Source organism: Isoptericola sp. Y541 (assembly GCF_059445465.1).
In genome coordinates this window covers 1-55,215 of record NZ_JCAIUJ010000005.1, presented here as the reverse complement: position 1 = coordinate 55,215, position 55,215 = coordinate 1, and the positions used below count along the sequence as shown (strand labels likewise).

Annotated in this window: 50 protein-coding genes, 1 pseudogene and 1 other annotated feature (1 of these 52 only partly in view); of the genes and pseudogenes, 16 read left to right on the top strand and 35 right to left on the bottom strand. The window is 73.1% G+C overall.

Going from position 1 to position 55,215, the window contains the following annotated elements:
• Both hrpA and AC1C2V_RS12190 read left to right on the top strand, forming a co-directional pair.
• On the top strand, positions 1-4,386 hold the 3' portion of the coding sequence (hrpA, locus tag AC1C2V_RS12195; RefSeq protein ID WP_495389886.1) for an ATP-dependent RNA helicase HrpA. Its footprint begins 261 nt before the window's first position; 4,386 of the gene's 4,647 nt are visible here — the last part of the coding sequence; the start codon falls outside the window, past its left edge; the stop codon is at positions 4,384-4,386.
• Positions 4,387-4,623: 237 nt separating this feature from the next.
• Positions 4,624-4,827, top strand: coding sequence for a hypothetical protein (locus AC1C2V_RS12190; protein ID WP_495389885.1), 204 nt, complete (start codon positions 4,624-4,626; stop codon positions 4,825-4,827).
• A gap of 195 nt (positions 4,828-5,022) precedes the next feature.
• On the opposite strand, the gene AC1C2V_RS12185 is transcribed toward AC1C2V_RS12190, so the two are convergent.
• From AC1C2V_RS12185 to AC1C2V_RS12165, 5 genes are all read right to left on the bottom strand, one after another.
• Positions 5,023-5,739 (bottom strand): NADPH-dependent F420 reductase, encoded by a 717-nt coding sequence (locus AC1C2V_RS12185; RefSeq protein WP_495389884.1) that lies wholly within the window; start codon positions 5,737-5,739, stop codon positions 5,023-5,025.
• A 33-nt stretch (positions 5,740-5,772) separates the two neighbouring features.
• Complete coding sequence (locus tag AC1C2V_RS12180) at positions 5,773-5,991, bottom strand: hypothetical protein (RefSeq protein WP_495389883.1); 219 nt, start codon at positions 5,989-5,991, stop codon at positions 5,773-5,775.
• A gap of 66 nt (positions 5,992-6,057) precedes the next feature.
• A complete protein-coding gene (locus AC1C2V_RS12175) occupies positions 6,058-6,420 on the bottom strand; it encodes a type II toxin-antitoxin system death-on-curing family toxin (protein ID WP_495389882.1) in 363 nt (120 codons plus the stop codon).
• Positions 6,417-6,617 carry a hypothetical protein gene (locus AC1C2V_RS12170; RefSeq protein ID WP_495389881.1) on the bottom strand — a complete coding sequence of 67 codons (201 nt, stop codon included), beginning with the start codon at positions 6,615-6,617 and terminating at the stop codon, positions 6,417-6,419. Before AC1C2V_RS12170 ends, AC1C2V_RS12175 begins: the two co-directional genes overlap by 4 nt.
• 8 nt (positions 6,618-6,625) lie before the next feature.
• The gene (locus AC1C2V_RS12165; RefSeq protein WP_495389880.1) at positions 6,626-7,054 is read right to left on the bottom strand and encodes a cupin domain-containing protein; all 429 of its coding nucleotides are present in this window, start codon (positions 7,052-7,054) and stop codon (positions 6,626-6,628) included.
• Here AC1C2V_RS12165 and AC1C2V_RS12160 point away from each other — a divergent pair.
• Positions 7,041-7,424, top strand: a complete 384-nt coding sequence (locus tag AC1C2V_RS12160) for a MarR family winged helix-turn-helix transcriptional regulator (RefSeq protein WP_495389879.1) — start codon at positions 7,041-7,043, stop codon at positions 7,422-7,424. The two genes, AC1C2V_RS12165 and AC1C2V_RS12160, sit on opposite strands and share 14 nt — an antisense overlap.
• A gap of 19 nt (positions 7,425-7,443) precedes the next feature.
• Here AC1C2V_RS12160 and AC1C2V_RS12155 read toward each other — a convergent pair whose 3' ends face one another.
• Genes AC1C2V_RS12155 through AC1C2V_RS12145 form a run of 3 tightly spaced genes read right to left on the bottom strand, consistent with a single transcriptional unit; the run spans position 7,444 to position 10,539 of the window.
• Positions 7,444-8,340, bottom strand: coding sequence for an endo alpha-1,4 polygalactosaminidase (locus AC1C2V_RS12155; RefSeq protein ID WP_495389878.1), 897 nt, complete (start codon positions 8,338-8,340; stop codon positions 7,444-7,446).
• 34 nt (positions 8,341-8,374) lie between these two features.
• On the bottom strand, positions 8,375-9,226 hold the full coding sequence (locus tag AC1C2V_RS12150; protein ID WP_495389877.1) for a class II fructose-bisphosphate aldolase: 852 nt from the start codon (positions 9,224-9,226) through the stop codon (positions 8,375-8,377).
• Positions 9,223-10,539: an alpha-glucosidase/alpha-galactosidase gene (locus AC1C2V_RS12145; RefSeq protein ID WP_495389876.1), complete on the bottom strand. Its 1,317-nt coding sequence runs from the start codon at positions 10,537-10,539 to the stop codon at positions 9,223-9,225. Before AC1C2V_RS12145 ends, AC1C2V_RS12150 begins: the two co-directional genes overlap by 4 nt.
• A gap of 97 nt (positions 10,540-10,636) precedes the next feature.
• Here AC1C2V_RS12145 and AC1C2V_RS12140 point away from each other — a divergent pair, with 97 nt between their 5' ends.
• Complete coding sequence (locus AC1C2V_RS12140) at positions 10,637-11,443, top strand: DeoR/GlpR family DNA-binding transcription regulator (protein WP_495389875.1); 807 nt, start codon at positions 10,637-10,639, stop codon at positions 11,441-11,443.
• On the opposite strand, the gene AC1C2V_RS12135 is transcribed toward AC1C2V_RS12140, so the two are convergent.
• The 6 genes from AC1C2V_RS12135 to AC1C2V_RS12110 are packed head-to-tail and all read right to left on the bottom strand — an operon-like array spanning position 11,425 to position 17,452.
• A complete protein-coding gene (locus AC1C2V_RS12135; protein ID WP_495389874.1) occupies positions 11,425-12,387 on the bottom strand; it encodes a 1-phosphofructokinase family hexose kinase in 963 nt (320 codons plus the stop codon). The two genes, AC1C2V_RS12140 and AC1C2V_RS12135, sit on opposite strands and share 19 nt — an antisense overlap.
• Entirely contained in the window at positions 12,384-13,358 is a 975-nt protein-coding gene (locus tag AC1C2V_RS12130) for a carbohydrate kinase family protein (protein WP_495389873.1), read from the bottom strand. The genes AC1C2V_RS12135 and AC1C2V_RS12130 overlap by 4 nt, the downstream gene beginning before the upstream one ends.
• Positions 13,355-14,245 carry a carbohydrate ABC transporter permease gene (locus AC1C2V_RS12125; protein ID WP_495389872.1) on the bottom strand — a complete coding sequence of 297 codons (891 nt, stop codon included), beginning with the start codon at positions 14,243-14,245 and terminating at the stop codon, positions 13,355-13,357. Before AC1C2V_RS12125 ends, AC1C2V_RS12130 begins: the two co-directional genes overlap by 4 nt.
• On the bottom strand, positions 14,245-15,189 hold the full coding sequence (locus tag AC1C2V_RS12120; RefSeq protein WP_495389871.1) for a carbohydrate ABC transporter permease: 945 nt from the start codon (positions 15,187-15,189) through the stop codon (positions 14,245-14,247). Before AC1C2V_RS12120 ends, AC1C2V_RS12125 begins: the two co-directional genes overlap by 1 nt.
• Positions 15,186-16,517 (bottom strand): ABC transporter substrate-binding protein, encoded by a 1,332-nt coding sequence (locus AC1C2V_RS12115; RefSeq protein WP_495389870.1) that lies wholly within the window; start codon positions 16,515-16,517, stop codon positions 15,186-15,188. The genes AC1C2V_RS12120 and AC1C2V_RS12115 overlap by 4 nt, the downstream gene beginning before the upstream one ends.
• A gap of 47 nt (positions 16,518-16,564) precedes the next feature.
• On the bottom strand, positions 16,565-17,452 hold the full coding sequence (locus AC1C2V_RS12110) for an SIS domain-containing protein (RefSeq protein WP_495389869.1): 888 nt from the start codon (positions 17,450-17,452) through the stop codon (positions 16,565-16,567).
• Between the two features lie 241 nt (positions 17,453-17,693).
• On the opposite strand from AC1C2V_RS12110, the gene AC1C2V_RS12105 reads away from it, so the two are divergent.
• A complete protein-coding gene (locus AC1C2V_RS12105) occupies positions 17,694-18,794 on the top strand; it encodes an amidohydrolase family protein (protein ID WP_495389868.1) in 1,101 nt (366 codons plus the stop codon).
• A 3-nt stretch (positions 18,795-18,797) separates the two neighbouring features.
• Here the strand turns inward: AC1C2V_RS12105 and AC1C2V_RS12100 are convergent, their stop codons facing one another.
• From AC1C2V_RS12100 to AC1C2V_RS12085, 4 genes are read right to left on the bottom strand one after another with little or no spacing between them, the layout of a single operon-like run.
• Positions 18,798-20,108: a hypothetical protein gene (locus tag AC1C2V_RS12100; RefSeq protein ID WP_495389867.1), complete on the bottom strand. Its 1,311-nt coding sequence runs from the start codon at positions 20,106-20,108 to the stop codon at positions 18,798-18,800.
• Positions 20,105-20,821, bottom strand: a complete 717-nt coding sequence (locus tag AC1C2V_RS12095; RefSeq protein WP_495389866.1) for a hypothetical protein — start codon at positions 20,819-20,821, stop codon at positions 20,105-20,107. The genes AC1C2V_RS12100 and AC1C2V_RS12095 overlap by 4 nt, the downstream gene beginning before the upstream one ends.
• Before the next feature lie 2 nt (positions 20,822-20,823).
• Complete coding sequence (locus AC1C2V_RS12090) at positions 20,824-22,116, bottom strand: putative T7SS-secreted protein (protein ID WP_495389865.1); 1,293 nt, start codon at positions 22,114-22,116, stop codon at positions 20,824-20,826.
• Positions 22,116-22,406, bottom strand: a complete 291-nt coding sequence (locus AC1C2V_RS12085) for a hypothetical protein (RefSeq protein ID WP_495389864.1) — start codon at positions 22,404-22,406, stop codon at positions 22,116-22,118. The genes AC1C2V_RS12090 and AC1C2V_RS12085 overlap by 1 nt, the downstream gene beginning before the upstream one ends.
• Positions 22,407-22,565: 159 nt before the next feature.
• Between AC1C2V_RS12085 and AC1C2V_RS12080 the strand changes: the two genes are divergently transcribed.
• The 4 genes from AC1C2V_RS12080 (at position 22,566) to AC1C2V_RS12065 (ending at position 26,263) form a co-directional block, all read left to right on the top strand.
• Positions 22,566-23,492, top strand: a complete 927-nt coding sequence (locus AC1C2V_RS12080) for an aminoglycoside phosphotransferase family protein (RefSeq protein ID WP_495389863.1) — start codon at positions 22,566-22,568, stop codon at positions 23,490-23,492.
• Between the two features lie 128 nt (positions 23,493-23,620).
• Positions 23,621-23,869, top strand: a complete 249-nt coding sequence (locus AC1C2V_RS12075; protein ID WP_495389862.1) for a PspC domain-containing protein — start codon at positions 23,621-23,623, stop codon at positions 23,867-23,869.
• Positions 23,870-23,935: 66 nt separating this feature from the next.
• Positions 23,936-24,460: an O-acetyl-ADP-ribose deacetylase gene (locus AC1C2V_RS12070; RefSeq protein ID WP_495389861.1), complete on the top strand. Its 525-nt coding sequence runs from the start codon at positions 23,936-23,938 to the stop codon at positions 24,458-24,460.
• A 90-nt stretch (positions 24,461-24,550) separates the two neighbouring features.
• The gene (locus tag AC1C2V_RS12065) at positions 24,551-26,263 is read left to right on the top strand and encodes a DUF222 domain-containing protein (RefSeq protein WP_495389860.1); all 1,713 of its coding nucleotides are present in this window, start codon (positions 24,551-24,553) and stop codon (positions 26,261-26,263) included.
• Here the strand turns inward: AC1C2V_RS12065 and AC1C2V_RS12060 are convergent.
• The gene (locus AC1C2V_RS12060) at positions 26,209-27,117 is read right to left on the bottom strand and encodes an alcohol dehydrogenase catalytic domain-containing protein (protein ID WP_495389859.1); all 909 of its coding nucleotides are present in this window, start codon (positions 27,115-27,117) and stop codon (positions 26,209-26,211) included. The two genes, AC1C2V_RS12065 and AC1C2V_RS12060, sit on opposite strands and share 55 nt — an antisense overlap.
• Positions 27,118-27,225: 108 nt before the next feature.
• Between AC1C2V_RS12060 and AC1C2V_RS12055 the strand changes: the two genes are divergently transcribed.
• Positions 27,226-27,624, top strand: coding sequence for a winged helix-turn-helix transcriptional regulator (locus AC1C2V_RS12055; RefSeq protein WP_495389858.1), 399 nt, complete (start codon positions 27,226-27,228; stop codon positions 27,622-27,624).
• Between the two features lie 9 nt (positions 27,625-27,633).
• On the opposite strand, the gene AC1C2V_RS12050 is transcribed toward AC1C2V_RS12055, so the two are convergent.
• The 3 genes from AC1C2V_RS12050 to AC1C2V_RS12040 all read right to left on the bottom strand — a co-directional run bounded on the left by AC1C2V_RS12050 (position 27,634) and on the right by AC1C2V_RS12040 (position 30,299).
• Positions 27,634-28,254, bottom strand: coding sequence for a TIGR03086 family metal-binding protein (locus tag AC1C2V_RS12050; protein WP_495389857.1), 621 nt, complete (start codon positions 28,252-28,254; stop codon positions 27,634-27,636).
• A 57-nt stretch (positions 28,255-28,311) separates the two neighbouring features.
• A complete protein-coding gene (locus AC1C2V_RS12045) occupies positions 28,312-28,734 on the bottom strand; it encodes a MarR family winged helix-turn-helix transcriptional regulator (protein WP_495389856.1) in 423 nt (140 codons plus the stop codon).
• 68 nt (positions 28,735-28,802) lie between these two features.
• Positions 28,803-30,299, bottom strand: coding sequence for an APC family permease (locus AC1C2V_RS12040; RefSeq protein WP_495389855.1), 1,497 nt, complete (start codon positions 30,297-30,299; stop codon positions 28,803-28,805).
• A 199-nt stretch (positions 30,300-30,498) separates the two neighbouring features.
• Between AC1C2V_RS12040 and AC1C2V_RS12035 the strand changes: the two genes are divergently transcribed.
• A complete protein-coding gene (locus tag AC1C2V_RS12035) occupies positions 30,499-31,704 on the top strand; it encodes a beta-ketoacyl-[acyl-carrier-protein] synthase family protein (protein ID WP_495389854.1) in 1,206 nt (401 codons plus the stop codon).
• Positions 31,705-31,736: 32 nt separating this feature from the next.
• On the opposite strand, the gene AC1C2V_RS12030 is transcribed toward AC1C2V_RS12035, so the two are convergent.
• The 7 genes from AC1C2V_RS12030 to AC1C2V_RS12000 form a co-directional block, all read right to left on the bottom strand.
• A complete protein-coding gene (locus tag AC1C2V_RS12030; RefSeq protein WP_495389853.1) occupies positions 31,737-33,560 on the bottom strand; it encodes a tannase/feruloyl esterase family alpha/beta hydrolase in 1,824 nt (607 codons plus the stop codon).
• 53 nt (positions 33,561-33,613) lie between these two features.
• Positions 33,614-34,642 carry an amidohydrolase family protein gene (locus tag AC1C2V_RS12025; RefSeq protein ID WP_495389852.1) on the bottom strand — a complete coding sequence of 343 codons (1,029 nt, stop codon included), beginning with the start codon at positions 34,640-34,642 and terminating at the stop codon, positions 33,614-33,616.
• Positions 34,639-35,649, bottom strand: coding sequence for a VOC family protein (locus AC1C2V_RS12020; protein ID WP_495389851.1), 1,011 nt, complete (start codon positions 35,647-35,649; stop codon positions 34,639-34,641). Before AC1C2V_RS12020 ends, AC1C2V_RS12025 begins: the two co-directional genes overlap by 4 nt.
• 114 nt (positions 35,650-35,763) lie before the next feature.
• The gene (locus tag AC1C2V_RS12015; RefSeq protein ID WP_495389850.1) at positions 35,764-36,867 is read right to left on the bottom strand and encodes a PrpF domain-containing protein; all 1,104 of its coding nucleotides are present in this window, start codon (positions 36,865-36,867) and stop codon (positions 35,764-35,766) included.
• On the bottom strand, positions 36,864-37,604 hold the full coding sequence (locus tag AC1C2V_RS12010) for a 4-carboxy-4-hydroxy-2-oxoadipate aldolase/oxaloacetate decarboxylase (protein WP_495389849.1): 741 nt from the start codon (positions 37,602-37,604) through the stop codon (positions 36,864-36,866). The genes AC1C2V_RS12015 and AC1C2V_RS12010 overlap by 4 nt, the downstream gene beginning before the upstream one ends.
• Before the next feature lie 70 nt (positions 37,605-37,674).
• Positions 37,675-38,691 (bottom strand): ABC transporter substrate-binding protein, encoded by a 1,017-nt coding sequence (locus AC1C2V_RS12005; RefSeq protein WP_495389848.1) that lies wholly within the window; start codon positions 38,689-38,691, stop codon positions 37,675-37,677.
• A 180-nt stretch (positions 38,692-38,871) separates the two neighbouring features.
• Entirely contained in the window at positions 38,872-39,498 is a 627-nt protein-coding gene (locus AC1C2V_RS12000; protein WP_495389847.1) for a GntR family transcriptional regulator, read from the bottom strand.
• Positions 39,499-39,674: 176 nt separating this feature from the next.
• Here AC1C2V_RS12000 and AC1C2V_RS11995 point away from each other — a divergent pair, with 176 nt between their 5' ends.
• Complete coding sequence (locus AC1C2V_RS11995) at positions 39,675-40,211, top strand: excalibur calcium-binding domain-containing protein (RefSeq protein WP_495389846.1); 537 nt, start codon at positions 39,675-39,677, stop codon at positions 40,209-40,211.
• Between the two features lie 83 nt (positions 40,212-40,294).
• On the opposite strand, the gene AC1C2V_RS11990 is transcribed toward AC1C2V_RS11995, so the two are convergent.
• From AC1C2V_RS11990 to AC1C2V_RS11975, 4 genes are all read right to left on the bottom strand, one after another.
• On the bottom strand, positions 40,295-43,219 hold the full coding sequence (locus AC1C2V_RS11990) for an acid phosphatase (protein WP_495389845.1): 2,925 nt from the start codon (positions 43,217-43,219) through the stop codon (positions 40,295-40,297).
• 22 nt (positions 43,220-43,241) lie between these two features.
• Entirely contained in the window at positions 43,242-46,250 is a 3,009-nt protein-coding gene (locus AC1C2V_RS11985) for a GH92 family glycosyl hydrolase (protein ID WP_495389844.1), read from the bottom strand.
• A 77-nt stretch (positions 46,251-46,327) separates the two neighbouring features.
• Complete coding sequence (locus AC1C2V_RS11980; RefSeq protein WP_495389843.1) at positions 46,328-49,627, bottom strand: GH92 family glycosyl hydrolase; 3,300 nt, start codon at positions 49,625-49,627, stop codon at positions 46,328-46,330.
• Between the two features lie 144 nt (positions 49,628-49,771).
• Positions 49,772-50,875 (bottom strand): LacI family DNA-binding transcriptional regulator, encoded by a 1,104-nt coding sequence (locus AC1C2V_RS11975; protein WP_495389842.1) that lies wholly within the window; start codon positions 50,873-50,875, stop codon positions 49,772-49,774.
• A 99-nt stretch (positions 50,876-50,974) separates the two neighbouring features.
• On the opposite strand from AC1C2V_RS11975, the gene AC1C2V_RS11970 reads away from it, so the two are divergent.
• The 3 genes from AC1C2V_RS11970 to AC1C2V_RS11960 all read left to right on the top strand — a co-directional run bounded on the left by AC1C2V_RS11970 (position 50,975) and on the right by AC1C2V_RS11960 (position 53,441).
• Entirely contained in the window at positions 50,975-51,544 is a 570-nt protein-coding gene (locus tag AC1C2V_RS11970; RefSeq protein WP_495389841.1) for a DNA-3-methyladenine glycosylase I, read from the top strand.
• 255 nt (positions 51,545-51,799) lie between these two features.
• Positions 51,800-52,513 carry a class I SAM-dependent methyltransferase gene (locus tag AC1C2V_RS11965; protein ID WP_495389840.1) on the top strand — a complete coding sequence of 238 codons (714 nt, stop codon included), beginning with the start codon at positions 51,800-51,802 and terminating at the stop codon, positions 52,511-52,513.
• A gap of 202 nt (positions 52,514-52,715) precedes the next feature.
• A complete protein-coding gene (locus AC1C2V_RS11960) occupies positions 52,716-53,441 on the top strand; it encodes a ZIP family metal transporter (RefSeq protein ID WP_495389839.1) in 726 nt (241 codons plus the stop codon).
• A 51-nt stretch (positions 53,442-53,492) separates the two neighbouring features.
• Here AC1C2V_RS11960 and AC1C2V_RS11955 read toward each other — a convergent pair whose 3' ends face one another.
• Positions 53,493-54,074 (bottom strand): tyrosine-protein phosphatase, encoded by a 582-nt coding sequence (locus tag AC1C2V_RS11955; RefSeq protein ID WP_495389838.1) that lies wholly within the window; start codon positions 54,072-54,074, stop codon positions 53,493-53,495.
• Positions 54,075-54,126: 52 nt separating this feature from the next.
• Positions 54,127-54,240: a sequence feature (AL1L pseudoknot), on the bottom strand.
• A 45-nt stretch (positions 54,241-54,285) separates the two neighbouring features.
• Positions 54,286-54,501 (bottom strand): annotated as a pseudogene (locus AC1C2V_RS11950) (SDR family oxidoreductase); the annotation flags it as partial.
• 47 nt (positions 54,502-54,548) lie between these two features.
• On the opposite strand from AC1C2V_RS11950, the gene AC1C2V_RS11945 reads away from it, so the two are divergent.
• Positions 54,549-54,941: a DUF1801 domain-containing protein gene (locus tag AC1C2V_RS11945; RefSeq protein ID WP_495389837.1), complete on the top strand. Its 393-nt coding sequence runs from the start codon at positions 54,549-54,551 to the stop codon at positions 54,939-54,941.
• The last annotated feature ends 274 nt before the right edge of the window (positions 54,942-55,215 follow it).

Sequence of the window (55,215 nt, the reverse complement as noted above, 5' to 3'; positions counted from 1 at the left end):
GAGGACATCGCCGCCGCGATCCGCGACCACCAGGTCGTCATCCTCGCGGGCGAGACCGGCTCGGGCAAGACGACGCAGCTGCCGAAGATCCTGCTGGAGCTCGGCCGCGGCCGGAAGGGCCAGATCGGGCACACGCAGCCCCGCCGGATCGCGGCGCGCAGCGTCGCCGAGCGCGTCGCGGAGGAGCTCGGCACCGAGCTGGGCGGCATCGTCGGCTACCAGGTGCGCTTCACGGACACGTCGTCCGAGGAGACGCTGGTCAAGGTCATGACCGACGGCATCCTGCTGGCCCAGATCCAGCGGGACCCGGAACTGCTCGCCTACGACACGATCATCATCGACGAGGCGCACGAGCGGTCGCTCAACATCGACTTCCTGCTCGGCTACCTGTCCCGCCTGCTGCCGCGCCGGCCGGACCTCAAGGTCATCATCACCTCCGCGACCATCGACTCCGAGCGGTTCGCGGCGCACTTCTCGCCTGCGTCCTTGGAGCGTTGGGCCGGGGCAGAGCGGACGGTGGAGGCCGAGCGCAGCGAGGCATCCGCCGGGAGCGGAGCGCAGGACCAGAGCGACCGCGAGTTGGCGCCCGTCGTCGAGGTCACCGGGCGCACCTATCCGGTCGAGATCCGCTGGCGCCCGCTGGTTGAGCCTGTCGAAACCCAGGGAGCGAAGAGGAAGGTCTCGACAGGCTCGACCGGCGGCGGGGAGAAGGACCTCGTCACCGGCATCGTCGAGGCCTGCGACGAGCTGATGCGCGAGGGCCCAGGCGACATCCTCGTGTTCCTGTCGGGCGAGCGGGAGATCCACGACGCCGCCGACGCGCTCGAGGGACACCTCAAGGAGCGGGTCCGCGACCCGAAGCACCCGCAGCACGTGGAGATCCTGCCGTTGTACTCGCGGCTGTCCGCGGCCGAGCAGCACCGCGTATTCCAGTCCCACCCGGGCCGGCGGATCGTGCTCTCGACCAACGTCGCCGAGACGTCGCTGACCGTGCCGGGCATCCATTACGTCGTCGACCCGGGCACCGCCCGCATCTCGCGCTACTCCAAGGCGACCAAGGTGCAGCGGCTCCCGATCGAGCCGATCAGCCAGGCGAGCGCCAACCAGCGCTCCGGGCGCTCGGGCCGCGTCGCGGACGGCGTCGCGATCCGCCTCTACTCGCAGGAGGACTTCGAGAGCCGCCCCGAGTTCACCGAGCCCGAGATCCTGCGCACGTCGCTCGCGTCCGTGCTGCTGCAGATGATCTCCGTCGGCGTCGTGAAGACCCCCGACGACGTCGCGCGCTTCCCGTTCGTCGAGCCCCCGGACACACGCGCCGTGCGCGACGGCGTCCAGCTCCTCACCGAGCTCGGCGCCCTCGAGACGCGCGACGGCGCCACCCGCCTCACCGACGTCGGTCGCACCCTCGCGCAGCTCCCGATGGACCCGCGCCTGGCGCGCATGATCGTCGAGGGCGCCAAGCGCGGCGTCGCGCGCGAGGTCGCGATCATCGCCGCCGTCCTGTCCATCCAGGACCCGCGCGAGCGCCCCACCGAGACCCGCGCCCAGGCCGACCAGCTGCACGCCCGGTTCACCGACCCCCGCTCCGACTTCCTCACGTACCTCAACCTGTGGGAGTACGTGCGCGAGCAGCAGCACGAGATGGGCTCGTCCGCGTTCCGACGGATGTGCAAGGCGGAGTACCTCAACTTCCTGCGCATCCGTGAGTGGCAGGACGTCGTGTCCCAGCTGCGCGAGATGAGCAAGCCGCTCGGCATCGACATGTCGTTCAAGCCCCGGGTGTCCTCGTCGGTCGAGCTTGTCGAGACCAGTGGTGGTTCGCCGGTTGAGCCTGTCGAAACCAGCGACACCGACCTCAAGCACGACTGGGACGGCGACACCATCCACCAGTCGCTGCTGGCCGGGCTGCTCAGCCAGATCGGCATGCAGGAGGCCGGCGAGATCAAGGCGTCGTCGGTGGCACACCTGCGCGGCGAGGCCCGCGCCCGCGCGCTGCGGCAGGCGGCGAAGCGCGCGCGCAACGAGTACCTGGGCGCCCGCGGCGCGCGGTTCGCCATCTTCCCCGGCTCGCCGCTGAGCAAGAAGCCGCCGGAGTGGATCATGGCCGGAGAGCTCGTCGAGACCTCCCGGCTGTGGGCGCGCGACGTCGCGCGCATCCAGCCCGAGTGGGCCGAGGAGCTCGCGGGTCCGCTCGCCAAGCACACCTACTCCGACCCGCACTGGTCCACCAAGCAGGGCGCGGCCATGGCCACCGAGAAGGTGCTGCTGTACGGGGTGCCGATCGTCGCCGACCGCCCCGTGCTCTTCGCCAAGATCGACGCCGAGGCCGCGCGCGAGATGTTCGTGCGGCACGCGCTCGTCGAGGGGCAGTGGACCACCCACCACCGATTCTTCGCCGAGAACCGGCGCCTCCTCGCCGAGGCGGAGGAGCTCGAGGCGCGCTCGCGTCGGCGTGGCCTCGTCGCCTCCGAGGACGACCTGTTCGCGTTCTACGACGAGCGCGTGCCCGCGTCCGTCGTCAGCGCCGCCCACTTCGACGGCTGGTGGAAGCAGGCGCAGCGCGAGACGCCCGATCTGCTCACGTTCACGCTCGACCAGCTCGTCGACGCCGACTCCGTGGACACCGACGCGTTCCCCGAGACGTGGACCCAGGGCGAGGTCACCCTGCCGCTGACCTATCAGTTCTCCCCCGGCAGCGCCGCCGACGGCGTCACCGTGCACATCCCGCTGTCGATCCTCAACCGCGTCGCCCCCGAGGGCTTCGACTGGATGGTGCCCGGCCTGCTCGACGAGCTGTGCGTCGCGACCATCCGCTCCCTGCCCAAGGCCGTGCGCGTGCAGCTCGTGCCCGCGCCCGACGTCGGGCACGCCGTCGCCGACTGGCTGCGCGCGAACACGCCGTCGTGGGACGACATGACCCGCGCCGGCGACATGGCCTCGCCGTTCCACGTGGAGTTCACGCGCGCCGTGCGCGCCCTGCGCGACGTCGACATCCCCGACGACGTGTGGGACGCCGAACGCACCGAGCGCCTGCCCGCCCACCTGCGCATGACCTTCCGCGTCGAGGACAACTCGTCGGTCGAGCCTGTCGAGACCACGAAGCGCACGAGCAAGGACCGCAAGCGCAAGCAGCCCGCCGCACCGATCGCCGTCGACGAGTCCAAGGACCTGCTCGCGCTGCAGAGGCGGCTCGCGTCGCGGTCCGAGGCGGCTGTCCGGGCTGCTGTGAAGGGCGCCGTCGGCCTGGCCCTCGAGGAGGCCCGTCGCGTGTCGTTGGTTGAGCCTGTCGAAACCACATCGTCGGTCGAACCCGCTTCGTCGGTCGCCCTTCGACAGGCTCAGGACCCGCGTGTCGAGACCCGGGGTTCGGCAGGCTCAACCGGCGGGATGGCCGTGGTGGCGGAGCGGTCCGGGCTGACGACCTGGCCCTCGGGTCTGGCGGACGGCGCCCTGCCCGACTCGGTGTCGACAGACCTCGGGGGCGGCGTCGTCGTGCGCGGCTACCCGGCCCTGGTCGAGGAGGAGGACGCGAAGCGGAAGCCGAGCGTGGCGCTGCGCGTGCTGGCCGACGTCGCCGGTCGGGACGCCCGGCACGCGCGCGGGGTACGGCGGCTGCTGCTGTCCGAAGCGGCGCTGCAGACGGGGCGCATCACGTCGCGGTGGACGTCGTCGCAGTCGCTGACGCTCGCCGCCGCGCCGTACCGGAATACCGAGGCCCTGGTGGCCGACCTGCAGCTCGCGGCCGTGATCGCGCTGACCAGCCCGGACGGCGAGAAGGCGCCGGGCACTCCGGCCGGGGTTTCGACCCTTCGACAGGCTCAGGACGGCGCTGGCTCAACCATCGATGCCGCGAGGATCCGGGACGCCGAGGCGTACGCGGCGGCCGTCGCGTTCGTGCGGCGGCACCTGGAGGACGAGGTGCACCGGATCGTCGGGCACGTCGTCGCCGCGCTGACCGCGTGGCGCACAGTCGAGGGCGAGGTCCGCTCGTCGTCGTCGCTCGCGCTGCTCAACACGCTGCAGGACATCCGCGACCACGTGGCCGGGCTGATCCACGACGGCTTCATCTCCCAGACGCCGCCGCGGCGCGTGCCGCACCTGGTGCGCTACCTGCGCGCCGCGTCCTACCGCCTGGACAAGGCGCAGACCAACCCCGCGCGCGACGCCGAGCTGGCCTGGCGCGTCCACGACGTCGTCGAGGCCTACGACAAGGCCCGCGCTGCCTACGCCGCCGGGCCCGCCGACCCTGCCCGCGCCGCCGAGCTCGCCGACGTGCGCTGGCTGATCGAGGAGTTGCGCGTCTCGCTGTTCGCCCAGCAGCTCGGCACCGACGGCGCCGTCAGCGAGAAGCGCATCCGCAAGATCCTCAGCCCCAGCGGCTGGTGATCATTCCTGGTGAAGGCTCGCCGTCACCAGGGTGACCAGCACACTCCTCTTCCTTTTCGGATCTGGGAGGTTGAGAACCCCGCCGCAGCGATGGTGGCGGCCGGTGCGCCCAGCGCAATGGCGCAGGACGACGACGCCGCCAGTGGCAAGTGTGTCCAGATCGCGGTCGCCCATGGCATCGGGCCGCTCGACGGCAACTGGCCGACAGATTGAGTGGAAGACCTTAAAGTGCCTGTCATGACCCTCGACCGCCGCGCATGGATGCGCGTCCTCCTGTCCGTCGTCATCGGTCTAGCGGTCGGCTCGTTCATCGGCCACTACATCTACGACTCGATCGTCTCGTGGGTGCCCCTGGCCTTTGGCGTCGCGTGGGCAGGGTTCGAAGTACAGCGCATCCGGCAGGCTCAGGCTCGAGCGGGTAGGCCCCCGCAGAACACGTGACCCAGTGAGAACGAGGGCCCGCTGACCGCAGATGCGGTCAGCGGGCCTTTCGCTTGCCACGGTCGCGTACCCACTCAGGCGGCCCGAGTCGCGAGCGGGCTTGGCGGATGATTTATGGCCCTACTCACGAGGGTGACCAGCGCCCTGCTCTTCAGCCCGCGTTCCAGTCCGGAGACATCGGGAGTTGGTCAGCGGTCAGAACTGCCGGTCCGCGACGTTGACGCGGGTGGCCGCCATGAGATGGCGCGACAGGCGCGAGGGGGAAACGGGGCCTGCTGGAGCCTGCATCAACTGTTCCAGCGGTGTACTCGGGTCGGCCAGGTAGATCTGGGTGTATGCCTCCGACTCCGGCTCGAACCGCCACGCGTCGGCCAGCGCGCCGGCGTCCACGGTCAGGAAACCCAGCTGGTCGATCAATTCTGCAGCTTCGGTCTTCGACGTGTCGTCGTCGCCTGCGATCGGCAGGGCAGTGCGGTCGTCGGCGGTGGCCGGGCGAGCCAGCTGCGGGATGTGTGGGGCGACGATGTTGCTGAACGCCTTGACCAGGCGCGCTCCGGCGAAGTGCTCCTGGACGAGCTCGCCACAGGTAACTTCGCCGTTGTCCAGGCGTGCAACACGCCCATCGCGGTAGGGGTAGTAGTTCGTCGTGTCCAGGACAACCTTGCCATCGAACAGGTGCGGGTCCAGTGCCTCGATCGCCGTCAGCGGGACCGCGAGCACGACGTGGTCACCGGCGGCAGCGGCTTGGTCCACGGTCCCGGCAGATGCGAGGGGGCCGAGCTCGTCGATCAGGCCGGCTAGGGTCTGCGGCCCGCGCGAGTTGGCGACCACGACGGGGATCCCCGCCTTGACGGCCAGCCGTGCTACGGCAGACCCGATGCTTCCACTACCGACGATTCCCAGCGTGCTCATGCACCCGACCGTACAACGTGCCTGAAGGCCGGCTCAGCGACGAAGCCGCCGCGAGATCAGGGCCGCGGCCACGAGGCCTAGAACGACGCTCGCCACCCAGACGACGTCGTACAACCAGGCCTGCATGACCGGGGCAAGGACGCTGATCAGAGCGCCGAGCACGAACGTGAGGCCGACGGTTGTCACGCCGAAGACCACCACCGACGTCACGATCGTGACGGTCTGCGCGTCCCGCTCGCCCTGGCTCTTCATTCGGGCATTGTGGTCCGGCCCCGGGTGCAGCGCACCTCCCACGCCGTTCGGGTCACGCAGGCCGACTCAGTGCGTGTGGTCCGCGAGCCAGGTCGCGATGTCTTCGAGGGGCAGATGCTCCGAGGCGATGGTCAGGATGAGCTCCACCATCTCGTCCTGACCCGCCTCAAGCTGATGGCCGTTCATGGCGAAGAAGACGTCGGTGAGGACCAGCGAGAGGCGCTTGTTGCCGTCGACGAGCGGATGCAGCCTGTTCGCGGAGTCGAGCAGGGCAGCCGCCTTGAGGTGCAGGCCCGGGTACAGCTCGGTGCCGTACATGACGGCCCGCGGGCGTTGCACGACGGAGTCGAGCAGGCCGATGTCGCGCACCACCCAGGCCCCGTGCTCGACGACGACGAGGGCGTCGCGGAGCGTGGGGTAGCGAGTCACGCGAGCTTCTCGAGCGCCGGCGCCCAGCGCTCGAATGCCGACGACACGTACTGCTCGATGCGGGGGTCGGAGGCCTCGTCCAGCAGCCGCTCGAGCGCCTCGGCCTGCGTGACGTGCTGTTCCTCGGCCAGGGCGCGGAGCCGGTCGCGCAGCGCGACGGGCACCTTGATCGTGGTCATCTCGGAGCCGGCAGTCATACCGGTGATCATACTTCCGCCGCGGGCCCATCACCCGACTTCCGGCGGACGAGCGGGCCGAGAACGCGGATCGCGGCGCGGGTGACCGGCGACGCGGGGCGCATGACGTCGCGGTACACGTGCAGCACGCCGGCGAGGCCGACCAGGCCGGCGCGCCCCTCCCGGTGCAGCCGGTCCATGGCGGTGAAGAACGCCTCGACGCGGCCGGCCGGGGTGCTGAGCCAGCGCACGACGGTGGGCTCGGCGCCCGGGTTCCACATGTGGTGCACGGTGCCGCGCGGGACCACGAACTCCTCGCCCCCGACGAAGTCCTGCTCCCGGTCGGCGAACCCGACCCGGAGGGCGCCCGACAGCACGGCGAAGGACTCGTCGTGGTGGGGGTGCACGTGCTTCGGGGGCCGCTCGCCCCGGGGCGCGGAGCTGGTGAACGGCCACACGGACCGGCTCGCCGCCGACTACGGCGTGAACCGCGGCGACGGCGACGTCATGTTCGCCCTCCGCCGCGCGGGGGAACCGTTCCGCCTCTCCCCCACCAGCCTCGCCCGCGCGCTGCTCATGACCACTGGCACGATGACCGGGCGCCTGGACCGGCTGGAGAAGCGCGGCCTCATCGTCCGCGTGCCGAGCTCCCACGACCGGCGCAGCCTCGACGTCGAGCTCACCCCCGAGGGGAAGCGCCTGGCGGACGAGGCGGTCACGAAGCACACCGCCGGTCAGCAGGAGACGGTGTCAGCGCTCACGCGCAAGGACCGCGCCGACCTCGACCGGGTGACCCGAAAGCTGATCGCCCACCTCGCCGACGGCTGATGCCGCGGCGCACGGAACGTCAGCAGGCGTCGTAGACGTACCCGTCCTCGCCGGCGGCGACGAGCTCCTCGTCGCGCAGGACGGTGAGCGGCGCGCGGTCGTCGAGGGCGCACACGTCGTCGAAGGTCAGGCCCGCCTCCTCGAGGGCCTCGGGGTACTCGATCTGCAGCACGTGGTCGCCGTAGACGTCCGTGTACGCGGCGCACTCGGACCACACGCCGCACTCCTCGGTGACGGCGAAGTCGAAGCCGAGCTCGTCCTTGGCGACCTGCGTGATCTCGGCGGCGTTCTTCTGCGCGATCGCGAGCCCAGCCCCGTGGGCGAGGTCGACGTACGCGCGGGCGAGCTCGTGCGCCCCGTCCTCGTCGATCGCGTCGAACCGGGTCCACGTGTCGAGGTTGTCGATCTCCACGGCGTCGAAGCCGGCGTCCGCGCAGCCGGTCACGACCGGCCCGAGCACCTCGAGGATCCCGGCGCGCTGCTCCTCGGTCGACGGGTCGAGCACGTACTCGTCCGGCCACTCCGGGTCGATGACGAGCTCGCCGTCGGCGTCGTGCAGCAGCAGGTCCTCGTGCTCACCCGTCCACAGGCCGGCGTCGTCCGGCTGCGTCTGGAACCCGTTGACGTAGCAGACGTTGTACGCGCCGGGCAGCGGGTCGGCGGTCGCGTCGCGCACGACGACGTCGATCGGCACCGGTTCGCCCGACCCGGCGTCGTCGCCGGTGCCGACCTCGTCGTACGCGCCGCCGAGCTGGTAGTCGAAGACGCCGCTCGTGGGCGGCAGCGCCACGGAAGCCTGGGACGCCTGCTGCGCCGTCGTCGCGGGATCGGACCCGCTCGTGCCGGGGGCGCCCCCGCAGGCCGCCGCCGACAGGGCCAGCCCGAGCGTGATGGCCAGGGTCGTCGCGTGCTTCATGCCGTCGTTCCCTCCGTCGGGTGCCCCGCGGGCGCTATCCGTGCAGGACCTGGGTGCAGAGCCGGTCGACGGCGTCGCGCACCGCGCCCCGCGCCGGGTCGAGGTACCTGCGCGGGTCGGTGACCGTGTCGTTCGCGTCGAGGAACTGCCGCACCTGCGCCGTGTACCCGACGTTGAGCGCCGTCCCGACGTTGATCTTACGGATGCCCGCGGCGACGGCGCCCCGGAGCGTCGGCACCGGCACCCCCGAGGATCCGTGCAGCACCAGGGGCACCGGGACCCCCGCCGCGAGCCGCTCGACCAGGTCGAGGTCGAGCTCCGCCGTCGCCGTCGTCATGGCGTGCGAGCTGCCCACGGCGACCGCGAGGCCGTCGACGCCGGTGCGCGCGACGAACGACGCAGCCTCGTCGGGGTCGGTCCGCACGCCGGGCGCGTGCGCGCCGTCCTTGCCGCCGATCGCCCCGAGCTCCGCCTCCACCCACAGCGACGTGCGGTGGGCGGCCGCGGCAAGCTCGGCCGTCGTCGCCACGTTCGCCTCGTAGTCCAGGTGCGCGGCGTCGACCATGACCGACGAGATGCCGAGCTGCCAGGCGCTCGCGACGACGGAGCGGGCGAGCTCCACGTCCTGCACGTGGTCGAGGTGCACGGAGACGGGCACACCCGCCGACGCCGCGATCTCCCGGCAGGCCGCGACCAGTGGCGCCGTCCGCCCGCCGTGGAAGCGCACCGCGTTCTCGCTCACCTGCAGGATGCCGGGCAGGCCCGCGGCCTCGAGGCCCAGGGCGATGCCCTCCGCGTGCTCGAGCGTGATGACGTTGAAGGCCAGCACGGCGCCGCCGGCCCGTGCGGCGTCGGCGACGAGGGACCCGGTGGCCGCGAGGGTCACAGCGCGCCCGCCGGGACGTGGGCGCGCAGGGCCTCGGGCAGCAGGTCGCCGTGCGCGTCGACGAGCTCGTCGCACACGGCCCAGATCTGCTCGGGTGTCAGGGTCGACGACGCGTTGGGGTCCACGAGCGCGGCCTGCCGCACGAGCAAGGGGTCGCCGGTGCGGGCGGCCTCGACCGTCAGCCGGCCCACCGACACGTACGGCTGGTTGACCGCCGCGCACTGCACCGGCAGCTGCCCCATCGGCACCGGCACCAGGCCGTTCCCGTCCACGACGGCGGGCACCTCGACGACGGCGTCCTGCGGCAGGTTGTCGATCAGGCCGCGGTTGGGCACGTTGACGTGCACCTCGCGGCGGGTGCCGGTGACGAGCGAGTGGATGATCTGCGGCGCGTACTCGCTCGCGCCCTCCTCCAGCTCGAGGTCCCCGCCCGCGGCGAGGGTCTTCTTGGCCCGGTCCAGCTCGGCGAGGTTCTCGCGGCTGATGCCGACGTACTCGAGCGGCTCCAGCCGGTAGCGCTCGATCTGCGCGTCGGAGCGCAGGAACCACGACAGGTACTCGGACGAGTGCTCGCTGGTCTCCGTCGGGTAGTACCCGAGGCGGCGGAAGATCTCGACCCGCACGCGGCGCTCGAGCTCGGGCTCGGACCGGATGCGGTCGCGCAGCACCGGGTAGAGGTCCTGGCCCTGGTGCTCCCACTCGAGCAGCCACGCCTGGTGGTTGACGCCGGCCGCGCGGTACCGCGTCTCCTCGACGGGCACGCCGACCAGCTCGGCCAGGTCGTGCGCGGTCCAGTAGACGCTGTGGCACAACCCGGCGACCTTGAGCTCCGGCGCGACGACGGACAGCCACCACACGTTCATCGCCATCGGGTTGGTGTAGTTGAGCAGCCACGCGTCCGGGCACAGCTCGAGCATGTCCGCGGCGAGCCCCGTGAGCACGGGGAACGTGCGCAGCGCGCGGAAGATGCCGCCCACGCCGGTGGTGTCGCCGATCGTCTGGCGCAGGCCGTGGCGCGCGGGGATCTCGAGGTCGGCGAGGGTCGCGTCGACGCCGCCCACCTGGATCATGTCGATCACGAAGTCGGCGCCGTCCAGCGCCTCGCGGCGGTCGGCGGCCGTGACGACGGTGGCCCGGGCGCCGAGCTGCCGGTCGACCTGGCGGGCGGTCGCCTCGGCCACCTCCAGGCGCTCGGGGTCGATGTCGTGCAGCACGAGCCGGGCGTCCACGAGCTCGGGGTACCGCAGGATGTCCGCGACGAGCTGGCGGGTGAAGACGACGCTCCCGGCGCCGATGAACACGATGCTGACCATGGCGTCGATCATCGGTGGCTTCGCGCGAGCTGTGCAAGAATGCGATCAGAATTCGGGATAAACGATCACTTTGCATGAGCGGTTTGAAGGGAACGGCATGCCGACCACCGCCGAGACGGCGCCGCGCGCGATCTCCCACAAGCGCACCGAGCGCATGATGCAGACGCTGACCTACGTCAACGAGCGCGGCACGGCCCGCCTCACCGACCTCGTCCGGGAGCTCGACGTGTCGTCCGCGACGATGCGGCGCGACCTCGCCTCCATGGAGGACCAGGGCCTGCTCGTGCGGACGCACGGCGGCGTCCGTGCGCTCGACCCCACCACCGAGGTGCCCGTGCTGCTGCGCGACACCAGGTTCCGGGACGCGAAGCTGCGCATCGCCGAGCACGCGGCCGGCCTGCTGCCCCCCGGCCGCTATTCGGTGGCCATCAGCGGCGGCACCACCGCGGCCGCCGTCGCGCGGGTGCTCGCCACGCGGCCCGACCTCGCGATCGCCACCAACGCGCTCACGACCGCCATGGAGCTCGCGTCGCGCAGCAACCTGCAGGTCATCATGACCGGCGGGTTTGTCCGGTCCAGCTCGTTCGAGGCCGTCGGCGTGCTCGCTGAGAACACGTTCAACGCCATCAACGTGGGCACGGCGTTCCTCGGCACGGACGGCATCAGCGTGCGCGGCGGCGCCACGACCCACGACGAGACCGAGGCCCGCACGAACCACGCGATGGTGACCCACGCCGAGCACGTGGTGGTCGTGGCGGACGGCTCGAAGGTGGGCCGGGTGACGCTCGCGAAGGTCGCCGAGCTCGCGGAGGTCGACGTGCTGGTCACCGACTCGTCGGCGGACCCCGACGCGCTCGAGGCGATCCGCGCGGCCGGCGTGGACGTTCAGGTCGTCCCGGACTGAGAGCCGGCCGACGCTGCCTCCTCGGGCACGTCGACCACCTCGACCTCGGTGACGAGACGCTGCACCAGCTTCGGGTCGAGCACGGCCGCGCCAGGCACCTGCGCGTTCGCCGTCCCGGTCGCGGTCGCGAGCGCCATCGCGCCGGCGAGGTCCCCGCCGCGGTCGAGCGCGACGAGCAGACCGCCAAGGAACGAGTCACCGCTGCCCACCGGGAATCTCCCGGTGCGCCCGGCGAGCCGCGCGCGCAGCACGCGGCTCCCGTCGGTCGCCCATGCGCCGTCCGCGCCGTCGGTCACCACGACCAGCCCCCCGCTGAGCCCCCGCACCGCCGCGAGGAGCTCCGGCATCGGCGCCCCGGGGTCGCCGCCCGTCAGCTCGACGGCCTCGGCGCGGTTGACCTTCACCAGGTCGGGACCGGCCAGGACGGCGCTGCGCAGGGCCGGGCCGTGGCTGTCCACGGCCACCCGCACCCCGGCGTCGTGCAGCCGGCGGACGAGGTCGCGCAGCAGGTCCGGGGGCGCGGAGTCCGGCAGGCCGCCCGCGACGAACCACCAGCCGGGCCGGGCCCCGGCGAGCCCGACGGCGGTGTCGACGGCGGCGGCCACGGTGTCCGGAGCGAGCGGCACGGCCTGCTCGTAGATCTCGGTGAGCCGGCCGGAGTGCCGGGAGAGGATCGACACGCAGCTGCGGGTCGGCTCCGTGCCGGGCACCACGTACACGTCGACGCCGTCCGCCCGGGCCCCCGCGGCGACGTCGTCCCCGACGCCCGCGCCGAGCACCGCCACCGCCGCGACCCGCGCCCCGAGGGCGGCCGCCGCGCGCGCCGCGTTGAGCGCCTTGCCGCCCGGCACGCGGTGGGTGGAGCGCGGCCGCTGGATCCCGTCGAGCTCGTCGACCACGTACGTGACGTCGAGCGACGGGCTGAGCGCGAGGGCCGAGATCACCGCGCGAGCACCTCCTCGAGGTCGTGCCGGGTCGCCTGGCGGCCGGTGCCGCCGGAGCCGAGCGTCGACAGCGACCCCGCCGTCGTCGCCCAGCGCACGCGCTCGTGCTCGTCGGCGACCCCGTACGCGGCGGCCGCCAGGTAGCCCGCGTCGAAGCTGTCGCCCGCACCCGTGGTGTCGACCACGTCCACGGCGACGCCGGGCGCGCGCACGACGTCGCCGTCCGCGCCCACCGACCAGCCGCCGTCCGCCCCGTCCTTGACGACCACGCGCGGCCCGCGGCCCGCGATCCGCGTCGCCAGGGCGACGTCGTCCAGGCCAGCGGGCTCCCCGAGGGCGCCGGCGATCGCGCGCAGCTCGTTGCGGTTGGGCAGCAGCAGATCGAGGTGGGGCAGCACGGCGTCCAGCCCGGCCCACTCCTCGCGCGGGTCCCAGTTCGTGTCCAGGCTCGTCGTCCAGCCCTGGGCGCGCGCCCGGGCGAGGACGCCGGGCAGGGCCGCCGCCAGCCCGGGCTGCAGGAAGTACGACGCGGCGTGCACGAGACCCGGCGACCGCGCGTCGAGCACCTCGGTGACGCGCGCGCCCGTGAGCGTCGGGATGGTGCCCGGCACGGTGAGGATCGCCCGGTCGTGCGGGGTGGACAGGATCACGGACAGGCCGGTGGGCTCGTCGTCCGCCACCTCGACCTCGGCGACGTCGACCCCGGATCGGCGCAGCGCGTCGAGCGTGAACGCGCCGAACGTGTCCGCGCCCACCCGGGCGACGAGCGACGTCGGCACCCCCAGCCGCGCCACGCCCGACGCGGCGATGCTCGCCGAGCCACCCAGCACGAGGTCGCCGGACTCGGCGAGCTGCTCGGCCTGGCCGAACCGGGGGACGACGTCGCCGCGCAGCACGAGGTCGACGTTCGCGTCGCCCACGACCACGACGGGCCGCGGCCCGCCCTGCGCGGCTGCCGTGGTGCCCGTCATCCCTTGACCCCCGTGAACGTCATGGTGGCGATGAACTGCTTCTGCGCGAAGACGAAGAAGAGGATCAGGGGCAGCGTCGCAACCACGTTGCTCGCCATGAGCAGCGACCAGTCGGTGCGGCGGGCGCCCTGGAAGTTGGTGATGCCGAGCTGCAGCGTGAAGGAGCCCGGGTCGTTGATCGCGATGAGCGGCCAGACGAGGTCGTTCCACGAGCTGAGCAGCGTGAAGATCGCGAGGGTCGCGAGCGCCGGCCGCGCGAGCGGCAGGATGATCCGCCAGAACGTGCCGAAGCGAGAGCAGCCGTCGAGCTCGGCGGCCTCCTCGAGCTCGGCCGGCAGCGACAGGAAGAACTGCCGCATCAGGAAGATCCCGAACACCGACGCGAGCCACGGGACCATCGCTGCCGCGAGGGTGTCGATGATGCCGGCGCGGGCGAACATCACGTACGTCGGCACCATGAGTAGCTGGGTCGGGATCATGATCGTCGCGACGATCATGAGGAACCCGGCGTTGCGGCCCGGGAACTTGAGCCGCGCGAACCCGTACCCGGCCAGCGAGCACAGGGCGAGGTGGGAGACGACGGCGACCGCCGACACGAGGATCGTGTTGCCCGTCCACAGCAGGATGTCGCTGTCGCGGAAGAGCTTCGCGTACCCGTCGAAGGTCAGCGCCGACGGGAGCAGGCGAGGCGGGAACCGGTTGATCTCCGACTCCGGCGTCAGCGACGTGAGGAACATCTGCACGAAGGGCACGGCGAACACCAGCGCCACGGGCACGAGCAGCAGGTGCCACCAGCCGGCGCGGGGGCGACGGCGGCGCGCCGGGCCGGGGGTCGGCTCCGGCGGCGGGCCCTCGACGGCGGGAGCGGGAGCGGCGAGCATCGTCATCAGAGTCCACCTACCTTGCTGCGGCGCGAGTAGATCGTCACGCCGATGGTGATCGCGAGGGTGACGGCGAACAGCCCGTAGGCCACCGCCGACGCGTACCCGAACTCGAGGTCCTTGAAGGCCGAGGTCCACAGGTAGTAGACGATCGTCTCGGTGGCCCCGAGCGGCCCGCCCCGCGTGGTCGTGTACACGAGGTCGAAGAGCTGGATCGCCTGGATCGTCTGCCAGATCGCGACGAACACGGTGACGGGCGCGAGCTGCGGGAACGTCACGTGCCAGAACGACTGCCAGCGGTTGGCCCCGTCCACGCGCGCGGCCTCGGTCAGCTCGGCGGGGATGTCCTGCAGCGCGGCGAGGTAGATGACGGTGGTGAAGGCCGCCTGCCCCCACAGCGACATGATCGCGATGACCACCATCGCCTGGTGCGGATCCTCCAGCCAGCCCTGCTGCGGCAGCCCGAGCCCGCGCAGCGCGTTGTTGACGAGCCCGAACTGGGGGTTGAACAGGTACGTCGTGAGGATGCCGGTCGCGGCCGCGGAGACGACGAACGGCAGGAAGATCAGGGTGCGGTACAGCCCGACGAGGACGATCCGCCGGTTCAGCAGGACGGCGAGGCCCAGCCCCAGCAGCACCGAGGCCGGGACGAAGAGGGCCGTGTACAGCAGGGTGTGCGTCGCGGCGGCGGCGAGGTCCGCGTCCGACCCCATCGCCAGGTAGTTGTCCAGGCCGACCGACTCCGGCACCGAGAAGCCGTTCCAGTCCTGCAGCGACAGCAGGAACGCCCACACCGCGGGGAAGATCGACAGGCCGAGCACGATGAGGGTCGCCGGACCGACGAACCCCCACCCGGTGAGCCCCTCCCGTGCGCGGCGGCCCCGGCCGGGCCGCCGCGCACGGGAGGGGCTCACCGCGGGGGCCGCGGCCGGGGTCAGCGTCGCGGTCATTGGTCCGCCAGGGCTTCGGTCGCGTCGGCGGCGGCCTTCCCCAGCGCCTCGGCCGGCTCGCCCTGACCCTGCAGCACCTGCGAGATCGCGGTGCCGATCGCCTCCGACAGGTTCACGTAGCCCGCGACCGTGGGCCGCGGGATCGTGGCGTTCTTGCTGTTCTCGGCCATCACGTCGATGCCCGGCATCTCCTTCACCTGCTTCTGGAACTCCGGGGAGTCGATCTCGCTCTCTCGCAGCGGGAGGTTGCCGTACGCGACGTTCCAGCGCACGTCCTGCTCCGGGTCCGTGAGCCACTCGGTGAACTCGTACGACCAGTACTCGCGGTTGGTGTCCTGGTGGTCGAAGAGCACCCACAGGTCGGCGCCCGAGATCGTCGTGTGCTCCCCGTCCGTGCCGGGCAGCGGCACGACGCCGTAGTCGGTGCCGGCCACCTGGAGGTCGTACAGCGACCAGGGACCGGAGGTGATCATCCCGATCTGGTCGCTCGCGAAGATCTGCCCGAACTTGGTGTCCGTCTGGTCGAGGTACACCGACTCGTCCTCGATCGCCATGTCGCGCAGGAACGTCAGCGCGTCGACGCCGGCCTCGGAGTCGAAGGTGGCCTCGGAGCCCGACTCGTCGAGGATCTCTCCGCCGTTCTGCCACAGGTGCGGCCAGAACTGCCACGTCGTCTCCTCGGAGCCGGAGACGGAGTACGCGTACCCGTAGGTGCTGGTGGCCGGGTCGGTGAGCTCCTTCGCGGCCGCGCGGAAGTCGTCCCACGTCCAGTCCGCGGTGGGGTGGTCGACCCCCGCGGCGTCGAAGACGGTCTTGTTGTAGATCAGCGAGATGTTGTCGACGACGGCGGGGAAGCCGATCGTCGCGTCGCCGGTCGGCTGCGCCGTCTGCCGGGCCGCGCCGGAGAACTCCTCCCACCCGACGTCGGGCTCCGCCACCTGGTCGGTGATGTCGAGGGTGCGCTCGGAGTCGGCGAGCTCGCTCGCCCACGACCCGAACGCGTACGAGATGTCGGGGTAGGTGCCGCCCGCGAACGACGACGACAGCTTCTGCAGCAGGTCCTCCGTGGACGGCGCCCCCGACGAGACCTCGATCGTGACGTTCGGGTGGTCCTCCTCGAACTCCTCGGCCAGCCCGGTGAGGATGGTCTGGGCCTGGTCGGCCTGCCCGGTCCACCAGGTGAGGGTGACGTCGGCGTCCTTGTCGAGGGTCGTGGCCCCGGGGGCGCCCGAGGAGCAGGCGGCCAGCATGGCGGTCGCGGTCACGAGGGCGGCGGTGGCGCCGACGGCGCCCCACCTGCGGCCGGTACGAGCGTGATGACGCAGCATGATCGTCCTTGTCTCTTCTGCGAAGTCTCGTCGGTGAACGCCTCGGCTCAGCCGAGCACGACCGACCGGGTGAGGTGCCGCGGCGTGTCGGCGTCGAGGCCGCGGCTCGTGGCGAGCTCGACGGCGAGCCGCTGTGCCTGGACCAGCTGGACCAGGGGGTCGAGGGGTTCGTGGAGCACGGTCGCGCCGGTGCGCTCCACGTCGGCGACGAGCGCGTCGTCGGCGTCGCCGAAGAGGGTGACGAGGCTCGTGGGGCCGGCGACGGCGACGGGGCCGTGCCGGTAGTCGAGCGCGGGGTACGACTCCGACCACGCCTGCGCGGCCTCGCGCACCTTGAGCGCGGCCTCCTGGGCGAGGCCGTAGCCCCACGACCGGCCCAGGAAGACGAAGTGGTCGAAGCCGGCCGGGTCCACCGGCAGCGGCGCGGCGAGCGCGTCGGCCGCCTGAGCGACGACGGGGCCGAGGTCCTCGCCGAGGGCGGTGCGGGCGAGGGCGAGCACCGAGGTGGGGAACCGCGTCTGGACCACGGACTCCTCGTCCGCGAAGTCCAGCACGAGCGTCTCGTCGGCGGCCTCGGTGACGGGGGTGCCGGCCACGCCGACGACGGCCGCCTTCGTCGTGCCGGCGGGCACGGCCGCCAGCGCCTCGAGCACCTCGCTCGTGGTCCCGGAGCGGCTGATGACGACCACCCGGTCGTACACACGGGTCGGCGTCCACTCGGATGCGTAGGCCGCGTCGGTCTCCCCCTGCCCTGCGCGCTCGCGCAGCTGGGCGAGCGACTGGGCGACGAAGGCGCTGGTGCCGCAGCCGAGCACCAGGACCCGCTCGCCGGGACGGCCGAGCACGTGGCCTCCGGCGGGCGCGGCGGCGACCGCCTGGGCCCAGACCTCGGGCTGGCTGCGGATCTCACGCTCGGTGACGGTGCTGGTGCTCACGTGCGCATTCCTGTCGTCGTGCGACCGCCCGCAGCGGGTGCGGGAGGGACGGCGTCCCGGACCGGCGCCGTCGACGCCCATCGTGCTCGGCCGTTGCGCGCCAGTCAGCAAAACTGGTGAATTCGATCATTCCCACTGAGTGATTCGCGTAACGGATCGGCAACCTGCTCATGCGTGGACCATTCTCGGGGGCGTCCCGCGCACGTCGAGCACTTTCCGCACGCCTCCGAGGAGACCTCCCATGACCCACGCACCGGACCCGCTCGGGGCGGTTCCCGCCGCCCCCGTCGCCGTCCCGGACCTCCGACTCGTCGACTGGGCGCCGCGCCCGCAGGTGTCCGCGCCGGCCTCGCGGGTCACGCGCGCGGCGGTGCCCGCGATCGACGTCCACAACCACCTCGGGCGCTGGCTCACCCCCGACTGGTGCACGCCCGACGTCGCGGAGCTGCTCGCGATGATGGCCGCCGCGAACATCGAGACGGTCGTCAACCTCGACGGCCGATGGGGCGACGAGCTGGAGGCCAACCTCGACCGGTACGACCGCGCCCACCCCGGCCGCTTCCTCACCTTCTGCCAGCTGGACTGGTCCCTGCTAGGGCAGGACGGCGGGGAGCTCGAGCTCAAGGATCAGCTGCGCGACTGCGCCGCGCGGGGTGCCCGGGGCCTCAAGGTGTGGAAGAACCTCGGGCTCACGGTCGTCGGGCCCGACGGCGCGCTCGTGCTCCCGGACGACCCCCGCGTGGTGGAGGTGCTCGAGCTCGCCGGCGAGCTCGGGCTCCCGGCGCTCGTGCACGTCGCCGACCCGAAGGCCTTCTTCGAGCCCCTGGACGCGCACAACGAGCGCTTCGACGAGCTCGCGGGCGAGCCGGACTGGTCGTTCGCGGACCGCGAGCACTACCCGTCGTTCGAGCGGCTCCTCGACGCGTTCGAGCGGCTGGTCGTCGCCACGCCGGGCACCCGATACATCGGCGCGCACGTCGGCTGCGTCGCCGAGGACCTCGACCACGTCGAGCGGCTGCTGCGGGCGGCGCCGAACCTGGTGGTCGACATCGCCGGCCGGCTCGCCGAGCTGGGCCGGCAGCCCCGGCGGTTCCGCCGGCTCGTCGAGGAGTTCCCCGACCGGGTCCTGTTCGGCACCGACGCGTTCCCCGTGACGAGCGACCAGCTCGAGGTGCACTTCCGGTTCCTCGAGACGGACGACGAGAGCTTCGACTACGCGCCCGGCGAGGACGTGCCGCCGCAGGGCCGGTGGCAGATCTCCGGGGCCGACCTGCCCGCCCGCCTGCTGCCCGGCCTGTACGCGGGGAACGCCCGGCGGGTGCTCGGGCTCGACGCGCTCTGACGCTCAGAGCACCCGCAGGCCGGCCGCCCCGGCCAGGCTGCGGGCCCGGCGGACGTCCGCGCACGACAGCGGCACCTGCGACCCGTCGGCCAGCACCAGCCAGTGCCGGCGGGCCGCGAACGTGTGGGAGGCGCCGCTGATCAGCGCGGCGCCGCCGAGCGCGACCGCCGGCCCGTCGGCCGGACGCAGCTCGGGCGCCTCGCCGAGGGCGAGTACCGCCGGGCCGGCGGGGACGGCGACCGGCCCCTGTGGCGGCACGTCGTCGCGCAGCACCCGGACGGCGACGTCCGTGCCGCGGGCACGCGCCCGTCCGGCCAGCACGCGCACGACGAAGCTGCCGTAGACCACGAGGATCGGCACGACGACGATCGCGATGCCGACCGACAACCCGTCGACGCCCGTCGTCGGGCCGGACGTCAACCGCGCGAGCACGACGACCAGGCCACCGGCCGCGACGGGCAGGAAGACGAGGTTGAGCCGCCGCCACCACGGTGCCTGCACCGCCGGCTCCTGGAGCCCGTGCAGCACGCGCCACCCGGTCCACCGGGCGCGGTCGTCGTTCTCCAGGCCGACCACGGCCCAGCTGTCGGCCAGGCGCCGCCATGCCCGGACCGACGCCGCAAGCCCGGCGACCAGCACCACCACCCCGGGCGCGAGGGCGGTGGCGCCGTCGCTCAGCGGCTCCTGGTCCAGGCCGACGGCGACGAGCAGCAGCCCGACGACCGCCACGATCGGGTAGAGGATCGCTCGCAGCGCGTCGAGGAGACCGGTGGCCCCGTCCACGGGCTTGACCCCGGGGTACCCCTCGAGCCCGCGCTCGCGCGCCCGGAAGTCGTGCATCTGCTCGGGATCGACCAGCCCGGGGCCGACGCCGGAGGCCGGGCGATTCCGCGCCGGCAGCGCCAACGCCTCGGGCCGTCGCAGCGCGAGGGCCCACGCCTGCCGCAGGCGCCGCGTCCGCACCCAGTCCCGCCGGTACCGGAACCACCAGGCGAGCGTCGCCAGCAGGACGACGGCGCCCACGACGAGGGACGCGACGTCGGCCCGCTCCCCGTCGGCGCCCTGCCCCAGCAGCACCAGGACGGGCCGGGTGGCCAGGGCGGCCCCGGCCAGGCAGCCCAGGACGAGGAGGAGCCCCGCGAGCATGCGCCGCCCCCCGCCGTCGCGCCGCTGGGCGGCGCCGAGGTTTGCGGCGGCCACGTCGTACCAGTCGCCGAACGTCGCGGGCAGCGGCACCTCGCGGGGGAACGGGGGCAGCGGCGCGCGGCCGCGTCGTCGTCCCTGCGGCGGCGCCTCGGCCTCCTGCACCGTCACCCCGTCTCCTCGCCCTGCGCGTTCACGGGGACGATCTTCGCGGGCCCGGCCATCGCGGCGAGCAGCATGCCGACGGCCTGCACGTGATCCGGCTCGCTCGACCAACCCACGAGCACCAGGCCCAGGCCGCCGTCCGAAGGCGCCGTGACGACCACGGCCAGCCCGATCTCGCGCTGCCGCCCCGGCTCGACCTCCTGCGGCGCCGACGGGTCGCGCACGTCCACCGGATAGGTCACGGTCATGCCGAGGGCGGGCCCGATGCCGGTCTCGAACGACTCGGTGTACGCGGCGGACAGGTCGAAGCCCATCTTGGCCGCGACCACGCGCCGCACGACCTCGAGCAGGGACAGCGGCCCGTCGAACGCGTCGATCTGCCGCACGGAGCCCACGACGTTGACGAAGATCTCCTCGTCGATCGCCGTCGGGCCGCGGTACTCCTTGCCCTGGTAGACGAGGCCGTGCAGCAGCACGGACTGGCTGCTCCACACCTCGCGCCAGGCGCGCAGGCCCGCGAGGAGGAGGCTCGCGTCGTGGGCGGGCAGCTCGACGTCGACGGCGTCCAGCGCGCCGCGAATGACGCCGAGCGCCTCGTCCGGGGTCTGGGTCCCGGCGAGCTCGACCCAGTCCGAGGGCACGCGGACGTTGAGCTTCCACCGGGTGGGGTTGTCGACGTCGAGGGTGCCGGCGTCGAGGGTGCCGCTGTCCGTCATCATGCTCACCTGTTCTTGAGCTGGGTGCGCAGCAGCGCGCCCTCGCCGTCGGTCTTGCCCGCGGTGGCACCCCAGTCGGGCAGGATGCCGTTGTAGTCGTCGCCCTTGAGGTGCCCGAAGTCGCTGAACCAGTTGAGCGGCTCGGTGCCGAGGAAGATCCCCTGGTCGAACACGATGTCCGCCGAGCGCCACGCCAGCTCCGCGGCGGAGTCGATGCTCCCGCCCCGCGCCGCCATCGTGAAGAACCCGGGGAAGGCGCCGGTCGCCGCCCGGCCGACGCTGGACGCCGGGTTCATGAACTGGGCGAACGTCGGCGCGACGCGCCCCGCGGCCGTCGCCGAGGCGGACACCGCCTTGAACGTGGCCGTGAGGCCGCCGGCGCCGAGCGCCGTGCCGACCATCCCCACGATGACGCCGGGCGTGAAGCCGCCCGCGAACGACCCCGCCTGCCCCGCCGCGCTCAGGTACGCGGCGAGCGTGCCGACGCCGCCGGCCACGACGCTGACCAGGGCGAAGACCTGCGCGCCCGGGATCGGCAGCAGCGAGATGATGCCGGCCACGAGGCTGACGACGCCCATGATGTCGGAGATCAGGTCGAGCAGGCCCGCGTTCTCGGCCGCCCACTCGAGGATCATGTCGCCGAGGTCGCCGAACGCGTCGCCGAGGTCCTCGAAGCGGTCACCGACCCAGTCGACCGCCTGGTCGAACCACGACGGGTCGTCCGGCGCCATGGCCGCGGCGGTGTCGAAGTCCGCGAGGAGCGTCCGCGACGCCGCGCCGTACTCCTCGACCAGGGTCGTGATGCGCGACCACACGCCGTCGACGACGGCCTGGGTGTCGTCGACGGCGCCCTGCGCGGTGCCACGGGCGCGCTCGTCGTCCTGGTAGTCGTCCCACTCGTGCTGCGGTGCGTCGTCCTCGGGCCGGCGGCCGTCCGGCATGGAGTAGAGGTTCGACTCCGCCGAGCTCAGCGCGGCCTTGGCCTCGCCGAGCTCGCGGTTCAGCGTGTCCGCGCGCTCGCGGTAGCCCTCCAGGTGGTCCGCCCACGTCTCGAGCGCGGTCGCGGCCTTACGGAAGGCTTCCTCGGCCTCCACCACCTTCGGTTCGAAGCCGTCGTGCAGCATGCTGCGGAAGGCGATGGCGACCTCGCCCGCCCACTCGCCCTCGTCGACGCTGCCGAGCAGGAACTTCACGCGCTCGAGCGTCTCGTGCCCGCTGGTGAGGCCGGTGGCGAGCGTGCCCGTGACGGCGTGGTCGCCGGGCGCCGGGTCGTACCCGATGTACTCGTAGTGGACCATCACTCGCCCCCGAGCGCCGCAGCGAGGTCGGCGTCGATCTTGGCGAAGCCGTCGCGGATCTTCTGTAGCTGCTCCTTGGCGTTCCCCGTGGCCTCGCACATCTCGTCGATGCTGTGGTCCCACTTGTCCCGGAAGTGGGACACCTTCTCCACCAGCTCGGGCTCGCCGACGGCCGAAGCGTCGGCGCTCCGGATCGCGTCCAGCGGCTCGTACAGCCGGTCCTTCATCTGCCCCAGGTCGGCCTCGACCTGGGACAGGAACTCGTCGTTCATGACGATGTCGCCGGACATCAGCGGCCTCTTCCCCGGGCATCGGTGGTGGTGTGCGCAAGGCTTTCACATGCCAGGTCCAGGGACGAGGCCGGTCCATGGGGAGAACTCCCCACCCTCGTCGCAGGTGGCACCGCAATTCCCTGGCCTGGCCGCGGCGCGCTCCGTACGGTCGTGGGCATGCCCCCGCACGACGACGAGGTCCCGATCACCGCTGACGACGTCCGCCGTCTGGTGGCGTCGCAGCATCCGCAGTGGGCTTCGCGGCCGGTGCGCCCCGTGACCGAGTCCGGCACCGACCACCTGCTGTTCCGGCTCGGCGACGACCTCGTGGCCCGCATGCCCAAGGTCGCGTGGGCCGCCGCACAGGCTCGGAACGACGCGCGCTGGCTGCCGCGCCTCGCCCCGCACATGCCGCTGACGGTTCCGGCGCCGCTGGCGCTCGGCGAGCCCGACGGGGACTACCCGTTCCCCTGGTCGGTCGCGCCGTGGCTCCCTGGCGCCGCCGTCGTCGACCCGCTCGAGCCCGGCACGACGCCGAACCTCGACCCGGACGACGCCGCCGCCGACCTCGGGGCGTTCGTCGCCGCGCTGCGCGCGGTCGACCCGACCGACGGGCCCGTCAAGGAGGGCACCAGCCGCGGGGTGCCCCTCGCCCGCCTCGACGACGACGTCCGCGCCGCCACCGCCGCGTCCGGGGACCGCCTCGACGGACCCGTCGTCCTCAAGGCCTGGGACCGGGCCCTGGAGGCCGCCGCCGACCCGGTGCCCGGCGCCTGGCTGCACGGCGACCTCATGCCCGGCAACCTCATCTCGGACGGCAGCCGGCTCACCGCCGTCATCGACTGGGGCACGCTCGGCGTCGGCGACCCGGCGGCAGACCTGCCGCCCGCCTGGTGGCTCTTCTCCGGCCGCACGCGCGACGCGTTCCGCGAGGCGGCCGGCGCCGGACCCGGGGGCGACCTCGACGACGGCGCCTGGGAGCGCGGCCGCGGCTGGACCCTGGTGCAGGGCGTCATCGCCCTGCCGTACTACTGGGACCGCTGGCCTCAGTTCGCGCGGGCGTCGCAGCGCCGCGTGGCGGCCGCCGTCGCGGACCTCGACTGACCCCGTCTCGCGGGTTGAGCCCGCGCCGTCCTGAGCCTGTCGAAGGGTCGGGACCCCGGCCGTTCCTCAGGGTCGAACCGGGGGAGCACCCGATACCGGGTGCGCGGCGGCGCTCGTACGGTCGGAGCATGAGCACATCAACCTCGACCCCGTACGTCCAGCCCGCCCCCACCTCCCGGCACAAGCTGTTCCGGCCGAACTACGGCCGCGTGCTGGGCGGCGTCTGCGCCGGCCTGGCGGACTACCTCGGCTGGAGCCGCGGCCTGGTCCGCGTCCTCACCGTCGCGTCCATCCTCATCCCCGGCCCGCAGGTGCTGGCCTACATCGTGCTGTGGATCCTCATGCCCGACGAGGACAAGGCGCGCCGCACCGCCTGAGCACCGCAGCCGGCCCGACAAACCTCACCCGACAGGCACCCGACCAGACCCCGCCCAGGAGGAGCCGTGCGCGTCACCATCGAAGAGGGCGACATCACCACCGTCGCCGTGGACGCGATCGTCAACGCCGCGAACTCGTCGCTGCTGGGCGGCGGCGGGGTCGACGGCGCCATCCACGCCGCCGCGGGGCCACGGCTGCTGCAGGCGTGCCACGAGCTCCGGCGCACCACCCTGCCCGGGGGCCTGCCGGTGGGCGACGCCGTCGCGACGCCCGGGTTCGACCTGCCCGCCGCGTGGGTGATCCACACCGTCGGCCCGAACCGGCACCGCGGCCAGACCGACCCCGCGATGCTGGAGTCGTGCTTCACGCGGTCGCTCGACGTGGCGGCCGACCTGCGCGCCCGCACGGTCGCGTTCCCCGCCGTCGGCGCCGGCGTCTACGGCTGGGCGGCGGGCGACGTCGCGCGCGCCGCCGTCGAGGCCACCCGAGCGTGGGACGACGTGAACCCCGCCGCGCTGGACGAAGTCCGCTTCGTCCTCTTCAACGCCCCGGTGCGGGCGGCCTTCGAGGCGGCGTTCGCCTCCGTCTGACCTGCCGCTGTCTGACCTGCGGCGACGGTTGTCCACAGGCCATTGTCCGCAGCCTTGTCGGGGGTCGGCGACGACGCTAGGGTCGAACACATGTTCGACACCGACGCGACGCGCGACCCGCACGGCTCCGGGCCTTCCGTGCCCTCCGTGGCCAGGGCGTCGCTCGGGCACGTGTCGGCGGCGATCGACGACGTCGTGGCGATCCAGCGGCAGATCGACGAGCTCGAGGGTCGCAAGGTTGTCGCCGTCGAGCGGGCTCGGCGCACGGCCGCCCACGCGGAGGCTGCGCTGCTCGCCGACGACGACGTCGAGCTGAGCCGCGCGAGTGCCGAGCGGCGCCGTGAGCTCGCCCACCGGTCCTTCACGGCCGACCTCGCGACGGCGCTACGCCTGTCCGAGCAGGCCGCCGCCCACCTCCTCGACACGGCCCGCACCCTGGCCCAGCGCGACGGCACCGCGGGACGGGCCACCCTCGACGCGCTCTGCAGCGGCCGCGTCTCGCTGGCCCACGCCACCGCCGTCGCGGACACCCTGGCCGAGCTCCCGACGCGTGAGGCCCGCACGCTGGTCGAGGCCGCCGTCCTCCCCCGCGCCGTGACCTGCACCGTGCCCCAGCTACGCCGACACCTGCGTCGCGCGCGCGACCTCGCCCATCCGGAACCGCTCGTCGAGCGCCACCGCAGGGCCGCGGAGTCGCGAGCCGTCTACGTCGACCCGGGCGCCGACGGCATGGCCTGGCTCTCGGCCTACCTCCCCGCACCGAGCGCGCACGCCGCCTACGACCGGCTCACCCGCGCGGGCCGGCGCTCCCGGGAGGCCGGCGACCGACGCACGCTCGCGCAGCTCCGGGCGGACGCCGCCGCCGACCTGCTCCTCGCCGACGCCACGTCGGGACGGCAGGCGGAAAAGCCCGGCACACCGAGCCGCACCACACCGGACAGCAATCCACCGGGCAGGACCGCGCCGGGCAGCACCACACCGGACAGCACCACGCGGGACGGTGCCGTGAACCACGCCGTGCCCCCTGCGGTGCCGGACCTGGCGTACGTCGCGCGCCGCATCACGCCGACGGTGCGCGTGACGGTGCCGGTGCTGTCGCTGCTGGGGCGCTCCGAGGCCGCCGCCGAGCTGGACGGGCACGGGCCGATCGACGGGGCGACGGCGTCGGTGCTCGCGGCGGCTGCACCGTCGCTGCGTCGCCTGCTCGTCGACCCGGTGGACGGCCGCGTGCTCGCCACCGACCCCGGCAGCTACACCGTCCCCGCCGGGCTCCGCGCCTTCCTGCAGGCGCGGGACGGGGTCTGTCGCTTCCCCGGATGCACGCGGCCCGCCGCCGACTGCGACGTCGACCAATGTCGTCGCCTGGGCCGACGGCGGGCGCACCGTCGCCGACAATCTGGCGCATCTGTGCCGGCAACATCACGTGATCAAGCATCAGACGCGGTGGCGCAGCGAGCCCGGGCCGGACGGCACCCTGACCTGGACCTCGCCGACCGGCCGGGTCCACCGCGATCCACCGGCGGAGCCCTCCGGCCTCAGAACCACCGACCCGCCGGACCTGTGACCCGAGCGGCACCCCCGCATCGCCGACCTCCTCGCGTCGCGGCCGCGCGCACGCACAGGGCTGCGGGACACGCGAGCCTGCCGGACAGCCAAGGCTCGACGGTGTCAGGGCACGATCGCGTCAGGGCACGATCGCGTCAGGGCACGATCGCGTCAGGGCACGATCGCGTCAGGGCACGATCGCGTCAGGGCACGATGAGCCAGCGGCCGCGCTGGCCGCCGGCGCCGACCTCGTCGTAGGCCCGTGCCGCGTCGTCCAGCGGCACGCGGCCGGCGACCCGCACCTCGAGCACGCCGTCCACGGCGAGCGCGAGCAGGTCGGCGAGCGCCGCGGGGTTGGGCTCGACGCCGACGGTGTGCACCGTGATCCCGCGCTCCGCGGCGACCGGGGCGCCGGGGGCCAGCCCCACGAACGTCCCGCCGTCGCGCACCGCGGCGAGCGCCGCCTCCAGCAGCACCGCGCCGTCGAGCACCGCGTCGAAGACTGGGCCGGAAGGCGCGCCCGGGAGCTCGGTCACCAGGTCGGCGCCGGCCCGCCCGACGAGCTCCGCGTCGGTGCCGCGGGCCAGCGCGGTGACCTTCCAGCCGGCGCGGGCGGCCAGGACGAGGGCATGCCCGCCGACGGCGCCGGCGCCGCCGGTGACGAGCAGGGTGCGCCCCTCGGCGGGGCCGAGCAGGTCGAGCGCCTGCCGGGCGGTGAGGGCGGTCACCGGGAGCGAGGCGGCCTCGACGAGGTCGAGGCCCTCGGGGACGCGGACGACGGCTCCGGCGGGCAGGACGGTCTCGTCGGCGTGGGTGCCGACGGTCGGCCGGAGCGCGAGCACGTGGAGGAAGCCGGCCACCCGGTCGCCGGGGGCCAGGCCGACGACGTCGGCGCCGGCCTCGATGACGGTGCCGCTGACGTCCCAGCCGAGCCCGAGGGGGTCGGGCAGCCCGAGCATGTCGCGCAGCGGGCCCCTCACCACCGTGACGTCGACGGGGTTGACCGCCGCGGCGGCGACGCGGAGCCGGACGTCGGCGGCGCCGAGCTCGGGCGGGGCGACCTCCTCGAGGACGGGCGCGTCGTGGGTGGAATAGGCGAGCAGTGCGGGCACGGGAACCTCCTGGTGGATGGTGTGTGTCGTGGTGCTGCCAGCATGCGGGCGGTACTCTCTCCCGGGAAGAAGGCACCCCTCAGTGGGGTACGTACCCGAAGGAGAGCCATGCCGACGATGACCGCGCAGGCACAGCGAGACGAGGCCAGGGTCGAGTTCGACGCCTTCCTGGCGGCGTGCCCGAGCCGACAGCTCCTCGACCGGCTCGCGGACAAGTGGGTCGCCCTCGTGATCAAGTCGCTGGCCGACGGCCCCAGGCGCTACTCCGAGGTGTCCCGGCAGCTCGCCGGGATCAGCCAGAAGATGCTCACGCAGACGCTCCGCGGCCTCGAGCGCGACGGCATCCTCACCCGCACGGTGACGGCCGCCGTCCCGGTGCGGGTCGACTACGAGCTCACGCCGCTGGGCGAGTCGCTCGGCGACATCCTCGGGCAGCTCAAGACCTGGGCCGAGCACCACATGCCCGAGGTCGGCCTCGCCCGCGACGACTACGACGCGAGGCAGTGACCGCGACGGTCAGCCGCGGTCGTCCGCGCGGCCGGACAGCAGGATGATCCGCTCGAGGACGCCGGGAGCAGGTTGGACGGCGTTGCGGGCGGAGGTGCGGACGGGCCCGAACGCCTTGCCGTCCCCGCGGGCCGAGTCCGGCACCTGTTCCATCCGCCGGAGCACGATGTCGGCGAGCCTCGGCGCGATCTCGCACTCGAGGCCGACCGCGCGGGCGAGGTCCCAGGTGTGGATGACGGTGTCGCACAGCTGCATGTCGTAGAGGTCACCGACGGTGCGCGGCCCCGGGACCCCGGCGACCGACCTCAGCACGGTGGCGTCCTGGGCCGTCGCGAAGGCACCCGCCATGAAGGCGGCGGAGCGACGGTAGGGCAGGTCCAGCCCGCCCCTGCTGCGGTCGGCGTCGCCCGACGCGTCGAGCAGGGGCGCGAGGTCGTCGGGCGCGTCGTGGCCGAGGCGCTGCTCGCTGACGGCGAGGCCGAAGCGGACGTTCTCCCCCAGCACGTGGTGGTAGAGGTCGGCGACGTCCCAGCCTGCACAGGGCGTGGGGAACCCGAGGTCGCCCGCTGTCACCTCCGACAGGTATGACGCGAACGTCTCGGTCGCGGTGTGCAGTGCGGATGTCTCCATCGGTCGACCCCTCTCAGGCTTCGATGCGCTCGACGACTTCGATGCGCGCGACCCGGCTCACGGGTTTCGGGCCAGGACGAGCTCGAGCAGGCTCTGCAGCGAGTCGCGGCTCCCGGCCGGAAGATGCGACATCAGGTCGTCCTCGAAGGCCCAGATGCCGGCGCGGATCTCGGCGGCCGTGCGGCGCCCCGTGGGCGTCACGTGGACCGCGTGGCTGCGCCGGTCGGCACCCGCGCGACGCTCGGCGAGCCCCCGGGCCTGGAGCAGGTCCAGGTCGTGGATGATCCGGTTCCTGCTGTAGCCGAGCTGGTCGGCGATCTGCGCCTGGCTGAGCCCCTCCTGCCTCGACGCGGTCGACAGGACGGCGTACTGCCACATCGAGAGGTCCGCGTCCTTCGCGCACCGCTCCTCGGCCCGCCGCAGGGCCCGGCTCACGGGGCCGAGCAGGCCGAGCAGGTCACGCCGATCATCGTCCGTCATCCCGCGAAGCTATCACTATTTGGTGACTATCATCATCTGGTGATAGCTCTGCGCCGCACGGCCGCGGATCAACGCTTCGGGAACCCCGCGCCGGGCTTGTCCTCGTCGAGCTCGCCCACGTCCTCGAAGTGGATCTGCCGGTGCCGCACCGCCCGGTTGTAGAGCCACGTGGCGAACGACAGCACCACGCCGAGGGCGACGAGCCCGCCCGCGATGACGTACTGCTCCTGCTGCTCCTCGCTGCGCGCCCAGGGCCCGGCGAGGTACGCGCAGGTGACGGCCCCGAGCAGCGCGACCCAGGCCTTGGTGCGGAAGTGCGCGTGCTGCACGGGCTTGCGGCGCAGCACCAGCAGCGCCACGTTCACCACGGCGAAGACGACCAGCAGCAGCAGCGACGTCGTGCCACCCAGCAGGCTGACGGCGTTGGCTCCGGACTCGCTACCGCTCGCGCGCACCACGTAGATGATCAGCCCGAACGAGATCAGCGTGGTCACGATGATCGACACCCACGGCGTGCGCCGCGTGCGGTGCACCTTGCCGAAGGCCTGGGGCAGCACCCCCTGGTGGGCCAGCCCGTACAGCAGCCGCGACGCCATGAGCATGTTGATCAGCGCCGAGTTCGCCACGGCGAACATGCCGATGAACGGGAAGATCGTGTCGAACGGCAGCCCCGGCGCGCCGGCCGCGACGACCTGGGTCAGCGCGGAGCCCTTGGAGTCGTCGGCCAGGTCCCCCACCGGCACCAGCGCCACGGCCGTGATCGCCACCAGCACGTAGATCAGGCCGGTGATCGACAGTCCGGTGAGCATGGTGCGCGGGAAGTCCTTCACCGGGTCCCGGCACTCCTCGGCCATGTTGACCGAGTCCTCGAAACCGACCATCGCGAAGAACGCCAGCGTGGTGGCGGCCGTGACCGCGAGGAAGACGCTCTTGTCGTCGGCGCTCTCGAAGATGACGACGCGGGAGAAGTCGGCCCGCCCCTGCGTCATCCCCCAGATGCCCACGAAGATCACCATGAGCAGGCCGGACAGCTCCACGAGGGTGAGCACCACGTTCGCCTTGACGCTCTCCCCGACACCGCGGAAGTTCACCAGCGCCACGAGCGTCATGAAGCCGAGCGCGATCCCGATCCGCCCGATGCCGCCCTCCTCCAGGCCCAGGCCGAAGCCGTCGCTGAGGAACCCGGCGAACGCGTTGGACGCCGTCGACGCCGAGGTGATGCCCGAGCTCATCACCATGAACGCGATGATGAACGTGACGAAGTGGATGCCGAATGCCTTGTGCGTGTACAGCGCGGCGCCGGCGGCCTGCGGATACTTGGTGACGAGCTCCAGGTACGAGAACGCGGTGAGGGTCGCCACCAGGAACGCGATGAGGAACGGCGCCCACGCCGCTCCGCCGACCTCGCCGGCCACCTGGCCCGTCAGCGCGTAGACGCCGGTGCCGAGGATGTCGCCCACGATGAACAGCAGCAGCAGCTTGCGCCCCATCACCCGCTTGAGCCCGTGGTCGGGCGCCGCAGCTTCTTCCGGCCCGGCGCCGGACTGGTCGATCGTCTGGCTCATGGCGACCTCCTGGATCGTCTTCCCGGCCCCCTCGCCTCGTTGCGCGGGGCACGGCCCGAGATCCATGGAACTCCTCGAATGCCTGACCTGCCTGGGCGACGCGCGGGGGAGCACGGCAGAGTGTGCGTCACGACGAGGACGTGCACGGGGTCTTGCGCAGTGCGGGAGCAGGGGGCGACCGGACTGAGGGGGAACTGACGTGCGACGAACAGTGGTCACGGGAGCGGGGGCGGTCACGCCCCTCGGGTTGACGGCGGAGGAGACCTGGCGCGGGCTGATGGCGGGCAGGACGGGGGTCGCCGGCATCGAGGACGACTGGGCGCGCGACCTGCCCGTCCGGTTCGCGGCGCGGGTGGACGACGGGTTCCTCCGGGCGCTCGACGCTCGGCGGGCGCGTCGCACCGACCGCGCCGAACAGTTGGCGCTGGTCGCTGGTCACGAGGCGTGGGCGTCGGCGGGATCGCCCGACGTGGACCGCGACCGGCTCGCGGTCGCCGTCGGCACGGCCAACGGCGGCATCGCGACCACCCTGGCGCAGAGTCGGGCGCTGGCCGACGGCGGCCCCCGCCGCGTCTCCCCGCACGCCGTCACGATGCTGATGTCCAACGGGCCGGCGGCCTGGCTGTCGATCGACCTGGGGGCGCGCGCGGGGGCGCGCTCCCCGGTGAGCGCGTGCGCCGCCGGGTCGGAGGCCCTCGCGACCGGCCGCGACCTGATCCGCACCGGACAGGCCGACGTCGTCGTGTGCGGCGGCGTCGAGGCGGGCGTGCTGCCGTTCTCCCTCGCCGCCTTCGCCCAGACCCGCGCCCTGTCCACCCGCAACGACGACCCGGCGCGCGCGTCGCGCCCGTTCGACGCCGACCGCGACGGCTTCGTCATGGGCGAGGGCGCGGTCCTGCTGGTGCTCGAGGCCGAGGAGCACGCCCGGGCGCGGGGCGCGACGGTGCTCGGCGCGCTCGACGGCGCCGCCGTGACGTCGGACGCGCACGACATCGTCGGCGGCGACCCCGCCAACCAGGCCCGCACGGTGCGGCTCGCGCTGCGCGACGCCGGGATCGACCCCGGCGACCTCGGGCTGGTGCACGCGCACGCGACCTCCACCCTGGCCGGCGACGTCAACGAGGCCGTCGCCCTGCGGGCCGCTCTGGGCGCACCGCCGCCGGTCACGGCGACGAAGGCGTCGACCGGGCACCTGCTCGGCGCGTCCGGCGCACTCGGCGCCCTGGTGGCGCTGCTCTCCCTGCGGCACGGCGTCGTGCCGCCCACGCTCAACCTCGATCACCCCGACCCGGCCGTCGACCTGGACGTCGTGACGACGCCCAGGCCGACGACGGCGCGGCACGCGCTCGTGGACGCCTTCGGGTTCGGCGGGCACAGCGCCGCGCTGGTGCTGTCGCGGGGGTGAACCGCGTCGGTCGAGCTAGCGCGACCGACGAGTCAGGCGTCCTTCGCCGTCAGCCAGGTGCGGTGCGGCCACAGGCGGAGGGCGCCGCCGTCCGCGGCGGCCCAGGTCTGGTAGCCGCTGGAGTACAGCCGCTGCCCGAGCCACCGGTAGCCGGGGCCGGGCTCCCGGCGCGGGGTGACGGCGACGAAGTTGGCCGCATCGTCGGTGCTGCCGGTGCCGTCGTAGCGCGCGACCTGCGGGTACGGGAAGACGGGCCGCGTGCGGACAACGGTGCCGTCGTCGTCGGTCAGTGCCGCCTCGATCCGCTCGGGCTCGGCGCCGCTCTCCACCCAGGCCATGACCGGGGTGAGCACGTCCGTCGAGCTCGGGCCGTCGCCGCCGCCACAGTGCGCCGCGCCGGGCAGCATGAAGAGCCGCGTGAAGGCGTCCACCCGGCGCTCCCCCATCGCGTCGTCCATGGCGTCGAAGTACGCCAGCGTGGACTGCGGCGAGATGTGCTGGTCGTTCCAGCCGTGCCAGAGCAGCAGCTTGCCGCCGTCGCGCCGGAAGTCGTTCAGGTCCGGGTCGAGGGCCGACATGTAGCTCGACGACTGCACCGTGTCCCAGAACCCGTCGCGCGTGAACCGCAGGTCGGAGAGCTGGAAGTCCGGGTCCTGCGCCTCCGGCCAGGCCAGGTACCGCAGGTAGGACAGGGCGAAGTTCTCGCTCTGCGAGTGGCCGTCCGCCGTGGCCGGCACGAACAGCGACCACTCGAGCTCGGACCCCCACTCGTGCGCGATCTCCGGCTCCAGCCGGGTCCTGCCGTCCTCGGTCACCGCGCCGTCGTGCAGGCGACGCACGACGGCGGCCTCCTCGGTGGACAGGCACGCCTCAGCCGCCGCCCCGTCGGCGCAGACCAGCGTCGCGGGGTCGAAGTCGCACCGGCGCGGGTCGTCGAGGACGCCGTCGGCGACCCCGTCGCTCGCGTCGCACGCGTCCAGCACCGCCTGGTGCACCAGCGGCAGCCGGTCGGCGAGCAGGACGAACCGGCCGTCGTCGTCCTGGTTGGCCAGCACGTTCCACGCGTGGTGGTAGGTGTTCTGCACGGCCATGTTGTTGGCGGGGGCGCCGGCGGCGATGCCGTCGAAGTCGTCCGGGTAGCGCTGCGCCTCCATGAGCGCCTCGCGGCCGCCGTCGGAGCAGCCGGTGAAGTACGAGTACGCGGGCGCGCGGCCATAGAACTCCGTGATGATCGCCTTCGCGACCTGCGAGGTGACGTGCACGCCGCGGTAGGCGAAGTCGATCTGCGCCTGTGCGTCGTCCACGGCCCACGACCCGTCGTTCTGGCCCTCGTGCCCCATGTCGGTGGTGGCGCTGGCGACGGTGCCGTCCTCCACGACCGGGCAGCCGTCGGCCTGGCCGAAGTTGATGTTCGCGCTGCCGCACAGCCCGCCGCACCCGGTCTGCACGTACCGCTGCGTCCACCCCTCGGTGGGGAGCCGCACGACGAACGTCACCGCCGGCTCCACCGTGCCGGTGACCTCGCAGTACGGCGGCGCGTCACCGTCGTCCCCGCCGTCGTCGACCAGCGTGGCGGACTCGACCGTCACCGCGGCGTCCGCCGGGTCGCCCGCGCCGTCAAGGTCGAGGTCGAGGCCGAGGGTCTCGTCGCACGACATCGCCGGCGGCAGCGCGGCCAGGTCGCGCAGGCCGTCCTCGGTCACGGCGGGACGGCCGCCGTGCCCGCCGCCATCCCCGCCGCCGTGACTGTTTCCGTGGCTGCTTCCGTGGCCGGCGACGGCGCCCGTCGCGCCGGTCAGGAGCAGCGCGGCTCCGGCGAGCGCCGCCAGCGCTGCGCGCGCGTGGTGTCTGGACATGATTTCTCCCTCGGTGGTGGTCGGCACGCGTCGTCGGGTGCCGTGGTGCGGGATCAGGTCGGTGCGGTCGTTCCGATGCGGTCAGATCGTGCGGAGAGGCGGGGGTAGACGCGCATGGCGTTGCCGGCGTAGACGGCGTCGCGCTGCGCGGCGGTGAGGGCGGCGGCGTCGACGTACCGGCGCGTGTCGTCGAAGGAGTGGCCCGTCGTGGGGTCGACGCCGCGCACGGCGCCCACGGCCTCGGAGCCGAACAGCACGTGGTCGGTACCGATGACGGACAGCAGCAGGTCGATGCCCGCCTGGTGGTATACGCAGGTGTCGAACCAGACGTTGCGCAGCACGTGCTCGGCGGGGTCCGGCTTGCCGAGCATGTCCGCGAGCCCGCGGTACCGGCCCCAGTGGTACGGCACCGCCCCGCCGCCGTGCGGGATCACGAGCCGCAGGGTGGGGAAGTCGGCGAACAGGTCGCCCTGGAGCAGCTGCATGAAGGCGGTGGTGTCGGCGTTGAGGTAGTGCGCTCCGGTGGCGTGGACGGCCGGGTTGGCGCTGGCCGAGACGTGGACCATGGCCGGCACGTCGAGCTCCGCCATCCGCTCGTACAACGGGTACCAGGAGCGGTCGGTGAGCGGGGGCGACCTCCAGTGCCCGCCGCTGGGGTCGGGGTTCAGGGTGCAGCCCACGAAGCCGGCCTCGACGCACCGCTCGAGCTCGGCGACGGCGGCGTCGATGCCCTCACCGGCCGCCTGCGGCAGCTGGCAGACCGGGGCGAACCGCCCGGGGAACAGCCCCGCCACGCGCGCGACGAGGTCGTTGCAGGCCCGGGACCACGCGACGCTCGTGCGCAGGTCGCCCTCGTGGTGCCCCATCGCCGACGCCCGGGGCGAGAACAGAGTGAGGTCGACGCCGCGCTGGTCGGCCAGCCGCAGCTGGTTCTCCCCGACGGTCTCGCGGATCTCGTCGTCGGAGATCCGCGGGTACGGCGGGGCCGACGCCCCGGCCCGCCAGGCCGCGAGCTGGTCCGTACGCCACCGTGCGTGCGCGGCCGGGGCGGTGGTGTAGTGCCCGTGGCAGTCGACGATCATCGCTGCTCCGGGACGTCCACGTCGAGGGCACGCGGCCGGTAGCGCCGGTCGTCGGTGCCCGGCGCGGCCGGGGTGCCGTGCGTGTGGAACGACTCGATCGTCTTCAGCCCCCACGCCTGCCCTCGGGCCCGCTCGGCCTCGGTCCACGTGATCACCGGCCAGTCCGGGGCGAGCACCAGGCGCGTCAGCGGGTTGCACAGCTCGATCCGGTTGCCGCCCGGCTCGAAGAGGTAGAGGAAGAACGTCTGCTGGATGGCGTGCTTGTGCGGACCCGTCTCGATCGGCACGCCGTGATCGAGGGCGAGGTCCGCGGCGCGCAGGATGTCGTCGCGGCTGTCGGGGGCGAACGCCAGGTGGTGCAGCCGCCCGCTCGAGCCGGTCCAGTCCTCCGTGTACACGACGTCGTACGACTTGTTGGTGAACGTGGTCCACCGCCCGGAGACATGCCCGTCGTCGAGCCGGATCTGCTCTGTCGCGCGGGCGCCGAGCAGGTCGGTGAAGAAGCCGGAACTGCGCTCGACGTCGGCCGCGAGGTAGTTCACGTGGTCGAGGCGGCGCACCGCCACGCCCCGGTTGGGCTTGGCCTGCGGCTGGTTCTTCAGCCCCGGCCGCAGGGCCTCGGGGGCCCGGTACCAGGCGGTGTCGTGGTAGATCCCCACCTCGTGCCCGTCCGGGTCGTGGGTGACGAACGTGCGCCCCGTGCCCGCGACGCCGTCCTGCCACTCGCCGTCGTGCCCCGCGGCGACCAGCGCGTCCACTCGCGCCGCGAGCGCCTCCGGGCTCGAGGCGCGCACCCCCACCCGCCCGATGCCGGCCGCGGGCGCCTGCTGCACGATCACGCTGGTCTGTTCGTAGTCGTCCCAGGTGCGCAGGTACGCCGCCCCGCCGGAGCGGGCGGTCTCGGTCATGCCGAGGATCTCGGTGCAGAACCAGACGGTCGCGTCCAGGTCCGGGGTGAGCAGCTGCGCGTACCCGAGGTGGGCGACGTCGCCGAAGATGCGGGTCAACGGGGCTCCTTCGATCGCGGGTCGGTGGGTCGGGGGGGTCGGCGGGCCGGCGGGCCGGCGGGCGCTGGCCGGCGGGCGCTGGCCGGCGGGCGCTGGCCGGCGGGCGCTGGCCGGTCAGGGGCCGGGATCGACGACGCCGTCCATGAGCAGGCGCGCCGTGCGCACGACGCGCACCGCCCCCGGCGTGCCGTCGTCGGCACTATCGGCAGCACTCTCGGCAGCACTGTCGACGTGCAGGTCGAGGTAGCCGGTGGGGTGCTCGACGCGCACCGCCACGGTGTCTGGCGCCGTGCCGGGCGAGGCGCCGGACGGCGGCCTCGCGACGTCGTGCGCCACGGTGCCGGGGAGCAGGGCGGCGGCCGCGACGCTCGCGCCGCCGAGCACGCCGATGGCCTCGTGCACGCGCTCGGGGATGAAGCTGCGCGTGCGAACGGTGCCGCCATCGGAGTGCTCGCTGGGAGCCGAGACGAGCACGACCTTGGGGGTGGTCGTGGTGGCGAGGGTGCCGGCCAGCCCCATCCGGCCGAACGCCTCCGCGCGCAGCGCCGCCACGCGCGCGGCGAGCGCGCCATCCGCCTCGAGGGCGGCCGGGGGCTCGTCGCCGGCCAGACCCAGGTCGGCCGCGCGCACCAGGACGGTCGGCATCCCGGCATCGATCAGCGTCGCATCGAGCCCCGCGACGCCCTCGACGACGGCGCCCGTGGGCAGGAGGGGCCGTCCCGAGGGCGCGACCTCGATCTCGACCGGCGCGGCGGGGCGCGGTACCCCGGCGATCCGGGTGTCGCCCTCGAACGTCACGCGGCGACCGGGCGTGCGGACCGTGACGGCGGCGACCGTGCCCGTGTTGACCATCCGCACCCGCACCCGCGTGGCGCCGTCCGCCGCCGGGACCAGTCCGCGCAGCAACGCGAACGGCGCCGCGGCGGCGAGCATGTTGCCGCACGTCTGCGACGTGGACACCACCGGCTCGCCCACCACCACCTGCAGGAACAGGTAGTCGACGTCCGCGGCGTCGTCGGGTGACAGGCCCACCACCGCGACCTTGCTGGTCAGCGGGTGCGCGCCCCCCAGGCCGTCCACCTGCCGCGGGTCAGGGCTGCCCATCGCACGCAGCAGCAGGTCGTCGCGCTCGGCCGGGTCGGCGGGCAGGTCCGACGCGAGCAGCACCAGCCCCTTGGACGTGCCGCCGCGCATGAGGGCGCCCGGCAGCCTGGTCACGACGCGCCACCCGCCTCGCCGGAACCGCGCCGGTCCGCCAGGAACTCGCCACGGTCGGCGTACCGCACGCCGAGATCGGCGAGCAGCGGCCGCAGCCCGTACCGGTCCAGCCCCAGCTCGCCGGCGGCGAAGGCGGTGCGCGTGGCCTCCTCCTTGGCGACACGAACCCGGGACGCCTCGAGGGCGCTCGCGGCGTCCGCGCGCGGCACCACGACCACCCCGTCGTCGTCGGCCACCACCACGTCCCCGGCGTCGATCACCTGCCCGGCCACGACCACCGGCAGGTTCACCGACCCCGGGGTCGCCTTGACCGTGCCCTGCGCGCTCACGTGCCGGGCCCAGGCGTGGAAGCCCATGGCGCGCAGCTCGGCCGTGTCACGCACGCCCGCGTCGATGACGAGCCCGACCACGCCCCGGTGCGCCAGCGCGGTGGCGAAGAGTTCGCCGAACATGCCGTGCGTCGACGGCGCGGCGGTCGCGACGACGAGCATGTCGCCGGGGCGGCACTGCTCCACGGCCGCGTGGATCATGAGGTTGTCGCCGGGCCAGCACAGCGCCGTGACGGCGGTGCCTGCCACGCGCGCCCCCTGCTGGACCGGTCGCAGGTCGGGGCCGAGGCTGCCCGCGCGGCCGATCGCCTCGTGCACGGTGGCGACGCCGAACCGGCCGAGCTCCGCCACCACGTCGAGGTCCGCGCGCGGGGGGTCCGTGAGGATCACGCGGCGTGCCACCGTCATCGGCCCGCCTCCTCGCCGTCATCGAGCAGCACCGGGTCGGCGAGGGCCGGGAGGGCCGTGGCCGCCACCGTCACGGCAGAAGCTTCGAGAGGTCGGGAGCCTCGGTCATGAGGCCGTCGGAGACGGCGAGGTCGGCGAGCAGCTGCACCGAGTCGGTGTCGATCTCGGCCGGCCACCGCGGCAGCGTCAGGTTCTCGAGCGTGCCCTCGTCGATCTCGGTGTAGGAGGTGAGCACCTGGCGCACGTCGTCGGGGTGCTCCTCGGCGTAGGCGAGCGACTCCGTCATGGCGTCGGTGAACGCCTGCACCGTCTCCGGGTCCTCCTGCGCGAAGGCGTCGGAGGTGAAGTACATAGCGATGGTGAGGTCCGGGTCGGTCACCACGTAGTTGGACACCACCTGCTCGAGGCCCTGGTCGGCGGCCTGGGTGAGGAACGGCTCCACCACCTGGCCGGCGTCGACGTCGCCCTTCACCACGGCGGCGACGATGTCGGGAAAGGCGAGCTCGGTGTACGTGATGGTCGACGGGTCCCCGCCGTCCGCCACGACCGCCTTGTTCACCGTGGTGGTGTTGATGTTGTTGAGCGTGTTGACCGCGACCGTCTTGCCCTCGAGGTCCTTGGCGGACGCGATGCCGCTGTCGGCGGGGGCGACGACCGCCCCGAAGTCGGCGCCGTCCTCGCCCGTGGTCGAGGCCCCCTCGGTGACCGCCTGGAGCTCCAGCCCGTTCGTGGCCGCGAGCAGCAGGGACGTCGTGTTGCTGAAGCCGAACTGGTACTGGCCGCTGACGACGGCCGGCACGATCGCGGCGCCGCCCTGGGCCGACTCGAGCGTCACCTCCAGGCCGTGGTCGGTGAAGAACCCCTCCTGGACGCCGAGGTAGATCGGGGCCACGTCCACGATCGGGATGACGCCGACGGTGATCGCCATCGTGCCGTCGGCCCCCTCGGAGGCGTCCCCGGTCGCGGCGTCGCCCGACCCGCCGCCCGAGCCGCAGGCCGCGAGCGAGGCGGCCGCAGCCACTGCCATCGAGACCACCAGGGCCCGACGTCGCGGCGTCCTGGGCCCCCGTGCGAGTGCTTGCATCATGGCTCTCCTCCTCGAGACCTCCGCCGCTCGTCGATGAGGGCGTCGCACCGCCGATGCTCACAGATTGTTGACAATCCTGTCAACAATCTGCTGGGACCTCACCCGCGCACCACACGAGCCCGGGGCGCGGCGACGGGCGTCGCCACCGGGCGGCGGGTGCTGCGGGGAGATGGATGCGGGTCAGCCGAGCGCGCGCAGCGCCTCGATGACCGACGTGATGTGGCGGCGCATCGCGGCCTCGGCCGCCGCCGGGTCGCGCGCCACGACGGCCTCGACGATGGCCTCGTGCTGGGCGAGCGAGACCGCCGACCGACCCGGCACCCGGGAGAGCGCGAACTGGTGGCGCACCATCTGCCCGTGCATCTGGGCGATGATCTGGTTCGCCGTCTCGTGCCCGGCGACCTCGCGGAGCGTCGCGTGCAGCTCGGCGTTCAGATCGCTGTACTCCGCAGGCTCTCCGACCTGCACCGCCGCGCGCATCCGCCGGGCGATCGCGCTCAGGCGGGTCGCCCCTGACGACGTCACGCGCTCAGCCGCGCGCGCCGCGACCAGCCCCTCCAGGACCATCCGGATCTCACTGATCTCGATGGCCTCGGACAGGCTGATCTCGCGGACCCGGGCCCCGCGATGGGCCTGGCGCTCCACCAGGCCATCCGCCTCCAGCGCCTGCAGCGCCGCGCGGACGGCGAACCGTCGTGCCCCGAACTGCTCGCACAGGTCCGCCTCCACCAGCCGCTGGCGGGGGGCGAGGTCGCCCCGGAGGATCGCCGCTCGCAGCTCGTCCCGCACCTGGGCGTCGTCCGCCATCACGTCCCCTTCGCCGCCGACACAACATTGTCAACAATAGCGGTGGCCGGGACTTCACCCCGCCCGCCGGTACCGCGCCGGCACCGGTCTCTCTCTTTCTTGGTACGTCGACGACGAGGCCGACGCCACCGCCCGGACCCACGGGCGGCGCCCACTGTGCAATCGCGGAGGGTGACATGGACGCACCACCCATCGAGGCACCGGCGACGACCGCCCGGAAGCCCCGCAGCACCGGTCGGGCGGTCTTGGCAGTGACCGTCGCGGCCCTGTCCGTACTCGTCGTCGTCGAGGGCGTCGTCCTCGCCGACCAGGGAGCACGGATCGCGGCTCTCGAGCAGGCCGCCTCACCACGCAGCTCCGTGGGCCAGCAAGGACCACCCGGACCCGCCGGGCCCGAGGGCGAGGCCGGGGAACAGGGCCCCGCAGGAAAGCAGGGGCCACGGGGCGAGGAGGGTCCTGCGGGGAAGCAGGGACCACGGGGGCCGAAGGGCGAATCTGCGCCCGGGGCGGAGGCCGCACCCGCGCCGCCGGACGCCGAACCAGGACCCGAGTCGGAGCCGGCGCCGGAGCCCGAGTCCGGGTCCGGTTCCGGGTCCGGGTCCTACGAGAACTGCGACGCCGCACGCGACGACGGCGCGGCCCCGGTGCGCGTCGGCGACCCCGGGTATGGCGCCCACCTGGACCGCGACGGCGACGGCGTCGGGTGCGAGTAGCGCCGACGTAGCGGATTCTTCGCGTCCCGGGGCCGGGACGCGAAGAAGCCGCTACGTCGAGAAAGCCGCTACGTCGAGGTGGCTCAGCGTGCCGCCGCCGGCACCTCCCCCGGGTCGACGCGCGCGCCGTTCACGCGGAGCCCGCCGTCCGGCAGCACCTTCACGGCCGCGCTCATCGCCGCGGCGAGGTCGAGCCGCTGCCAGCTCCCGGTGTCGTCCGCCTGGTCCAGCACGTACCCGGAGCGGATCTGCGTCGCGGCGAGCACCGCGCGCCGCTGCGCGTCGTCGAGGTCGGGGAACGACGTGAGCAGCAGGTTCTCGGCCCCTGCCGGGACGTTCGGGGCGCGGCCGGTGTCGGCCACGGCGTCGAACCCGTAGGTCAGGCGGTCCTTGTAGACCGACAGCGCCTGGTCGGTGGGCAGGTACGGGTCCTGGCCCGCGAGGCATTCGTCCAGCGTGTCGCCGGCGCCGACCTCCCAGCACTTGCGCGCCAGGACCGTCCGCAGCTCGGTGCCGGCCTCGTCCAGCAGGTCCCGGAACTCCGGGTCCGACCAGCGCAGCGTCGCGGTGGTCTCGCCCACGACCCGGCCGCCCATCACGTCGGTCGGGTAGTGGTAGGAGAGCAGGATCCGGTTGTTCCCGTACTCGGACGCCCGCGCCAGGACCTGCGGGGCGAGCTCCGGCAGCAGGGTCGCCAGCACGATGCCCTGCGCGTAGCCGTGGCTGGTGTGCCCGCTCGGGAACGAGCCGTCGCCCTCGAGTCCTGCGTACCCGCCCGCGCTGTCCCACATCCGCAGCAGCCCGCCGTCGGCGGCGAACCCGATCCGGACGAAGGGCCGACCGTACGCGTACGCGTTCTTCGCTTCCTGGTACCAGTCGCCGGACGACGGGGTCGGCTTCTCCACCCGCCACCCGAGCAGCGCCTCGGTCCGCGGCAGCTCGCCGTCGGCGAGGGCCTGGGCGTAGAGGTCGCCGACGACGCTGCCGAGCCCGTCGGCCATCGTCGCCGACGGGCTGTCGTGCGCATCCAGGAGCGCCTTGGCGACCTGCGGGTCGTCGCGACCGGTGGCGCCGTTGTTGATGTCGACGACGGTGCGGTCGTTCGCGCCCGTCAGCTCGTCGCGCTCCGTCCCCAGCGGGTAGGGCACGTTCGGGCCCATGACCGTCGGCTGCTGCCGGGCCTCGTCGAACGAGCGCAGCAGCCAGGTGAAGTAGTCCTGACCGCCGGGCGCGGTGGGCAGGGTGTCCGAGGGGTACTCGCGCCCGAGCTCCTCGTCGGTGAACCCGCCGGCGCCCCACCCCGCGGCCAGGCCCGACCACCCGAAGTAGGCGTCGGAACTCGTCGCGTTCGCCTGGTGCACCTCGACCGCGAGCGTGTTCTCGCCCGCCACCAGGTCCCGGGGGTCGACGACGAAGATGCCGGTCGCGGGGTCGCCGATGCCGCCCCCGCCGTCGGGGTACTGGTATTGCAGGTTCTCGGTGATCTCGCCGTCGTTCCATCCGGCGATCCGCGCACCGTTGAGGTAGACGGTCGCCGTGTCGTCGTAGCGGAGGCGGCCGGTGAGCTCGCCCAACGCGTCGATCGCGGCCTCGTCGACGGTGAAGGTGGTGCGGAAGAAGTACGCCTCGACGTTCGGCCCGTCGGCGCCGTCCTTGTGCTGGTTCAGCTGCGTGGTGACCGGGAACCCGTCGCCCAGGTCGGTGCCGCCGTTCTTCACGCCGAACGGACCGCCGGCCGTCTCCCACCCGTCGCCCGGCCCGGCGTCGGGCAGGGTCCAGGCCGTGCGGTCGGCCGCGCCGTCGGCGGGGTCGACGTCCGGCTCGTCGAGGTAGGACCACTCGGCGTCCGGGCCGAGCAGCGGCGAGCCGATCGCGAGCCCGTCCACCCAGCCCTCGACCGGGCCGCGCGCGGCGCGGTCGTCGGCGTAGTCGAGCAGCACCTGCTGCACGTGCCGGCCCGCGAGCTCGGACAGGTCGAGCGTCGTCTCGCTCCAGCTTCCCGGCTCACCGCCGGCGTCCACGTCCCGGGCGGCGTCGGCCGCGAGGCGCTGCGGGTCGGAGCCGTCCGGCGCGGTGTGCACGAGGCCGACGGCGACGTGGCCGGCGGCCGCGTCCCCCGGCCGGACGCGGTAGGTCAGGTCCGTGTCCGCGCCGACGACGACGTCCAGCCCGGACTGCAGGACGATCGACGACCTGGCCGGCCCCTTCGACCCGACGCGCCCCGCGAACCGCAGCGCACGGTCGCCGTCGGCGCCCTCGACCGAGCCCGCCTGCTCGACCGAGGCGCCCAGGGCGGACGCCTTGGTCCCCGCGTCGGTGCGCAGGGTCCAGTCGGCGAGCTGGGTGGTGGTCTTCGCGTCGATCCCGCCGGAGTTGGCGGTGATGCGCAGCTGGTAGTAGCGGTAGCTGCCCGGCCGCTCGGCGCCGAAGAACCGCGTCAGCCCGGACGCGCCGAGCTCCTGGTCGGCCTGGGCGCCCACCTGCCGCCACGACCTGTGGTCGGCGTCCTGGGCGGCGCGCGGGTCGTTGCTGCCCAGCACGGTCCACGACCGGGGGTCGCGCTCGGGGAACTTCGCGCTGTCGTCACTCGCGGTGAGCGAGTACGCCGTGACCTTCGTGGCCTTCGCCAGGGTGTAGATCGCCGTCAGCGGCCGGTCGTTCGACGGCCCGCCGCTGCCCTTCGCGTACCACTTCGTCGTGGGATCCCCGTCGGCGAGGTTCGCCACGCGCTCGTCCCCGCTGTTCGCGTGCTCGGACCACACGCCGGTGACGTCGTCCGCCGCGAGCGCCCGCTCGCCGTGCACGTTGCGCGCCTTGGCCGCCGCCGGGAAGCCGGCCGGCCGGGGCTGCCCCTGCTCGTAGGACGTCGCCCAGTAGCCGCCGGCCACCGGCGGGTCCGCGTGCGCCGGGGCGGCGACGGCGCCGCCCACGGCGAGCGCCGCGGCCACTCCGAGCCCTGCGGCGCGCCGCAGCCCGGTCGAGAACCCCTGTGTCGGTGCGTGCTTCATGATGCGCATCCGTCCGTCCTCCTCATTCGTCCGCGTCGGTTCCGACGGCGAAGACGTGCATCACGCCGCTGGTCACGTCGTCGGGCAGGATCACCGCGTCGACGCGCTTCGAGTCGTCCAGGCCGACCGGCTCGGTGGCGTAGACCTTCGCCGTCGTACCGTCCTTCGTCCCGTCGGCCCTGTTGCGGCCGTCGGTGCTGAGCACGACGTCGGTGCCGGCAGGCGGCGCTGCCGCCTGCGTCCAGTCCGGGAGCTCGACCGTGACGTCGGCCGTGCTGCCGTCCGTGTAGACCACGGTGGCGTGGCCGGTGGACGGCCCGTTCGTCGCGGTGCCCAGGAAGGCGAGCTTCCCGGCCCGCACGCCGTCGAGGTCGACCCGCTGCCCGTGCGGCACCCAGTGGTCGAACCCGCCGGGCCCGACGTCGGGCCAGGTGAAGGTGACACCGCGGGACTCGACGGGCGCGCCGGGCCTCGCTCCGGCGTCGGCCAGGCCCGTCCTGGACAGGGAGGCCCCGGAGAAGTCCATGGCGCCCGCGTTGCGGTCGCCGTCCGTGGTGCTCCCGATCGCGTTGAAGCCCTCGCTCCCCTGGTCGAACGACGGCGGCACGTCGTCGTCGCCGGTCCCCCAGCTGCCGGGCTCGGCGCCCATCGTGAGGTCGAGGGTGCCGCCGTCGCGGGCGAAGCTCTCCGGGAGCCAGCTCTTGGTCGAGCGGACGCCGTCGACCCGGCTCCCGGTCACGTACCGGTTCCGGTCGGCCCGCGGGGCGTTCACCGTGATGGCGCCCTCCGACCCGGCGGACCGGATCTGCACGGACGTGAAGGCGGGTGCGGACACGAGCAGCTCGGAGCGACCGAAGATCGCCGGGTACAGACCGATGCTGGCCCAGACGTACCAGGACGACAGGCTGCCGAGGTCGTCGTTGCCGGGCAGCCCGGACGGCCCCGTGGTGAACAGCTCCGACCGGGCGCGGTCCAGCGTCTCGCCGGTCCGGTCCGGGGAGCCCAGCCAGGAGTACATCCAGGGCACGTGCATGCTCGGCTGGTTGCTCAGGTACGCGCCGGTGGTGCCGTAGACGCCGGCGTCGAGCTCGGAGAGCAGGCTGTCGAGCTTGTGCCGGACGGCGGCCTCGCCGCCGAGCTCCTCGATCAGCCCGGCCACGTCGAACGGCACGGACCACTGGTACTGGTAGCCGGTCGATTGGTCGAACTGCTGGTTCTGGGCGGCGGAGGCGGGCTTGTCCGACCCCGAGTCGCGGACGGAGAGGTCGAAGCCGGACCAGTAGCCCGTGCGGTCGCGCGGCACGATGGCGTGCCGGGTGGGGCTGACGAGGTTCCGCCAGTGCTGCGCCCGGGTCATGAACGCGTCGGCCGACGCGTCGTCGCCGAGGCGCCCGGCGAGCTGCGCGATGCCGAAGTCCGCCATCGCGTAGTCGAGCGTGGTCGAGGCGCTGTTGCCCCGCCGGTCCTCGAGCCAGCCGACGGCCACCGAGGACAGCAGGTCGGTGCGGGACGACGCGTTCCCCGGCAGCGACTGGGACTCGACCATCGACTCCAGCGCCGCCTGCCGGTCGTAGCCGGTGGACCCGAAGGCGTCGAGCGAGGCGACGATCGACTGCAGGGCGTCGCCGTTCATCTTGTTCTGCGCGGAGCCCAGGTGCGGCCAGTTGGACCAGCCGCCCGACTGCGTAGCGAGGTCCGTGATCGACTGCGCGATGTCGGAGCCCACCTGCGGGAACAGCAGCGCGACCAGCTGCATCTGGCCGCGGAAGGAGTCCCAGCCGGAGTAGGTCACGTAGGCGTGCTCCTGCCCCTCGCGGAGCGTCCTGACCTCGGACGTCATGGTGGTGCCGGCGCCGAACTCCCGGTAGCGGCCGTCGACGTCGTCGTACACGTTCGGGTGCAGGAGCGCGTGGTAGAGGGCGGAGTAGAAGACCGTGCGCTCGGCGCGGGAGCCGCCCGTCACGGCGACCGTGCCGAGCGCGTCCTCCCACGCCCGGCGCGCGTCGGCGCGCACCGTGTCGAAGCTCTTGCCGGCGGCCTCCGCCTGGAGGTTGCGCGCGGCGCCGTCGACGGAGACGTAGGAGATGCCGGTCCGGAACGTCACCGTGCTCCCCGGCTCGAACGCCAGCCAGGCCCCGGCCTGGTCCTTGCCCTCCGACGACGTGACCCCGGTGGCGCCGGCCGTCACGGCGCCGCCCTCCCAGGTGCCGTATCCCGTCGGTTCCGAGTCGTACGTGCTGGAGAAGTAGATGCGGTAGGTCCCCTCCCCGCACACCGTGTCGGACGTGGTGTAGCCCGAGATGGTGTGCGCCTGCGGGTCGATCTCGAGCGACGTCTCGCCGGAGGAGTTGTTGGACCCGCTGGCGTCGAGCAGCAGCGTGGCCGAGTCCGCGCCGCGGCGCGGGTAGTCGAACCGGCCGACGGTCGTCCGGGTCGTGGCCGTGAGCTCCGCCTCGACGCCGTCGTCCAGGTCGACGGCGTAGTAGCCGGGCGCGCCCTCCTCGTTCTCGTGGTCGAACGGGAGATAGAACGACGCGATGTCCTCCCCCGGCGACGTCGCGGGCGCACCGTCCCCGGTCACCTCGCCTGTGTACGGCAGCAGCGGCAGGTCGAAGGCCGAGTTGCGCCCCTCGCACCCGGTGCCCGACAGCCGCGTCATGCCGAAGCCGCGCAGCTGGTCGGCGCCGTACTCGTAGCCGCCCTTGGCGTCGCCCGTCGCCGACTCGTACGTCGTCGGGGTGAACTGCGTCATGCCGAACGGCAGGGCGGCGCCCGGCCACGTGTTGCCGTAGGCGCTGTTCCCCTTGTTCTGCTCGGTGTCGTTCTCCGTGCCGATCCACGGATCGACGGCCCGGAACGCGGCGGCACCGGCCGCCCGATCCGTCCCGGCCGTCCTGTCCACCCTGTCCACGCTCTCCGGGCCGGTGCGGGCTACCGCGGGCGGGCTCGCGACGACGGCACTCGCGACGGCGGCCGCCAGCATGCCGGCCGCGACCAGGCGGCGCCAGGAACGGGATCTCGTGGTGACCACGGTGTCAGCCCTTCGGTTGCATCGGTCAGTCGGTCAGTCGGTCGGTCGGTCGGTCAGTCGGTCAGTCGGTCGGTCGGTCAGTCAGTCGCGATCGCGAAGACGTGCATCCGGGTGTTGGCGGGCAGGGTCACGGTCGTGAGCTCCTTGCCCTCGGGGACGGCGACGGGAGCCGTCGCGTAGAGGCCGCAGCCGAAGGTGTCGACGCCGGTCCCGTTGCCGCGCCCGTCGGGCCTGGCGACCAGGATGTTGCCGCCCTCGGGCTCACCCGCGCACCAGTCGGTGAGGGTGATCTCGGCATCCGCGCCGGTCCCGTCGGCGAAGCCGAGGCGCAGGGTGCCGCTCTGGGCGCCGTTGGTCGCGGTGCCCACGACGGACACCTCGCCGGCCGCGGCCAGCTCGTCCGGCACCGCCAGCTCCTGCCCGTCGGCGGCCACGTTGTCCGGCTCCCCGGCGTCGGGCGCCCCCAGCACGTACGTGAGGTCCGTACCGGGCAGGGTGAGCTCGAGGCCCTGCACGGCGCCGGCGTCGGCGAGGCCGTCCCGCAGCAGGTACGCGCCCCCGCCGTCGAGGTCCGCGTTGGCCTGGCCGCGGTCGCCGATGCCGACGTTGTCGAACGCGGGCACGAGCCACGACGGCGCCGCCACCACGACGGGCACCTCCCGCTCGACGCTCTCCCCCGCCTCGTCGGTCACGACGACGTGCGTGACGTACTCCCCCGGCGGGGCGTCGGCCGGGGCGGTGAAGGTGATGGTCCCCTCCACCGTCGCGGGCAGGCCGCCCGAGTCCGACGTCCAGGCGGAGAGGTCCGTGGTGGCCTCGACCGGGCCGTCCGCCTCGACCTCGACGCTGCCGGACCTCTCGCCGTCACCTGGCACACCGCCCTGCGCGACCACCTGCACCGACGCCTCGACGCTCCCGCCCGGCTGCAGCACCGGGTGGCGCGGGGTGACGCCGGCGAACAGCCGGTCGGCGTCCTGCGCATCGCCGGGCGCCACCGCGGCGGGCAGATCCTCGGTCGCCCAGTCCGAGGGCTCCGCGCCGACCTCGAAGTCGAGGGAGCGGGCCGACCTGAGCTCGTCGCCGGTGAGGTACGCCCGCGACAGGTCGTGCCGGCCGAGCGACGCCGACTGCGTGTACCGGTCGGTGTCCGACACGCCGTCGGCGGTGAGGCGCAGCGAGCCTCCACCGGACCGGCCGTCCGGGCGGCCGCCGAGGTCGATCCGCACGTCGTCGAACCGGGGCGTCGTGAGGCCCCACAGGTCGGTGCCCGGTGCGATCGGGTAGACGCCGATCGACGACAGCACGTGCCAGGCCGACATCGTGCCCAGGTCGTCGTTGCCCGTCACGCCGTCCGGCCCGTCCGTGAACAGGGTCGACGCCGCCCGGACCACGTCCGTCGTTTTCCAAGGCTGGCCGAGCCACAGGTAGGTGTACGGCGCGCCCAGGTTGGGCTCGTTGTTCGGGTTGTAGGTGTGCCAGCCGTAGTAGTCGTAGGTGCCGTTGACCCAGACCTCGCGCGCCGTGCGCTCGGGGTCGGCCAGCAGCTCGTCGTAGGCGAAGAAGTCGTCCAGGTCCCCCGCCGTCGCCTCGGCGCCGCCGAGCAGGTCGACCAGCCCGGGCACGTCCTGCGGCACGAGCCACTGGTACTGCACGGCCGTGCCCTCGTGGAAGCCCTCGCTCTGCGCCGGGTCCGGGTCGCCGATGAACAGGCCGTCCGCGTCGCGGGCCCGGAAAGCGCCCGTGCGCGGGTCGAAGACGTTGCGGTAGCTCTGCCCGCGCTCCGCGTACCGGTCCGCGTCGTCGTCGTGCCCCAGCTCGCGGGCCATCGTGGACAGCATCGCGTCCGACAGCGCGTACTCGAGCGTGGCCGACCCGCCGTGGTCGAGGTCGAAGTCGCCCGGCCGGGTGCGGCGTGCCGGGTCCTGCGGCACGAAGCCGTCGCGGATGTACTCGACGTTGCCCGCGCGGCCGTTCGACACCGAGTCCGCGGGCGGCACGCCGTCCGCGTTCTGCTGGAGGACCTCGTACGCCTCGTCCTCGTGGCCGTCGAGCAGGCCCTGGTGGAACGCGCTGACCAGGAACGGCGTCACGGGGTCGCCCGTCATGATGTTGGTCTCGACGGTGCCGTAGCCCCACCGCGGCAGCCAGCCGCCCTGCTGCCCCTGCCGCACCACCGACAGCGCCATGTCCTCGGACTCCCGCGGAGCCAGCAGCGCGAGCAGCTGCTGCTGCGTGCGGTACGTGTCCCACAGCGAGAAGTTCTGGTAGTAGGTGAGCCCGCGCTCGCGGTGCACCTCGCCGTCCCAGCCGCGGTAGCGGCCGTCGACGTCGGAGCCGACGTTGGGCGCGAGGAAGCTGCGGTACAGCGAGGAGTAGAACGTGCGCAGGTCCTCGGTCGCGCCCCGCCGGATGCGCACCGTGCGCAGCCGCTCCTCCCACGCCCGGGTGGTCCGGTGGTGCACCTGGTCGAAGGTGCCGCGCTCGGCCCGCAGGTTCGCCCTCGCGCCGCGCGCGTCGACGTAGCTCATGGAGGTCACGACCTCCACGTCGCGGTCCTTCGTCGCGTCGAACTGCACGTAGGCGCCCAGCCGACCCTCGCCCTCCGCGGCATCGGACCCCGCGGTGACGTCGTCCCCGCTCCAGGTACCGTGCGCGGCGATCGGGCGGTCGAAGACGGTGCGGGTGTGGATGGTCTGCGGCTCGGTGTCCTGGCAGAAGCCGCGGGTGGTGATGGTGGTCTCGACGGTCCGCTCGTCGACCACCCGCACGCTCGAGTCCGTGACGCTGTTGAGCGCCTGACCCGTGTTGAGCATGACCGTGGCCTTGTCGGTCCTCGGGAAGGTGTACCGCTGCACGCCGGCGTGCTCGGACGCGGTGAGCTCCGCCTGCACGACGCCGTCCGGGGCCTGCAGGCCCACGCGGTAATACCCGGGCGCGGCCTCCTCGTCGTCGTGCGTGTACCCGAGCCCGTAGTCGGCGTAGTCCGTGCTGGTCACGTCGCCGGTGGTGGGCAGCACGGGCAGCGGGCCGCCCAGCCCGCAGCCGACGCCGGACAGGTGCACCAGCGAGAAGCCCCGGACCTTGTCGTTGTCGTAGTCGTAGCCCACGTTGTGCCCGTTGTCCGGCGAGAGCTGCACCATGCCGAACGGCGCCGCCGCCCCGGGGTAGGTGTTCCCGTCGTCCTTGGTGCCGATGAACGGGTTGACGTAGTCGGTGAGCGGCCCCTTCACCTTGACGGCCTTCTCGGCCACGGCGGCGTCCGACGGCGGGGCGGCGGACGCCGGCCCGCTCGCGAGGCCGACGCCGAGGGCGGCAGCGGCGGTGAGGGCAAGGGCCCGAGGGAGCCGACCTGCGGTGCGGCCTCGGCGTGCAGTCATTGCGCGTTCCTTCCACGGCGGTGTGGGGTGCGACGGGTGCCAGGCTCGCACCCGGTGACAGCGCTGTCCACTGCTGGGCGTGTGGCGTCGGCGAGTCGGACGGAACGGTGCGTCCGCCGGGGCCTCGCCGTCAGCCGTCAGCCGTCAGCCGTCGGCCGGGCGCCGCTCGCCGCTGCCGCGCGGCAGGAGACGCGTCGGTACCACGACGAGCTGCGCGGGGCGGGCCGGGTCGGCCGCCCGCGCGACCGCGAGCGCCGCCGCCTGCCGGCCCATGTCCACGGTGTCGTAGCCGACCACGGTGACGCCCAGCAGCTCGGCGAGCTCGAAGTCGTCGAACCCGATCAGCGCGGGCGCGACCCCCGTGGCGGCAGGGTCGTGGTCCCGCAGCGCGAGCAGCGCGCCCACGGTGATCTTGTTGTTCGCCGTGACTAGCGCCGTCGGGGGCTCGGCGAGCGCGAGGAGCTCGTCGACGAACGCCCGCGCCCGCTCGGCGTCGTGCGCGCCGTCGCGGACGTACCGGGCGGGGTCGGGGATGCCGGACTCGGCGAGCGTGGCGACGAAGGCGTCGCGGCGCTCCCGGAAGGTCCACAGCCGCGACTCATCGCCCACGAGGGCGATGCGGCGGTGCCCGCGGTCCAACAGGTGGCGGACGGCCTCGCGCACCCCGCCTCGGTTGTCGATCACGACGGTGTCGACGTCGACATCGTCCGCCGGGCGGTCGACGAGCACGATCGGCATCCCCGCGGCGAGCTCCTCGCGCAGCAGCCGGTGCTCGCGCGTCGTCGAGGTGACGAGGAGGGCGCCCACCCGCCGCTCGATGAGCTCGTCGATGAGGGCCCGCTCCCGCTCCGGGTCCTCGTCGGTGCTGGCGGTGATGAGCTGCAGGCCGCGCCCCCGCAGCTCCCGCTCGATCCCGCTCGCGAGCGCGGAGTAGAACGGGTTGGCGAGGTCGCCCGAGACGAAGCCGACCAGGCGGGACGCCCCGCCGCGCGCGAGGTCGGCGGCCACCGCGTTGCGCCGGAAGCCCAGCGCTTGCGCGGCCTCCTGGACGCGCTGGCGGGTGGCCGGAGCCACGTACGGCTCGTCGTTCAGCACGCGGGAGGCGGTCTTGAGGCTCACGCCCGCACAGTGGGCGACGGCGGCGAGCGTCGGGCGCCGTCCCGCGCGGGACGGCGTCGCGGCCGCGGGCAGTGCGTCGGACGGCCCGGCAGGCGACGTCTCGCCGGGCCCATGGGTGTCGTGCGTCATCGGGTCTCCCGGCGCCGGCGGACGAGCGTGCCCCGACGATAGCCCGGCACCTGTGGACGACGCCCACCGGGTGTCGGGCCCTACGGGCATCCTGGGTCGATGACGACGACCCCAACTCCCGCCGCTCGCTGCTTCGGCGACGGCGTCCCCCTGTACGAGGCGTACCACGACACCGAGTGGGGCGTGCCGGTGCACGGCGAGGCCGAGCTGCTCGAGCGGATCGCGCTGGAGGGCTTCCAGTCGGGGTTGTCGTGGCTCACCGTGCTGCGCAAGCGGCCCGCCTTCCGCGAGGTGTTCCACGGGTTCGAGCCCGAGCGGGTCGCCGCGCTCACGGGCGACGACGTCGAGCGGCTGCTCGGCGACGCCCGCATCATCCGCAACCGGCAGAAGATCGAGGCCACGATCGGCAACGCGCGGGCGGTGCTCACCCTGCACGACGATGGGCGCACCCTCGACGAGCTGTTCTGGTCGTTCGCGCCCCCGCCCCGCGAGCACCGGCTCGGCGCATGGGACCTGGTGCCCGCGAGCACCCCCGAGTCCGTGGCTCTGGCCAAGGCCCTCAAGAAGGAGGGCTTCCGCTTCTTCGGCCCGACCACGGCGTACGCCGCCATGCAGGCCTGCGGGCTGGTGGACGACCACCTCGCGACGTGCCCGGTGGTGACCTCGTAGTCGGGGGGCAAGGAACCTGCCGAGAAGGCGGCCGGACGCCTTCGGTTTGCAAGACGGTAGAACCTTCACCCCACCCGTGGGTTCACTTCCGCCCGTCGCGGGCGAGCAGGTGCACACGAGTAGCGTCCTTGAACCAGCGCAGCACCAGCAGCGCCTGCGTCCTGGCGGTGCCGCGCGTTGCCGCGTGCGGATGTCGCGGCGGCGTCGCACAGCCTGACCTTCAGCAGCCCCCCGGCCGAACCCTAGGGTGCACACATGTCCACAACTCCACTCGCTAGCTATGACCCCTTCGCGGACTGGTACGACAACTGGCTAGGTGACGGCACCTCTCTGGGCGACGACCCCTTCGCTCTGCCCTTGCTTGAGCTCATCGGTCCCGTCACCGGCCTGCGCATCTGTGACTTGGCCTGTGGGCAGGGACGGACGAGCCGACGCCTCGCCCACCAAGGTGCCACCGTGGTCGGTATCGACGCATCGAGAAGGATGCTCGAGATCGCCGGCACCTACCCCACGCCAGCGTCCGTGACCTACCGGTGCGACGACGCGCACGTATTGGGAAGCTGTGCCGACGCCGAGTTTGATGGAGTGCTGTGCAACATGGCGTTGATGGACATCGCAGACCTGGACGCCACATTCACCACCGCCGCGCGGGTGCTTCGCCCTGGCGGATGGTTCGGTTTCTCCGCGTTCCACCCGTGCTTCAACACACCGTTGAGCGGCCAGGTGTTGGACGAGACGGGCCGAACTCACCGCACTGTCACTGGGTATTACACCGAGGGCTATTGGAAGTCCGACCTGCGCAACGGCCCGCCCGGCAAGATCGGGGCCTACCACCGCACCCTGGCCACGTTCCTCAACGGTCTGACCCGAGCAGGGTTCGACCTGGCGAAGGTCCTCGAGATCCCCGCCCCGACGCCCTCCCCGCCTGAAGTCCCGTTCGTGATCGCGGTCGTCGCCACGCGCAGGTAGGCCGCACACGGAGCCGGGCCCGCTTTCGCGGACACATGATCGATTACCGTGCCGCGGGGCGGCGATTTTAGAGAACCTCCCATCGGAATTAGTCACGAATCTCCCTGCACAAGCTCGGGATTTTCCTGATCACCGCCATCAATAGACCGCAGCGGGCAACTTTTGACGAGCAGCACGGGCTTCTACCTGGTCAAATAGGTCCGTGCCTGGGTTCTGGTGGGGGCTGCTCGGCAGCTCGTCGCTGCTGATCGGTGCCGCCGTCGTGCTGTGGCGGCCGCTGAGCCAGCGCGCCGTCGGGCTGATCATGGCGTTCGGCGCGGGCGTGCTCATCAGCGCCGTCGCGTATGACCTGGTCGAGGACGCCTCGAACTCCGCGAGCGGCTTGGTGCTGCTGGTGGGGCTCACCGCGGGGGCGCTGACGTTCTTCGTCGGCGACCTGCTCATCGACCGGCGCGGCGGCCGCGACCGGAAGCGGTCCACGGGTGCTCAGGCGGAGGGGTCCGGCGGGGCGATCGCGTTCGGCACCGTGCTCGACGGGATCCCCGAGTCCGTCGTCCTCGGCACGACGCTCGTCGGTGGCGCCGCGATCAGCATCCCGATGCTCGCCGCCGTCTTCCTGTCCAACCTGCCCGAGGCGATGTCCGCGACGGCCGGGCTGGTGCGCGCGGGCACGTCGCGTGCCCGGCTCGCGCTGCTGTGGGGCGGCACGACGCTCGTCTCCGCCCTCGCGGCCGGCGTCGGGTACGCGGCCCTCGACTCCGCGTCCCCGGCCACCATCGCCGTCGTGCAGGCCTTCGCCGCCGGGGCACTGCTGACCATGCTGGTGGACACGATGATCCCCGAGGCCACCGAGTTCGGCGGCCCCGTGACCGGCCTGGTCACGGTGTTCGGCTTCGCCACGGCCTTCGGGCTGTCGGCGCTGAGCTAGGGCGGGCACCGTGGTCGCTCCCGCCGGTGCGGGTGCCGGCGGGAGACCAGGTCAATCCAGGAGACGGCGGCGCGCCGCCAGGACCGTCTCGGCCCTGACGCCCGAACCCTTGAGGTACGAGGCGGCCCCCCGGTAGCGGCTCTCGAGATGGTCCAGCGTGGCGAGCATCGTCTGAGGCGAGCACCCGTCGGTGCACGCGTCGTCCTCGGCGATGTCGTCGGACGCGACGCCGGCGACGCTGAGCAGCAGCGCCACGAGGACGCCTGTCCGGTCCTTGCCGGCCTGGCAGTGCACGACAACGGCCCCGGGTGGCGCCTCGGCGACGCTGCGGAACGCCTCGCCGATCCGCTCACAGTGGTGGTCCACCATCGGTACGTGTCGATAGAACGCGAACGGGGTGGGCTGCTCGTCGCACACCCATCGCCAGCGAAGGTCGACGATGCGGCTGACCGCACCGCCCTGCACAGCGCGAACCGTCGCCGCGGCCAAACGGTCGTGGCTTTCGGAGTGCAGGAGCGCACCCGACCGGATCCGCCGACCGCCGGCGGCGGGGATGCCGCCACATCTTCCTCGCTCCGCAGACCCCGTCGTTCGCGGCGTGCTCGACGGCGATGACCTCGGACAGCTCGGCATCCGACCCGGCGCGCGTCGAGGGCGGGCGCGCCTTGGCGGCGTAGTAGGTACTCTGGGCGGCCTGCAAGACCTGGCAGATCGGCTCGACCCCGAACTCGGTGCGGTGTGCGTCGATGAACTCGACTACCTCGTGGACGGGCGGTCGAGCTCCGCCGCGAAGAAGGCCGACGCACTACGCAGAATCGCGTGCGCCCGGCGCAGCTCACGGACCTTATTCCTCGGTGCAGCCATGCCCCTCACCCTCTGTGGGTTGAGAGCCTCCATGGAGGCCGGAGCCGATCACCTCGGTGTTGCGCTGCTCGGTGTTGTCGTCGATCTCGGGGTCTATCGCCCCCGGACACACGGAGTTGATGCGCACCCCTCGCCGTCCGAGCTCGACGCCGGCCATGCGTGCGAACGCCACCTGGCCTGCCTTCCTGATGGCGTAGGGCGAGGCGCCGGTGCGCTATCAGCGGTCGGCGCTATTCTCGGCCCATGCCTGAGCGTTTCGCCACCGTCGACGAGTTTCTCGCCGCGCAGACCCCCGAGCGGCGTCCCGATATCGAGTCCCTGCGTGCGCTCGTGCATGAGGCTGAGCCCAGGCTCACCGAGATCATCAAGTGGAATTCCCCCAACTACACACTCGACGGGGTCGACCGGCTCACGATCAACGCGGCCGGTAATGGGCCGGTGCGACTCGTGCTGCACTTCGGAACTGAGCGCGCCGAAGACAAGGGCGCTGCGCCGAGGTTCTCGGGCGACCCCGAAGGGATCCTCACCTGGCACTCGGACATCCGGGCGACCCTCGCACTGCCGGCGACCACCGAACGCGCTAGCGAGCGCGACGGGATCGTCGCCGTCATACGGGCCTGGCTGGCTGAGGCGTAGCACAGCCCGTACACGAAGACGTCCCCGCGCATCCTTCCGCCCCACAGGGCGTACCGGTGGCCGGCACGCGGTCGGGCCGGACGTCGAATAATGTCCCGGGAGCACGTACAAAAGTGACCGATTGTGAGGCGCTCCAGAAATCGGGATTTGAGAGTTTCGAACCACCCCGGCATACGCCAGGGGGCTGTGAGGGTGAGAGGGCTATTCACGGTCACCATCCCAGGCGGTAGAGCTCGAGGTTCGTGACGATGCGGATCACGCGGGGTAGTTCGGC

What these genes read in the sequence shown, in the direction of transcription:
- AC1C2V_RS12190 (WP_495389885.1), top strand. Translation starts at nt 4,624, where the DNA reads ATGACCCTCGACCGCCGCGCATGGATGCGCGTCCTCCTGTCCGTCGTC.
- AC1C2V_RS12185 (WP_495389884.1), bottom strand. Translation starts at nt 5,739, where the DNA reads ATGAGCACGCTGGGAATCGTCGGTAGTGGAAGCATCGGGTCTGCCGTA.
- AC1C2V_RS12180 (WP_495389883.1), bottom strand. Translation starts at nt 5,991, where the DNA reads ATGAAGAGCCAGGGCGAGCGGGACGCGCAGACCGTCACGATCGTGACG.
- AC1C2V_RS12170 (WP_495389881.1), bottom strand. Translation starts at nt 6,617, where the DNA reads ATGACTGCCGGCTCCGAGATGACCACGATCAAGGTGCCCGTCGCGCTG.
- AC1C2V_RS12155 (WP_495389878.1), bottom strand. Translation starts at nt 8,340, where the DNA reads ATGAAGCACGCGACGACCCTGGCCATCACGCTCGGGCTGGCCCTGTCG.
- AC1C2V_RS12145 (WP_495389876.1), bottom strand. Translation starts at nt 10,539, where the DNA reads ATGGTCAGCATCGTGTTCATCGGCGCCGGGAGCGTCGTCTTCACCCGC.
- AC1C2V_RS12140 (WP_495389875.1), top strand. Translation starts at nt 10,637, where the DNA reads ATGCCGACCACCGCCGAGACGGCGCCGCGCGCGATCTCCCACAAGCGC.
- AC1C2V_RS12130 (WP_495389873.1), bottom strand. Translation starts at nt 13,358, where the DNA reads ATGACGGGCACCACGGCAGCCGCGCAGGGCGGGCCGCGGCCCGTCGTG.
- AC1C2V_RS12125 (WP_495389872.1), bottom strand. Translation starts at nt 14,245, where the DNA reads ATGACGATGCTCGCCGCTCCCGCTCCCGCCGTCGAGGGCCCGCCGCCG.
- AC1C2V_RS12120 (WP_495389871.1), bottom strand. Translation starts at nt 15,189, where the DNA reads ATGACCGCGACGCTGACCCCGGCCGCGGCCCCCGCGGTGAGCCCCTCC.
- AC1C2V_RS12115 (WP_495389870.1), bottom strand. Translation starts at nt 16,517, where the DNA reads ATGCTGCGTCATCACGCTCGTACCGGCCGCAGGTGGGGCGCCGTCGGC.
- AC1C2V_RS12105 (WP_495389868.1), top strand. Translation starts at nt 17,694, where the DNA reads ATGACCCACGCACCGGACCCGCTCGGGGCGGTTCCCGCCGCCCCCGTC.
- AC1C2V_RS12095 (WP_495389866.1), bottom strand. Translation starts at nt 20,821, where the DNA reads ATGATGACGGACAGCGGCACCCTCGACGCCGGCACCCTCGACGTCGAC.
- AC1C2V_RS12090 (WP_495389865.1), bottom strand. Translation starts at nt 22,116, where the DNA reads ATGGTCCACTACGAGTACATCGGGTACGACCCGGCGCCCGGCGACCAC.
- AC1C2V_RS12085 (WP_495389864.1), bottom strand. Translation starts at nt 22,406, where the DNA reads ATGTCCGGCGACATCGTCATGAACGACGAGTTCCTGTCCCAGGTCGAG.
- AC1C2V_RS12080 (WP_495389863.1), top strand. Translation starts at nt 22,566, where the DNA reads ATGCCCCCGCACGACGACGAGGTCCCGATCACCGCTGACGACGTCCGC.
- AC1C2V_RS12075 (WP_495389862.1), top strand. Translation starts at nt 23,621, where the DNA reads ATGAGCACATCAACCTCGACCCCGTACGTCCAGCCCGCCCCCACCTCC.
- AC1C2V_RS12065 (WP_495389860.1), top strand. Translation starts at nt 24,551, where the DNA reads ATGTTCGACACCGACGCGACGCGCGACCCGCACGGCTCCGGGCCTTCC.
- AC1C2V_RS12055 (WP_495389858.1), top strand. Translation starts at nt 27,226, where the DNA reads ATGCCGACGATGACCGCGCAGGCACAGCGAGACGAGGCCAGGGTCGAG.
- AC1C2V_RS12050 (WP_495389857.1), bottom strand. Translation starts at nt 28,254, where the DNA reads ATGGAGACATCCGCACTGCACACCGCGACCGAGACGTTCGCGTCATAC.
- AC1C2V_RS12045 (WP_495389856.1), bottom strand. Translation starts at nt 28,734, where the DNA reads ATGACGGACGATGATCGGCGTGACCTGCTCGGCCTGCTCGGCCCCGTG.
- AC1C2V_RS12040 (WP_495389855.1), bottom strand. Translation starts at nt 30,299, where the DNA reads ATGAGCCAGACGATCGACCAGTCCGGCGCCGGGCCGGAAGAAGCTGCG.
- AC1C2V_RS12030 (WP_495389853.1), bottom strand. Translation starts at nt 33,560, where the DNA reads ATGTCCAGACACCACGCGCGCGCAGCGCTGGCGGCGCTCGCCGGAGCC.
- AC1C2V_RS12025 (WP_495389852.1), bottom strand. Translation starts at nt 34,642, where the DNA reads ATGATCGTCGACTGCCACGGGCACTACACCACCGCCCCGGCCGCGCAC.
- AC1C2V_RS12010 (WP_495389849.1), bottom strand. Translation starts at nt 37,604, where the DNA reads ATGACGGTGGCACGCCGCGTGATCCTCACGGACCCCCCGCGCGCGGAC.
- AC1C2V_RS12005 (WP_495389848.1), bottom strand. Translation starts at nt 38,691, where the DNA reads ATGATGCAAGCACTCGCACGGGGGCCCAGGACGCCGCGACGTCGGGCC.
- AC1C2V_RS12000 (WP_495389847.1), bottom strand. Translation starts at nt 39,498, where the DNA reads ATGGCGGACGACGCCCAGGTGCGGGACGAGCTGCGAGCGGCGATCCTC.
- AC1C2V_RS11995 (WP_495389846.1), top strand. Translation starts at nt 39,675, where the DNA reads ATGGACGCACCACCCATCGAGGCACCGGCGACGACCGCCCGGAAGCCC.
- AC1C2V_RS11990 (WP_495389845.1), bottom strand. Translation starts at nt 43,219, where the DNA reads ATGAAGCACGCACCGACACAGGGGTTCTCGACCGGGCTGCGGCGCGCC.
- AC1C2V_RS11980 (WP_495389843.1), bottom strand. Translation starts at nt 49,627, where the DNA reads ATGACTGCACGCCGAGGCCGCACCGCAGGTCGGCTCCCTCGGGCCCTT.
- AC1C2V_RS11975 (WP_495389842.1), bottom strand. Translation starts at nt 50,875, where the DNA reads ATGACGCACGACACCCATGGGCCCGGCGAGACGTCGCCTGCCGGGCCG.
- AC1C2V_RS11970 (WP_495389841.1), top strand. Translation starts at nt 50,975, where the DNA reads ATGACGACGACCCCAACTCCCGCCGCTCGCTGCTTCGGCGACGGCGTC.
- AC1C2V_RS11965 (WP_495389840.1), top strand. Translation starts at nt 51,800, where the DNA reads ATGTCCACAACTCCACTCGCTAGCTATGACCCCTTCGCGGACTGGTAC.
- AC1C2V_RS11955 (WP_495389838.1), bottom strand. Translation starts at nt 54,074, where the DNA reads ATGCCGAGCTGTCCGAGGTCATCGCCGTCGAGCACGCCGCGAACGACG.
- AC1C2V_RS11945 (WP_495389837.1), top strand. Translation starts at nt 54,549, where the DNA reads ATGCCTGAGCGTTTCGCCACCGTCGACGAGTTTCTCGCCGCGCAGACC.